The following is a 47,028-nucleotide window of genomic DNA, read 5'->3' on the forward strand; positions in this document are numbered from 1 at the left end:
CATCCTGGTGTCGCTCAGCCAGCTCGACCGGCGCATCGACCTTGCCGCGCGCGGGCTCGGCGCCAGCGTATGGGAGCGCGCGACGCGCGTCATCATGCCCAACATCAAGTTCGGCATCGTCACCGCGGCGCTGCTGTCCTTCGTGCTCTCCTGGGAGGAGATCGGCGTGACGCTGTTCATCACCTCGGTCAATGCCATCACCCTGCCGCGCCTGATGTGGATGGGCCTGCGCGACAACATCGACCCGGCGATCGCCGCGCTTTCGGTGATCCTGATCATCATCACCGTGCTGGTGCTCGCCGCGCGCAGCGCCATCACAAGGCAGCGCGGCGCACGCTAGAGCATTCACCGTCTCACGCAAACGGCGAACCGCTCTATCTCTTTGCCGGGCTCGACTTCGATAGGCGGAACACTAGAGCCGGTATGACCACTGCCTGTCGCCGCCGTGCTCATGGCGTAGCGTCGTCGGCCGGAGGCAAGGCACGTCGTCAACCCGAAACGAACACGTCGTCAACCCGAAACGAAAGAGGCCCGCCGGAGCGGCGAGCCTCTTACGGAGCCGAAGTGGAAGCTCGGCACCGTCATGATCCGGGGGTGTGGATCGACTTGAAATTTAGCCAACAGCGCCCGGCCCAGCGACTTACAAATCTGTAATCTTCGGCCCGGCAGGATCAGGCGACACCAACAAAAAGAGGCACGTTATCATAGCCTTGCGAGCGGCCGCGATCGCGCCGTCACGGCGCCTTCAATCAAAAGTGATGGAGCGGAAACCGGCTGACTACCGATTCCGCGGCAACATTCTGATCAGGACCGTGTCCCGGCGAATGAAGTGGTGATAAAGCGCAGCCATGGCGTGCAAGCCGGCCATGATCAATATGCCGTTCGCGCAGAGCGAATGAAGCTCGCGAATAATGCGTGCGGTCACTCTGTCCGGGGCGAAGGGTGCGGGAATCGTAACCAGGCCGAAGAAGCTCAACGCGTCGCCCCGGAACCAGGTCAACAGGATCCCGAGGACGGGGATGGCGACGAGCAGGGCATAGAGAATGAAATGCCCGATCTTCGCCGCTGCCTGCTCGGCAGCGGGCATTTCCGACGGAAGGCCAGGCGCGCCCCTAAGGCCGCGCAGCACCACCCGCCAGAACACGAGCGCGGCAAGGAGAAGGCCAAACGAAATGTGCAACCGCCAGAAGAATGCGACCGCAGGATCCCCGCGGGAATAAAAAGCGTCACCATAGGTCAGCGCATAGAGCAGGACGACGAGCGCGAATAGTGTCCAGTGAAGGAACTTCTGGGTGGACGTGTAGGTCATGGCGAGGGCCATTCCGAAGGGCTCCGTTTGACAGGTCTTCCCGTTTCGGACGCTTTCCCGGCAGACTTGTGGCCGCTAAATTAAGAATTCGTAAGACTACAACAAACCGGCAAAACGCAAACCAGCGCTTTGCGTGTTGCATTGCCGTCTATTCTCGTCCACGCCATTGAGGCGCCGCGCCGGACGAAGGCCCCCCGGCCTCGTCCGTGCGTGCCAGTCTGTTCAGGCGGCTTGCGGCCGCCGCATCCTCTCGACAAACGCCTGCCTTGCCGGTCCGGCAAGCGGCTTGTCCATGGTCAGCAGGCCATCGAGCAGCGCCAGGAGCTCGCGCGCTGCCGAAGACTTGCAGGAATAATAGACCATCTGACGATCGCGGCGGGTTTCGACAAGGCCAAACCTGCGCAGTTTGGCCAGGTGTTGCGACAGCGCCGACTGGCTGAGTTCGACCTTGTCGGCGAGCACGCCGACCGAGAGTTCGCCCTCAGCGAGGTAGTTCATGATGAGCAGACGCTTCTCGTTGCCCATCACCGCAAGAAAGGCTGCCGCGCTTTCTGCGTTGGCGGTAAGTTTCTTGGTGACCATCGATTTCCCCATGGTTCATGCTCTTCCGAAGAGCCATGGGGGCAATGGCTTCGGAGTTCCAGAGCGTTGACGGGCCTGCCCCGATTTGGACGGGACCTGCCCTGCTTCTTTTCGACCAGAACCCCTTCGTAACCCGGTTGCCACCACGTCGGGGTTGCTGGTCTCGGACAGAACGCACGGCGCTTTTCTCGACGCAAGTCAATGCAGACTCGGAAAAATTCCGTGCTGCTAATGCGTATCAGCGCAGCGCTCATTCGGCAAGAATATAACGAGGCGGGCAAAAACAGCGGTCAGCCGCAGCCTAGAAAGCAGGCCGGCCGAGGCGGCTTACCAACGAGGCCTGCGGCGATGTACCGGCGACTCACTCCCGATCTTGAAGCATGCTAATATGTTAGCCGGGGCAGAGAGGGGCCGGGCTATAGGAGGAAGCCATGACCGCTGTGCGCAACACATTCACCCCCGACGAGACGGCCATGCTTGGCCGTGTCTACGCGAACGGCAATATCGAGGGCGAGACCGCCGAACAGAAGGAAGCGCGCGCTTCGCGCATCATCGCCAATTACATGGCGGGCATCACCGACGAGGCGGAATTGATGGAGCTTTCGCGGCGGCCGCTTGGCAGATGAGCTACGTGCGCCACCTTCGTGATACGGCTTCACGTTAAGTTGACGTTCCGGATCGGAACCACGCGGCAAAATTTCGTGTTCCGACATGTTTCGGGAGAGCTTTCGCGATGATCCAGGGATGGTTTTCCAGGCCGGTCGAAGTCGCCGTCGGCGTTTCCGGCTCTATCCGGCATATATCCAACGCGGAGCAAGCCGTCGAACTGCTGACCGGCCAATGGCGCGATGCCGGCAGCGCGCTGCATGGCGCGGCGCTGCGCGCCTGCCGCCGGGCGATCCGCGGCGACATCGCGGCGGACAACGCCAGGGAGGCCTTTATCGTCGCCGCGCGCGAGGCGCATGTGCTGGTGGAATAGAGCGTTCCAAGGCCCTTTGCCGCGCGATTTAGCGGCCCGGATCGCGCGCCAGCCGGTGCCCATGAGCCGGTCCGAACGCGGCCTGTCGCCACCTTAAGATTCTTCGGAACTTAATGCGCGGTGGTTGGTTAACGCGCGGGTTCCGCATCGCCCCGCGGACCTGCATCGGGCGCCCATCCGGCGCCGATTGCTTGCTCTAAAGACAATCACAAGAACGGAGGAAGTGATGAACGATGTCTGGTTTTCCGAACCAGTCGTGATCGATTTCCAGCCAAACGGCCAGCGCAAGGTATCAAGCTGTTTCGAGGCGATGGAATGCCTCGACCAGCGCTGGCCGGGGCCGGCGCGCGGCGGCGCCTGGCGCTCGGCAAGCCGTGTCTGCCGCGATGCGCTCGATGGCCTGCGCAGCCCGGTGGAAGCCCGCAAGACACTGCGCAAGGCGGCCAAGGTCGCCGGCCTGCTGGCGTAGCCTCGATTTCCATTGGCGCCCTACCAGGGCGTCGCCAAGCCCGTCGCGGTTTCCCATTGCCGCGGCGGGCTTTTGTTTTCAATGAGGGCGAAGCGACGACCGACACATACTGCAGGACACCACGCATCCCGTGAGACACGTGAGAAACGCCGGCCGCGGGCTTCGGGGCTGCCTGACGGGTCCAGGCCGTTCCATTTTGGCGAGTCGGAGCCGCAACGCGAGCGCCGGTAAACGGTCGGTTCCATAGCGGCGGGCGCAAACCAGGCTTGCGCGCCTGATCAGGCGAAATCGCCAAGCACTTCGGGAAACTGGACCGCCATCGCTCCTTCATCCGCCTGCCGGGCGTAGAGCCGATGCATCTTCGTGCCGTCATATCTGGCCCGGCGGCGCTGCACGTCCTTGCCGAAAAGACCGGCAACAGCGTCGAAGCGCCGGATGATGCGCTTCATCACGCCGCGTTCGAAGGGTATGCGCTGCTCGAACGGCTTGCGCCAGGGCGTGTCCTTTGCCAGGTCGCGCCATATCCTGAGAGCTTCGAGTTCGACGCCGACCTGATTGCCCCACGGCTTGCCGCCCGCGAAATGCCTGGCCCAGGCCTGCGAGAAGCGAAATTCTCTCGCTCCAAGCGATTGCAGATTCCAGTTGGGGTGCATCGTTTGCCATTTGCCCTCGAAGACGACGTTCAGGGCATTTTGATCGTTCATCTGGCCATGAATGGCGGTCTTTCGCGTCTGCTCCAGCAGGGCGTTCTCCCGGACGGCGTTCATGTCGAAGACGACGACACCGGAATTAAAATACGGCGCTCCGGGCGCCAGCTTGAGCTTTTGCCGGTATGAAGGCCTGAAATACATGTAGTCGTCATGCGCGGCGAGCAGCGGCGCGTGCAGCCGCTGCCCGGCCAAGTCATTGATATCTCTGTTGAAGAGAACATCGCAATCCGTGTATGCGATGCGATCATACGACTCGAAAACCGGAAACTGGTCGGCGAAAAGCCGAACGTAAGCGGCAATGCTGTGTGTTCCAAAGCGAAAGCCGAAATTGGTCATGAAATCCGTGACATCGACCAGTTCGACCTTGCCCTTAAGCAGATGACGGGCGACCTCAAGGTCCGTTTCGCTTGCGCCGGTGTAGAGCAGAAAGCCGTCGATGGGCGTGGAGACATCAATTATCCGGCGCGCTGTCAGGCAGGCATATGGAAAGTAGTTGCCATCGGTCGCCAGGAAGAAACACGATTTCATTTTCCGCTAACCGCTAGCCGTCATCTCGTTGCGGTGCCTGCCACAAAATGCTTCTCGACGAAAGTCTCAATCGGGCCGGTGAGCGAGGCCGCCTCGCGCCTGACCTTATCGTCGTCCCAGCGCCACCACTGGATTGCCAGCAGCTTCGCTATGGTCTCCTCGGGGAACCGATATCTGATCAGTCGGGCTGGAGACCCGCCGACGACGGCATAAGGCGGCACATGTTTGGTCACGACGGCACCGGCGCCGACGACCGCGCCATCGCCGACCTCCACGCCCGGCAGGATCATTGCACCATTGCCGATCCAGACGTCATTGCCAACGGTGATGCCGGCCGGCTTGCCGCCTTTTGCGGTTGGCTCCGGCTGATTCAGCAACTGGCTGTAGATTGGAAATGAGGTTGCGCTCTCGGTCGGATGCTGGCCAGAGCAAATGAAAACCACACGACCGGCAACCGAGCAGAAGGCGCCGACTTGCAACGGAGCATCCTTCAAGGGGGCCAAGACTTTTCGCCATGTCACGCCATAGGTATGGCGGCCAACGGTCACATGCTCCGGCAATCCGGAGCGCATGTCCCTTAGCCATTTGGAAAGCGCCGACATCCAGATCCCTCCCCAATACTTCTGCGACATAGCCTCGGACCGGCCGAACCATCAACCGGGAACTTCGGTCGGCGCAAGGGAGCGACCCACCGAAAACCTGTTATCCGCGCAACGACATTGGGGAAATTTCGAGTGGATTGAGGTTGCCTCTGTTGGTAGAGGGGAGCGTCTCAGACACATCTCCCATAGATCGAATGAACGACGTTTTTGGCTATATCGCCTATGGCGATAACGAGGTTTATCACTTCGGCGCGCTGCTCAGCGCGCTTAAGCTTCTGCACAATTGCCCAGGCGCCAGGATAATCGTCGCAACCGACAGGCCCGAATTCTTTCGCCCATACCCCGTAGAGACAATCGCTATAACCGCCGACCAGAAAGAGTTGATGTCTTTCGGCCGGCGCTATCATTTCGGCATCAAGGCTGGTTTCCTGATCGAGATCCTGAAGCGAGCGGACCGCCTGATCTTCATGGACTCGGACCATTATGCTTATGTCGATCCATCCAGAGGGTTCCGACAGATTTCTCCGACACGTTCTTTCATGCGTAAGTGCGAGGGCGAGCATCGGCTTTACCCGGTTCTCACAGGCAAAGGCGTCAAAATCGGAGACTACACCCTGACAGGCCGCGAACCGATGTGGCAAAGCGGAATCCTTGGCATTCATCGAGCCAATGCCGGTGCATTGACCGAGGCCTATTCCGCGATGTTGGCCGTACGCGAATTGACCAATACGGACGCACCGGAGCAGTTTTGCATCGGCGTCGCGCTCTCTCGAAATGGCTTGACTCTGAGCCGACACCGCCTCCCGGTCAGCGACTACAACACACGCGGCAAAAAGGCTTTCGCCAGTCCGCGCGTGCTGCAGTTCTTCAAGATGTACAGCGACGCTCCAATTGCCGAGCAAATAAGAAGAGCCGGCTGGTATCGCCTATGGCGAACTCCTATAGATCTATGGCGCCAGCGAGACAGGTGGTCACTCTAAACTGGCTATGAGAACTGACGGCAGGAGGGGAATGTTTCGCCGGATCGAGCAGTTCTGCCATTGATTTCAGCGCTCCGACTCGACGCCTTCGATCTCCTTTCCATACCAGGGGCCAAGGGATCGAAGGCGAACTTCCCTTTCTCCTCACGTCACGTTATGCAGGCCAAATGGGCCTGAAGATTGTCGATATCATAACCAGAGCGCCGGCAATCATCGCGGCGAAGGAAGCCAGAAATGGCTTAGTGTACAAGGCTTTCGAGCATCGGGGCCGAGCCGCTGGACGCATTTTTGCAGACCGCCTGAAAGCCACTGGTGCATCGCATGTCTGTTTCACAGTGGCGTTCAATACGCCCTGGGTCATAGATGCGCTGGCCAAGGCATGGGAAATGCACCCGCCGGGAATGACCCTGGCCGTTGTCGACAATTCGACCGATCCGGCATCGAGACAGGTAATAGAAAGCATCTGTGAGGTAAGAGGCGTACCTTACTTGGCGCTGCCGATGCGGGTGGAGAAACATCTGTCAAGATCGCATGGAACCGCGATAAACTGGGCTTATCATAACATCATACGGCACCTGGAGCCTGAGTTATTCGGCTTCATTGATCATGACTGTTTCCCGGTAGTGCCTTTTGACATCCCGGCCAAGATGAAAGGCAAGGTTGTCTACGGCAAGCTGTTCCTTCCAGGTCGAAATCATATCCACGAGCCGAAGCCGACCGATCGACACTGGAATTTATGGGCAGGCTTCTGCTTCTATCGCTTCTCCGCCACGAGCGGACGAAAGCTGAACTTCGAACCCCGCTTGAACAAGGGGCTTGATACCGGCGGCGCAAACTGGAACGTCCTTTACTCGCATTTGGACAGGACAAGTGACGTTGCGGTAGCCATCGCGCGGGAAAACCCGATGACGATGGCGGGCGCGGTCGGGCACCATGAGATCATCGAGGAAGCGTTCTTCCATGTTGCCGGCGTATCCTACCCTGACCGACCCAGTTATCACCGCAGAACAGCCGACCATCGAAAACTCATCCGTGACTACGTCTGGAATACATATCTTGGCGGCGCGAGCGGCAGGGTAGCCGAAGACTTTTAAGCGCCGACCAGATCTTCGGGCCAAAAGTGTTATCCATGTCTCCGGTATAAACCGTAACCTATGTGTCCGGAACGCGCCCAAAAAAATGGCGATCCCGGCAGGATTCGAACCCGCGACCGTCGGTTTAGACGGCCGGTGCTCAATCCAGCTGAGCGGCGGACCGTTGTTACGCTGCGTGCAGCGTTGGGATAGCGCTGACATCCACGTCCCGTTCGGCATGCCAAGCATCATGAGCCGCCTGCATGCGAAGCCAGATCGCCGCGCCGTCGCCGAACATCTTTCCGAGCCGAGCCGCGACGGCCGGCGAAACCGGCTTCCTTTCGCGAGTGATATCGTAGAGCTGCTGTCGCGAAATCCCGAGCAGCCGGGCGATCTCCACCTTAGTCTTTCCAGTCGCCGGGATGATGTCCTCAAGCAGAGCTCCCGGGTGGGACGGGCAACGCTCGACGGGACGCTTCGGCTTGTGCTCGCTCATAAATCCGACTTCCCCAGTCTGTCCGCCTCAATGATACTGTTCGAAATCGACGCGGCGGCCTTTTCGCCATCGAATTCAAATGTGATGCACCACGGGCCGTTCACATGGACCGTATAACGGGTCGGATCGAAGCCCTTTAAGGCATGAAAATCAAACCCTGGCAGGTCCATATCTTTTGGCCGCTCAGAGGCCGCAAGGCGGTCAAGCCGGACAAGGATGCGCTTGTGCATCTTGGCATCGATCTTTCCAGTTTTCCCGGTGGAGAACAGATCTGCCAGCGCTTTGCTTTTGAATGACTTGATCATGCGTCATGTAAGCAGATAGCGTACACAAACCAAGTTGGCGTAAGCAAAAAACGTACATTTGCGTCGACAAGATTGCCAAAAATGGCGATCCCGGCAGGATTCGAACCTGCGACCATCGGCTTAGAAGGCCGGTGCTCTATCCAGCTGAGCTACGGGACCGTCGGCCGGCCGGGCCGGCTGAGGCGGGTTACGCCAGGCGACGCAAGACCGGGAGTCAATGCGTCCAGGGCGTCCTGCGGTCATAGCGGAAATTGTCCGAATAGGAAATCTGCCGGCGCTTGGTTTCCTTCGGCTCTTCCACGCGATAGGCGATCTTTTCCTTCTCGGCATAAGCCACAGCCTCTTCCTTCGTCTCGAAGGTGAGCTTCACCTGGCTCAGCATGTCGCCCGAGGTGGTGTAGCCCATCAGCGGGTCGATCTTCTTGCGCTGGGCGGGGTCGAATTCCAGCACCCAATGTCCTGTCTTGGCCTTGCCGGACTGCATCGCGGTTTTGGCTGGACTGAAAATTCGCGCGGACATGACCACCTCTTTGCCGCCCGAAGACCGGGCACCTTGTTCGGCGCGACATCAGAGCCTCCCGCAGGAGGCCTGAAATCTCGCGCCAATCCGTCATTACTGCGCAATGGCCGCGGCGGCAAGGCCGCAAGCGGCCAGGCCCCCGCCACTGCGTAGGGAACCTCGCTGCGCTGGCGACATTATCGAAAGGTCGGCCGACCGGCCCGGGCCGGCCCAACCCTGTGAGCCCATCAGAACCGGACGTTTCGCCATGACCAATGCAACCGAACACGCCGTCCTGCAGCTCGCTGTGCTTGTCGGCAGCCTGCGCGCCCAGTCCTTCAGCCGCAAGATCGCCAAGGCGCTCGCCGCCCGCGCGCCGGATTCGGTGCGCTGCCGCTTCATCGAGATCGGCGACCTGCCGCTTTACAACGAGGATCTGGATGGCGACAGCCCGCCTGCGGCGTGGGCGGCTTTCCGCGCGGCGATACGCGAATGCGACGCGGTGCTGTTCGTCACCCCGGAATACAACCGCTCGATCCCGGGCTGCCTGAAAAACGCGCTCGATGTCGGCTCTCGTCCGCCGGGCAAGAGCGTGTTCAAGGGCCTGCCAGCCGGGGTCGTCAGCGTCAGCCCGAGCAAGATCGGCGCCTTCGGTTCCAATCAGGCGCTTCGGCAGACCTTCGTCTTCCTCGACATGCCCGTGATGCAGCAGCCGGAGGCCTATATCGGCAATGTGGCGGAGCTGCTCGACGATAAGGGCGCCGTCACCAATGCCGACACCGCCGCCTTCCTCGAGAATTTCATGGCCGGCCTGGAAAGCTGGATCAGGAGGGTGCATCCCGGCGGCTCGTCCTTCGATGCCTTCATGAAGCAGCGCGAGAAGATCGCCGAGGACTATGTCAATGGCGATGCCACCTCGCTGAAGGCGATCGTCACCCACGCCGGACCGGCGACGTTCTTCTCGCCGCGAGGCGACCATCTCGAAGGCGCCGAAGCGGTCGCCGGCCGCTACGAACGCGACGCTGCAAGCTTCCACAAGGGCGGCAACACCGACCTTGAGGTGCTGCAGGCTTCGGCAAGCGGCGATCTGGCCTTCTGGAGCGGCTTGCAGCATGCCAAGGCGCGCATCGGCAAGAACGGCGAGGCGACCGAGATGACCTTGCGGGTGACGGAAGTGTTCCGGCTGGAGGATGGCGCGTTCAAGCTGGTGCATCGCCACGCCGACCCGGCTCATTAGCCGGCGCTCGTAAAAATCCGCGACACAATGCCGGAGGTCTCGCAACATCCGCCTATTCCTTTTGGCACGTGAGCGGCATATGTCAGATACATGGTCGTGCCAGTTGAGGGCATGATGGCGACGATAAAGACACCAATGGACGCGGAAGCGAAAGTCTTGCCGTCGGGGGTCGGCGAGCCTGCGATACTGGAAGGCGCGATTGTCATCGGCGCGGGCGCCGCCGGGCTTGCCGCCGCTTATGCGCTGGTCAAGGCCGGTGTGACGACGCAGGTCCTGGAACGCGAGCAACGGCTGGCCGAGCCCTGGCATCGCCGCCATGACAACCTGCACCTCAACACGCATCGCGACCTCTCCTCGCTGCCGGGCGTTTCCTTTCCGGCGGGAACGCCGGCCTTCCCGCACCGCAGCGCGGTCATCAGCCACCTCAACGATTTCGCCGAAACGCACCGGCTGCCGATCGCCTTCGGCGTCAAGGTCGACGAGATCGAATTTCGTGGCGACCACTGGCTGCTGCGGACAAGCGCGGGCTTGAAGGCGGCGCGCTATGTGGTGATCGCCACCGGGCGCGACCGGCAACCCTTCATCCCGGCCTGGAAAAGCATGGAGGATTTTTCAGGATCGATCATCCACTCGGCCGATTTCGGCAGGGCGAGCGATTATGCAGGCAAGACGGTGCTGGTGATCGGCGCCGGCAATTCCGGCTTCGACGCGCTCAACCATCTTTCCCGCGCCGAGACGGGCCAGATGTGGCTTTCGGCGCGCAACGGACCTTCGCTGCTGCCCAAGCGTATCGGCAAGATCGCCGTGCACCGCTTGTCGCCGGTGATGGCGAGCCTGCCGACAAGTCTCGCGGACGCGGCCATGGCGGCAACGCAGCGCCTGGTGTTCGGGGATCTGACGAAATACGGCCTGCCCCCTGCCCCGGCGGGCGGCGCCAGCCGGCTCGGTTCCGACTATACGGCGATCGCCGCCGACGACGGCGCGGTCGATGCCATCAAGGCCGGGCGCATCATCGTGGTGCCGCAACTGCGCGAATTCAGGCGCGACGGGGTCGTGCTGGACAACGGCCAGACGATCGCGCCCGACATCGTCATTGCCGCCACCGGCTACCGCACGGGGCTGGAGACGATGCTGGGCCGGCTCGGCGTGCTCGACGCCAAGGGCGTGCCGTTGTACAACGGCGCCGCGAACGACCCGAAGCTGCCCGGACTCTGGTTCACCGGCATGCGGCCGAGCATTCGCGGCTGCTTTGCCAATGCAAGGATCCAGGGCGCTGCGATCGCCAGGAAGATCGCCGGCCAGCAACGCTGAGCGGCATCGCCAGTTCCGACCTCGGTTTTTATGTTGCCTTCCGGGCGTGCGCCCCCTATACGCCGCGGGACGTCGGAGTGTAGCGCAGCCTGGTAGCGCACCTGATTTGGGATCAGGGGGTCGCGTGTTCGAATCACGCCACTCCGACCATTGCCTCTTCCCCAGGACAACCCAGGGCGGCCACTTCCGGATCTGTAACGCGCAAGATCGGATGGCATTAGCCGGCGATGGGGCGGGAAAAGGTGGGAAAGGCCGGGATCAGCCGCGCAAAGCCGCAGAACGCAAGGGATTGAGCGACAAGCGGCGAGACCGGAGCGAGCGGCGGCCGAAAATCGACCGCGCAACTTCAGTTGGCGCCAAAACCGGCGACCGGAGCGGCGCGCGCAAGATCAGTTGGCACTTGGACCGGGGCCGACAAAGGTCTCAACGATGCCCTTGGGAACGAAGCCGGCGAGCACGCAAAGACGCAGGCCCAGCTTGGTGCCGCTCAGAGTTTCGGACGCTTGGTCGCCTTGCCCTGCTCGGTAAAGCTCCATGTCCTGCAGGAGCTGAACGCACCGATCGGCATCAACCGTTTGGGCCGAAGCCCCGGTTGCAATGAGCAAGCCTACTGCCGAAAGCGCAATGCCGCGCATCAATCCCCCTCCTTACAGGATCGCTCAAATCGCGCCTTCGATGTCGGTCTTGGAGAAATCGTCGCCGACATAGAGCAGCCGGCAGGCCCGGTCCTTCGCCACTTCATAAGCAAAGCAGTCGCCGAAGTTGAGCGCCGCGGCGTGGATGCCTTTGCCCCATCGCGCGTAAGCCTCGGCAACACGCCGAGCCGCGCCTTCGGTGACCGGCGTAATCTCGAAGCCGAGCGCGTCGAGCAGGGATTGCACTTCCTCAGCCACGCCGCGTCGAGCGGCAACAATCAGGAGCTCGGCTACGGTTCCTGCCGATATCAGAAGTTCGTCTTCCGTTTCGAGCGCAGCGATACAGGCGTCCGCCGCTGGCTCGTCGAGGACGATGGCGATCAAGGCCGAGGTATCGACCGCGATCATTCCGGCAGGCCGTCATCGCCATAAAGGAAATCCTGGCTGCGCGCCGCAGGCGGGCCGGCACTGGCTTTCGCGGCGCCGGAGGCCCGGACGGCCTGCAGCAGGCTCCGGCGGTGCGTCCGGTCCGGCACGGACCGTAGCGGGACGAGACGCACGGCCGCGTGACCGTGGCGGGTCAGGATAATCTCATCTCCAGCCTCGGCCCGCCTCACCAGTTCGCTCAGCTGCCCCTTGGCGTCTGTCACGGATATCTGCATGACAACCCATAATGGACCTGATTTGGTCCATTAAATAGACCATTTGATGGTCCATTACAATGCCGCAGCTCGGAGAGCGGTAAACCCGCCGGGCGAGAACCCCAACACCTCGAGCCCGGCGAGCCTACAACCCGATCTGGTACGCGACCGGGACCGGGATCAACCGGCGAAGGCTGCGCTGCAAGATGGATGCCTGAAAGATTGTTCCGAAACGGGACGGCTACTCAGCCGGCTCCCACGGGTTGATCACGGACACGCCGGCCGCATAAAACGGCGCGGCATCACGCGACGCAACCTGAAAGCCTTTCGCGGCGGCGATAGCTGCCATGTACCCGTCAGGCACGGTAAATCCCTTTCCGGCGGCTCTCGCCCTTACAGCAAGACCGGCGTAGCGGCATGCCGCCTCGGCGTCGAAGGCCAGGATGCGCTGATCGAAGATTGCACAAATCCCGGCAAAGGTTTCGGCCAGCGCATTTTTCCGCCGGCCGGCCGGCATGGCTTCGATGCCGAACAGCACTTCCGCCAGCGTGATGCTGGACAGATAGAATGTCTCGGCGACCTGCTCGTCCATCCAGGCCAGGACCGCGGCGTTAGGTTGCGGTCTCATCACCTCCGAAACGACGTTGGTGTCCAGGAGGATCATTCGAATTTCAGCGGCTCAGCCGGGCTTTTCTCACGGGCTTGTTCAAGCGCTTCAACGTCCTCGTCCGTCACGCCCGCCCGGCGAGCAATGGCGGACATTAGCGTGCCCACCCTGACGCGACCCTCCGGCCGAACCGCGTCTTCCAGAATGGCACGGATTTCCGCCTCCGTGCTGCGGCCATTGATGGCCGCGCGCACGCGCAGGGCGCGATGTGTCTCTTCCGGAAGATTTCTGATCGTAACCGCTGTCATTGATATCAATCCGATCTCATTGCTATCACATAGCATAGTGGACCCTGATTGTCATGCGCAGGCAGTTCAGCCTCAAATATCGAACTCGCCCTGCCCTTCGTCCATGGCGCTCACGGTCTCGGCGGCCAAGGCGCGGGTGATCGGCGTCTTGCGTTCGAGGGCTGCGCGGTCGAGGCGTTCGACGATGCGCATGGCGGTGGCGAGGGAGCGCTCGATGCGGCGCACCAGATATTGCACCACATGCGGCTCGACCTCGACCTGGCGGTCGGCGAAGAGCTTGGTGATGACGCCGGCGAGCAAAAGGTCGTCCGGCTCGTGGATCTCGACCGTCGCCGCCGCCTTCAGCCGCGAGATGAGGTCGGGCAGCGCGACGCGCCAGGCGGAGGGGAAACGCCGCGCCGTCAAAAGCAGCGTCGAGCCCGCGCCGCGCACGGCGTTGATCAGGTGGAACAGGCCCTCCTCGTCGACCGCCGCCTTGTCGATGTCGTCGATGAGCGCCGGCCGGCTGCCGAGCCCGGCAATGTGCTCGCCGATCCGGCCGGGATCGATGGCGGCAGCATGCGTCCGATCCTGCCAGATGCGGGCGAGGTGCGTCTTGCCCGAGCCGGGCGGCCCGGCCAGCACGACCACCGGCGACGGCCAGTCCGGCCAGCGGTCGATCAGCGATGCCGCTTGCGCATTGGTGCCCGAGACGACGAGCTCGTCGCGCGAATAGCCGGTGCCGTGGCCGAGATCGAGCGGCAGCTGGCGCGGCGGGTCGGCTGGCTGAGCAGCCATTTCAGCCCCGTGTCGAGCGATGGCCGCCGCCGCGATCGGCCGGCAATTGCGGCGCGGGCTGGGTGGCGTGGCCTTTGTAAAGCGGCGATTCGAGATAGCGAGCGATGGCGAAGCGCACCAGCACGGCAATCGCCGCCGAGGCCGGCACGGCAATCAAAAGGCCGACGAAGCCGAACAGCGCGCCGAAGGCAAACAGCGCGAACATCAGCCATACCGGGTGCAGGCCGACGCTCTTTCCGACCAGCCGCGGCTGCAGGATGTTGCCCTCGATGAACTGGCCGACGAAGAACACGCAGGCCACGGCGACCACCATGGTCCAGTCCGGCCAGAACTGGACGAAGGCGACGCCGACGGCGAGCACCAGCCCGGTCAAAGAGCCGACATAGGGAATGAAGGAGATCAGCCCGGCGAAGAAGCCGATGAGGATGGCGAAGTTCAAGCCGGTCAGCGTCAGGCCCGTGGCATACATGGCGCCCAGCACCAGGCAGAGCGTGCCCTGCCCGCGCACGAAGCCGGCGGTGGCGGTGTTGATGTCGCGGGCAAGCGCGCGCACCGTCTCGACATGATCGCGCGGCACCCAGCCGTCGACCTCGGCCACCATGCGGTCCCAGTCGAGCAGCATGTAGAAGGCGACGACCGGGGTGACGACGAACAGGCTCACCACCGAGACCAGCGCTACGCCGGAGCTCCAGATCGAGGTGAACACGGTGGTGAGCAGGCTGAAGCCGGTGGTGAGCAGCGAATTTAGCCCGTCGCGCAGGCCGGCGGCGTTGACGCCGAAACGCTGCTCCAGCCATTTCGGGTCGAAACTGGTGATCAGCGATTGCAGGCGGGTGAGATATTCCGGCAGCTTGCGGGCGAAATCGGCCATTTGGGTGGCCAGCACCGGCACCAGGATGACCAAGGCCAGCACCACCACGACGATGAAGGCAATCAGGATCACCACGGTCGCCATCAGGCGCGAGAGGCCGAGCCGCTGCAGCCAGTCGGCGACCGGGTCGAGGAAATAGGCGAGCACCATGCCGGCGACGAAAGGCAGGAGGATGCCCGAGAAAATGTAGAGGAACAGCGCCAGCAGGACCGCCGTCGCCAGCCAGAAGAAGACCTGGCGGCGAAGCCCGCCCGAGCTGTCGTCTGCCGCGATCGCCGCGGCTTCACCGTCAGGCGCCCGTGTCGGAGCCGCCCGACTTGCCGATGCCCGACTTGCCGGTGACCGACTTGATGTCGCCGGTTTGGAAGTTGCTCGTCCGGGAGCCTTCGCCATAGCCGCTCATATGCCTTAGCCAGGCCACGAGATAGGCTGCGGCCGAAGCCACGGTCAAGACCCCGGTCAGCAATATGAGCGCGGTCCGCAACGGGTCCAGGTGCACGGAAAAGGCAAGTTCGCCCAGCACAAGCGCCGCCAGCACGATCTGCGCGGCGGTGTTGGCCTTCGACACGAAGAGCGGCTTCACCTCGACCGGATGGCTCATCACGCTGGACAAGAGCACGGCGCAGACGATGAGCCCGTCGCGCGAGACCATGGTCACCACCAGCCAAAGCGGCAGTTCGCCGGCAAAACCCATGACGACGAAGACCGAGACAAGCAGAAGCTTGTCGGCGATCGGATCGAGATAGGCGCCGAGGCTGGACGACTGGTTCCAACGACGCGCGATGAAGCCATCGACGCCGTCTGAGATGCCGGCAACGAGGAATCCGGCGAAGGCCCAGTCCCAACGCGCCTGCAGCATGGCTAGCACCACCGCGGGCACGAGCAGCAGCCGCATGATCGTGATCATGTTGGGAAGGGTCACGTGATGTCCTGTCGTGTTCTTGTAGAGAAAAAGATGAGTGAGATAGCGGGTGGGCGCAAGGGAGGATCTGCTGATCTCGCCCTGTGGGAAGATGACCGGCAGGCCAGGGGGGCAAAGGAATGCCGACATTCGGGTTTTGGCGAGGACAGCAGTCAGCAGGCAATCTGAAAGTTGAATAGAGATTTCCCTGATATGCCAGCGGGACAGCGCCCCCCCCTGTCCTGCCGGACATCTCCCCCTCAAGGGGGGAGATTGGCGCTCGCGCCTTGCTCCCCGAAACCATTCATGCGAAGAGCCGGCAATGGAAACAAGGACGAGCCGACGATGAGCAAGGGCGACAAGGCCAAGCGCAAAAACGGGCTCACCTACGCCGAGGCTGGCGTCGACATCGATGCCGGCAATTTGATGGTCGAGAAGATCAAGCCGCTGGTGCGCGCCACGCGCCGGCCGGGCGCCGATGGCGAGATCGGCGGCTTCGGCGGACTGTTCGACCTGAAGGCCGCCGGCTTCACCGATCCGGTGCTGGTCGCGGCCAACGACGGCGTCGGCACCAAGCTCAAGATCGCCATCGATGCCGGCAAGCACGACACGATCGGCATCGATCTCGTCGCCATGTGCGTCAACGACATCGTCGTGCAGGGCGCGGAGCCGCTGTTCTTCCTCGACTATTTCGCCACCGGCAAGCTCGACCCGGACCAGGGCGCTTCAATCGTCGGCGGCATCGCGCAAGGTTGCCGGCAGGCCGGCTGCGCGCTGATCGGCGGCGAGACCGCCGAGATGCCCGGCATGTATCACGACAAGGACTACGACCTTGCGGGCTTCGCCGTGGGCGCTGCCGAGCGCGGCCAGCTGCTGCCGACCGACGACATCGTCGAAGGCGACGTGCTGCTCGGCCTTGCCTCGTCCGGCCTGCACTCCAACGGCTTTTCGCTGGTACGCCGGATCGTCGCCGCGAGCGGCCTCGGCTGGGGTGATGCCGCGCCATTCAACGAGGAGCTCAGCCTCGCCGAGGCGCTGCTCGAGCCGACGCGCATCTATGTGAAGTCGATCCTGAAAGCGATCCGCAACACGCATGGCATCAAGGCGTTGGCCCACATCACCGGCGGCGGGTTCCCGGAAAACATTCCGCGCGTTTTGCCCAAGGATTTTTCCGCCGAGCTCGACCTCGAGGCGATCGACGTGCCGCCGGTATTCTCGTGGCTGGCCAAGACCGGCGGCGTCGCGCCGGAAGAGATGATGCGCACCTTCAATTGCGGCATCGGCATGATCCTCGCGGTCGCCTCCGGCCAGGCGGCGCAGGTCGCGGCGGTGCTGCAGGAAGCCGGCGAGACGGTGACGCCGATCGGCCGCATCGTCCCGCGCCGCGACGCCGGCGTCATCTATCGGGGCTCGATCGGCCTATGAGCAGGAAACGCACGGTCGTCCTGATCTCGGGACGCGGGTCCAACATGACGGCGCTGATCGCGGCGGCCAGCGATCCAACCTATCCGGCGGAAATCGTCGGCGTCATTTCCGACCGCGCGAACGCGGCCGGCCTCGGTATCGCCCAGTCGCGCGGCATCGCCACCAAGGTCATCCAGCGCGCCGACCATCCGAGCAAGGATGCCTATGACGCCGCGCTCGATGCCGCGCTTGTCGGCTTCGGCGCCGACATCGTAGCCCTTGCTGGCTATATGCGGATCCTCGGTCGCGGCCTGGTCGAGAAATGGCAGGGGCGCATGGTCAACATCCACCCTGCCCTGTTGCCGGCCTTCAAGGGTCTGGACACGCATGCGCGGGCCATCCGCGCCGGTGTTCGCATCCATGGCTGCTCGGTGCATTTCGTCACGCCCGAGATGGATGACGGCCCGATCATCGCGCAGGCCGCCGTGCCGGTGATGGTCGGCGACAATGAGGACACGCTTGCCGCGCGGGTGCTCAAGGTGGAGCACCGGCTCTACCCGCTGGCGCTGGGTCTGGTTGCCGAAGGCAAGGCGCGCATGGAAAAGGGCCACACCGTGCTTGCCCATTTCGCCGACGACGCCGACAACGCTACCTCGGTGGTGATGGCGCCCGATCCGCTGCGCGAGGAGACCGACCTCGAGCAGCTGGCGCGGATCACGCCATAACCTTGTGGATGGTAGCAATAATTACTACCATCCTATGAGGAGATAGTTTCCATGGCAGCGGTCGAAAAAGTCAGCGTGGCGCTTTCACCAGAATTGCTTGAGATGGTCAAAGATGCCGTCGAGAGCGGGCGGTACGGCTCGGCGAGCGAGGTGATCCGCGAGGCGCTGCGTGAGTGGCGCTTGCGGCAACCTCTCCGGGAAGCCGAGGTGGAGCGACTGCGCAAAGCCTGGACCGAGGGGCTGGAAAGCGGTCCATTCGTTCCTTTCGATATAGACGATATCAAGCGGAAGGCTCGGGATCGTCTTATCGATGCCGCCAAGAAGTAATCCATGGCAGGTCTGCCGATCGTCCGCAGCCCGGCGGTTGAAAATGACTTGACCGATATCTGGCTTTCCATTGCCAAGGATAGCCCGCGCGCCGCCGATCATTTTCTCGATGCAATCGCAGAACGCATTCTACAGCTCGCTGCCTTCCCCGAATCCGGACCGCGAAGATCCGATATCGGGGCCGACACGCGTGCGCTAACCATCGGCAACTATCTCATTCTCAACAGGCTCGCAGCGGAACGGATCGATGTCGTGCGTGTCGTGCATGGCGCGCGGGATATCTCAACGCTGCTCTAGGAACTGGGCTTTGGACGTTTTCGACAGCGCGGTCCGCACCAAAGGCGATCTTGCAGGCGTCTTCGAGTACGAAGAAAGGACGGACCGCAAAGCGACACGGCCTATTTCTACCTGTATGAACCTGATGGCTCAATTATCAGCGCGATCCACGTTCGATCCGGAGTCTGGATCACCGAGGCCGACATTGCCGTCAAATGGGACAAGGATGAGCGGCACGTGGGCCTCTTCGTCTTTGTGGCGTGCTGACGGCTGCTTTCGATACCGAGACGGGAGCGAGATACGGTGGTAGGCATGGGCAGGATTTCAACGTCGAGATTCCCTGGTCCTGATCGATGCCCCTGAGACAACTTCTTATCCTCCGCCACGCCAAGTCGAGCCGGGACGATCCCAAGCTTGAGGATTTCGACCGGCCGCTAGGCCCGCGCGGCTTGAAGACGGCTCCGTTGATGGGGCGAGAGCTTGCGCGACGCGGTTGGTTGCCGGATCTGGCGCTGGTCTCGCCGGCGCTGCGCACGCGCGACACCTGGCGGCTGGTCGCGGCCGAACTGCCGAAGAACGTGCCGGCGCAATTCGCCGACGAACTCTACGAGGCGGCTGCCGGTGCGATCCTGGCGCGCGTGCGGCAGGCCAAGGCAGCGAGCCTGATAGTGATCGGCCACAATCCCGGCCTGCAGCACTTTGTGTTGCGGCTGGCCGGCCCCGGATCGGATGAGAGCGTTTTCAAGAAGATCGAAGCGAAGTTTCCGACGGCAGCTCTTGCCCGGTTCACGCTGGACGAGGATTGGGCAGATCTCGACTTCCGTGGTGCCCGACTGACGCATTTTGTTCGGCCGAAGGATTTGACGTAGCCCGAAGCCTGGCGGCCCTTAAGCAAGGCGGCGGGCAAGCCCGCCGCCTTCAATATTTTCAAAGACGAGCTCAATTGCCCCAGTTGTCCGATGGCGGACCCGGCCAATCCGCAGCGCCGGTCACGCCAGTCTTCATCTCGGTATCGACCTTCGGGGCCGGCTTGACTGTGTTGTGCTTCGGGATCGAAGCCGTGACGCTGGTGTCGGAGCCAACGGCGGCTGCCTGGTTGACGCCATCGGCGCCATAGTGGTCGCTGCCGGCGAACGCGGAGCCCATCGCGAGAAGCATTGCGACAGTGGTGAGAGCGATCCTGGTCATTTCGGTTTTCCTTGTCCGTTTGGTTTCGTCGGGCGATGGCCTTGGGAGGATGGCCCCGCTGCCGAAAAGACCCGCGGCGGCCTGGGTTTATTCCCGGCGCGTTCGCTTTTCAGCGGCCATGGCAGCGTCGGATCGGACTTCGCTCAGAAAAAGACAAAACGATTACAAATGCTTGTGATGACAAATACTTGTGATGCGATTCAAACCGGCGGTAGCCGGCTGCAGAAAAACAGAGCGGCGGGACAAGCCCGCCGCTTTGAAGTCTGGGAAGACCAGGCCGTTCAGCGATTGCCGAACAGATCCTGGGCCGGAGCCTGAGCCGCGGGCTTCTGAACGTTCGCGTCCGACTTCTTGATCGAAGCGGTGAGCGAGGTGTCGACCGAGGCGGACGGCCGGTTGGCTTCATTGGGGTTGTAATGGTCGGACCCAGCGAAAGCGGCGCCAGTGGCGACAAGCAGGGCAGCGGCGGTAAGAGCGATCTTGGTCATTTGGGTTACTCCAGATTCAAGGTTGTTGGTTCGAAGATTCGCCAAGCGAACCGATTAGCGGTTGCCGAACAAGTTGTGGTCAGCGCCCGTGACGACCGGCTTCTGTGCGTCCGCGTCCGAGTTGTTCGTGGAAGCGGTGATCGAGGTGTCGACCGAAGCGGCCGACTGGTTGGCTTCGTTGGGGTTATAGTGGTCGGACCCGGCGAAAGCGGCGCCAGTGGCGACAAGCAGGGCGGCGGCGGTAAGAGCGATCTTGGTCATTTGAGTTACTCCAGATTTGAAGTTTGTTGGTTGAAGCGGGTTAGGAGGGGTCGGTTAGCGGCCCCAGATGCCCTGGCCCGACTGCGGCTGGTTCTGATCAGGTGTGATGTGGAACTCGCGCTGCTCGAACTTGTCGAGCTTGCGGATCGAGCCGGTGACAGTGTTGTCGACGTTGCCCGCGGGGGCCGTTACGGCCGGCTGGTTGACATTGTCGGAACCGTAATGGTCGCTGCCGGCGAAAGCGCTGCCCGTGGCAATGAGGAAAGCAGCGGCGGCAAAAGCAATCTTGTTCATTTCAGATACTCCAGATTTCAAAAGTCGTGTCCGTCTAGTGGCGTGCCGTAATGGAAATTCGCGTCGCTCGGACCACCCCGAAATGGGTCGGCCCTGTTGCCATTTCCAATCACGAAAAGTTGTGAACCGAACCGTTCGGTTCGATCTTGAAATCGACTGAACGACGCGGCGGCCACATTCTTGTCATTTGATATCAATTGGTTACGGGGATCGTCGCGCGATGCGGCACCTAGATAGCAGGTGCCGGTGTTCACCCTGCCAATACGAACCGTCAACATTAATTGAACCGAACGGTTCGGTTTTATCACTTGCACGACCGAACAGGTGGCTGGGCAGGCACCATGACCGGGGTGGCGGCCGCCGAGAAACCACATTTGCCTTGCGCGCGGATCGATACTATCGGTTGCCTCGGGAACCAATTTGGACGCCGCCTGCCGCCCCTTGGCGAAGGTCGACGCCGTTGGGAGGAACAGCGACGAACGATGCGGCTGCTGCTTGTTGAGGACAATCGCGAACTGGCCGATTGGCTGAGCAAGACGCTGCGCCAGGCGAGCTATGTCGTCGACGTCGTGCATGACGGCGAGGATGTCGAGCATGCTTTAGCCGCCGGGGATCACGCTTTGATCATCCTCGACCTTGCCCTGCCCCGCATGGGCGGCATGGAGGTGCTGAAAAGGCTGCGGGCACGCGGCAACCCGGTGCCGGTTATCGTGCTTACCGCCAATGCCAGTCTCGACGGCCGGGTCAAGGGCCTCAACGAAGGCGCCGACGACTATCTGGCGAAACCATTTCAGATCGAGGAGCTGGAAGCGCGCATCCGCGTGCAGCTGCGCCGCGCCAACGACCGCACCGCGCCGGTCGTTTCCTGCGGCGATCTCACTTTTGACACCAACACCAGGCTGTTCTCGCTTGCCGGCGCGACGCTGTCGCTGACGCCGCGTGAGCACGCGGTGTTGGAACAGCTCGTCGTCAAGGCCGGTCGCACGGTGAGCAAGGCGGCGCTCTCGACTGCGATCTACGACTTCGACACCGACGCCGACCCCAGCGCCATCGAGATCTATGTGCACAGGCTGCGCAAGAAGCTCGAGGGATCGCGCGTTCAGATCGCCACCTTGCGCGGCCTGGGCTATCTGTTGCGCCACGACGATCCGGCGCCATGAGGATCGGCAAGATTCGGATCGCCAGCCTTCGCCTGCAATTGCTGGCCTGGGTGGTGCTGCCGCTGGCTGGGCTCGCCGCAATCAATTTGTGGACCAGCCAGCGCAATGCGCTGGCGACGGCGGACCTCGTCACCGATCGCATGCTGGTCGGCTCGGCACGCGCTATCGCCGAGCAGGTGGCGATGGCCGACGGCGCGCTCGACGCTACCGTGCCGCCGGCGGCGATCGAGATGTTCGACACCGGCGACCGCGACAGCGTCTATTATCGCGTCGAGACCGCCGGCGGGCGGCTGCTGAGCGGCTATCCAGATCTGCCCGAGGCGCCGGAGCGCGGCAGCGTCGAGGCCGCCTACCGCGATCACCGGCTGCGCCTGGCAACGCTCAGCCATGCCGTGATCGGCGCCGGCACCGATTCGCCGATCAAGGTCACGGTCGGCGTCACGCTCGCCGGCCATGACGCGATGGTGAAACGGCTGTGGCTCAGCGCCTTCGCCCAGCAGCTTGCCTTGGTGGCCATTGCCGGCGTGTTCGTGCTGCTTGGCCTGCGCCGCGGCCTGGCGCCGCTGATCCGGCTGCGCGACGCCGTGCGCTCGCGAAGCCGCAGCGATCTCGTTCCGGTCGAGGTCCCGGGCGCGCAGAGCGAGATCCGGCCGCTGATCGAGGCGCTCAACGCCTATATGGAGCGCGTGCGGGCGCAAATGGCGGCGCAGCGGCGCTTCATCGCCAATGCGGCGCACCAGTTGCGCACGCCGCTGGCGCTCTTGTCGACACAAGCGAGCTATGCCTTGCGGGAAACCGCGGCCGACCGGCGCCAGGAGGCGCTGGTTGCATTGCAAGCGAGTTCCGGCAGGCTGGCGCGGCTCGCTGAACAATTGCTCACGCTCTCGCGCGCCGAGCCCGGCAGCCGACGGCCACGCGCCGACCGCATCGACCTCACCGAGGCCGCCCGCCATGTGCTGGAAGCGCAGGCGCCGGCGGCGATCAAGCGCGACATCGACCTCGGCCTCGAGGAGAACGGACCAGTGGCGGTGATCGGCGACGGCACGATGCTGCGCGAGATGATCGTCAACTTGGTCGACAACGCGCTGCGCTACACGCCGGCTGGCGGCGCGGTGACTGTCAGACTGGCGATGGTCGATCGCGAGGGCATGCTGACGGTGGCCGATACCGGCCCCGGCATTCCGGCCGAGGAGCGGGAGCACGTCTTCGAACGCTTCTACCGCCTTGCCGGCTCGGCAGAGGAAGGCAGCGGGCTCGGCCTGGCGATCGTGCGCGAGGTGGTCGAGAATGCCGGCGGCAGCGTCACGCTGGGCGATGCCGCCGCGGGCGGGCTCAAGGTCGAGGTGCGGCTGCCGCTGGCTTAAGGCGACTGGCCGCGTCAATGTTCCGATTCTTCGTCCGGCAGTTCGAGTGTACGACCTGCGTAGAGAATCCGGAGGATGACCACTTTGTCATCCACGATTTCGAACGCGATGGTTGCGCGCCGGCGCCACCCTACCGTACGCAAACCGGGGGCGATCTCGTCATGACGCGTGCCTCCGGGAAAGTCGCGAAGTCGAGGCAATAGTCGATAATACGCCCGACAAAGCGCAAGGCAGTTTCCGCGCCAGCTTTGGGCGCCAGTTGGCTCAGCAGTTCGGCAATGTCTCGCTCGGCGGCAGCGTGGAACCTAACCTGATACTTCATGCACCGGAGCGCTGTTTGGCGGCAAGCGCGTTGATGTGCTCGGAGAGATTGCGGCGCAGCTGCTCGGCCGTCAACAGCTTCTCAGGATGGGCGCGCGCATCCTGCATCGTCGGCACGACTTCCTCGCGCAGCCAGCGTTCAATCGCCGCGTCACGGGCAGCCAACGTACGCAGGCCATCACGGATGACCTCGCTCTCGGTGGCGTATTCGCCCGAGGCAACCTTGTCTTTCACCATCTGCGCCATCTCGAGCGGCAGAGTGATCGTCAGGGGTTGGGAGTTTCGCATGACCGTCTCCTCAATGGCCCTTAATATAGACCAGCGCATGACTTTGTCACACACCTTGGGGGAAAGCCGCACACCAAGCGCCGACACATGATGTGCGGTGATCGCTCACGCCCCCTGTTCGTTGAACGGCGCCGGGCGCCACTTCACCACATAGTTCTCGAAGCGGGTGATGATGAACTCCACCACCAGCGCCATCACTGCCAGGATGATCATGGCGGCGAAGACGCCATTGGCGTTGAAGGCACCCTGCGCGGTGGAGATCAAAAGGCCCATGCCCTGCTTGGCGCCGAGAAACTCGCCGACAACCGCGCCGACCAACGCGAAGCCGAACGAGACATGCAGGCTGGCGAGGATCCAGCTCATCGCCGAAGGGATGATGACCGAGCGGGTGATCTGGAACGGCGAGGCGCCGAGGATCTGGGCGTTGGCGATCATCGCCCTGTCGGCCTCGCGCACGCCCTGGAAGGCGTTGGCGAAGACGACGAAGAACACCATGACGACGGCCAGCGCCACTTTGGAAGCCATGCCCAACCCGAGCGCGATGATGAACACCGAGCCGAGCACCACGCGCGGCACGGAGTTCGCGATCTTGATATAGATCGAGAACACATCGGCCAGCAGCTTGTTGCGACCAAGGATGATGCCCGCCACGATGCCGCCGACCGCGCCGATGGCGAAGCCGAGGAAGGTTTCCTCCAGCGTCACATAGATCTGCAGCCAGAGCGGTCCCTGCGAGGTGCCCTCGGTGATCCAGGACCAGATCTGTTCCCAGATGCCCGACGGGCTGGAGAAGAAGAACGGGTCGATGATGTTGTAGTCGGCGCAGAGTTCCCAAAGGCCGAGGAAGACGACAAGGATCGCGAGGCGCAGGCTGATGACAAGAGCATGGCGCTTGCGCAGCCGTGCCCTCGCCTGCGCTTCCGCGGCGACGATCGAGGTGGCGCGGGCGGCGGCCTGATCGGTTGGAGAGATGGCGGTCATGGCAAGTCTCCTTTCAATGGCTCGCTTGCAAGCCACGGCTTTGGCCGAGCTGCACTTCCTCACGCAGATCGTTCCAGATCACCTTAGCAATCTCGATGAATTTCGGGTCGTAGCGAATGTCGGACATGACGCGCGGGCGCGGCAGGTCGATGCGGTAGACGCTCTTCACCGTGCCCGGGCCGGCGGTGAGCACATAGACCTTGTCAGCCAGCGCCACCGCTTCCTCAAGGTCGTGCGTGACGAAGACGACGGATGATTTCAACCCCGACCAGAGGCCCAGCAATTCGTCCTGCATTGCCGTGCGGGTCTGCATGTCGAGCGCGCTGAAGGGCTCGTCCATCAGCAGGATCTTGGGCTGGTTGATGAAGGTCTGGGCAAGCGCCGCGCGCTTGCGCATGCCGCCCGAAAGCTGGTGCGGATAGTGCTTCTCGAACCGCGAAAGGCCGACCCGGCCGATCCAGTCGCGCGCCTTCTCATAGGCTTCTTTCTTCGGCGTGCCGCGGAAGAGCGGACCAGCGGCGACGTTGTCGATGACGCTGCGCCACGGAAACAGCGCGTCGGCCTGGAAGACGAAGCCGATGTCGCGGCTGATGTCGGTGACCGGATTGCCCATGACACGGACATTGCCGGTGGTCGGACGCAACAGGCCGGTGACGAGGTTGAGCGTCGTCGACTTGCCGCAGCCGGTCGGGCCGACGACGCAGGCGAACTCGCCGCGCGCCACCGTCATGGTGAAATCGCGGATTGCTGTCATCATGTGGCCGTCCGGCGTGACGAAGCGCAGCGTCACATCGTCTATGGCTATCGCGGCGTCGGCCGGCGGCGCGGCGGGAGACAGTTTCTCCGCCGCCATGGTCTGCGATTGCATGGCACACTCCTGTTGTGGTGGTGCGGGGATGGCGCGATCCGGGCCCGCGGGCCTGCTCGCCGGCATCCGGAACACGGCCGCCGAATTGATTCAGGCGGCCGACGCAAGCTCTTGCTTTTCGAGGGCGGGCGGGTCCGTCCGCCCTCGCCTGCCGGCGCTTACTTCGCCGCGTCGACGAACTCTGTCGTGTAGGTCTTCGATAGGTCGATCTGCTTGCCCTGCAGGCTCTTCGAGAAGGTCGACAGAACCTTCAGCACGGTCTGCGGTCCATCTGCCGGCATGCGGCCATCCGGCGTGAACATCGCCTTGCCACCTGCCAGACCCTGAACATAAAGGTCCTTGCTGCCGGCGTAATAGTCCTTCGGCATCTTGTCGGCGATCTCCTCGGCCGAATGGCCGGCGATGAACTTCATCGTCTTGACGAAGGCGTTGGCGAGCTTCTGCGCCTCGTCCTTGTGAGCCTCGAGCCAGCTCGACTGGACGTAGAAGGAGGCAGCCGGGTAGTCGCCGCCGAGCGCCGCCTTGGTCTTTTCGGGCGTGCGCATGTCGACCAGGACCTTCGCCTCGCCGGTCTGGAGCAGCTTAGCGATGGTCGGCTCGGTGGTCATGCCGGCCTGGATCTGGTCCTGCTTGACGGCGGCGATGAAAGTATTGCCGGCGCCGACGGGAAGCAGCGTGTAGTCGCCCGGCTTCAGGCCGCTGCGAACCGCGAGATACTGGGTCAGGAAATCAGTCGAAGAGCCGAGGCCGGTGACGCCCAGCGTCGCGCCCTTGAAATCGGCCGGCGACTTGATCTCGGGATGCTTGGCCGAGACCAGTTCGACCTCGCCCGGCGCCTGGCTGAACTGCACGATCGACTGGATGTATTTGCCCTTCGACTGCAGGTCGACGGTGTGATCGTAGAAGCCGACGACGCCTTGCACGGCGCCGGCCAGCAACTCATTCTCGGCCTCGACGCCCGCGCGGGAGTTCACCAACTCCACGTCCAGCCCCTCATCCTTGAAGTAGCCGAGTTGCTGGGTGAGCACGGCCGGCAGATAGATCTGCTTTTCCATGCCGCCGACGATGATGGTGATCTTATCGGCTGCCGATGCCGTCGATGCGCCAGCGCCAACCATGGCAAGCGTCAGCGCCACTGAACGCAGGGCGCGTTTAGAGATGAAACGGGTCACTAGTCTTCCTCCACTGGGCGGCGCGCCGCGCCGCATTCCTCCTGCCGGCCGCTCCCAGGCCGTTCATGTGGCGACCGCCACAAAACTGTCATGGCATGGCCAAGCTTTCAGCTGGCTTTCAGCCGTATTAGCAGCCATGGAATGGAGTCCGGTGGGGTTTCCGGTCACGAGGCAGTGAAGCCCAGCACATTGCGCATGTCGTATTCGCCGGGCGGCCGTCCAGCGACCCAGAGCGCAGCCGCGATGGCGCCTCGCGCGAACATCGAGCGGTCGCCGGCGGCATGCGAAAGCGTGAGCGTCTCGCCATCAGTGAGGAACCTCACGCTGTGCTCGCCGACGATACTGCCGCCGCGCAGCACGGCAAAGCCGATCTCGCCTATTGGGCGCGAAGCAACCAGGCCATCGCGGGCGCGTCTCGCCACATCGTCCAACACGACGCCACGTCCTCGCGCGGCCGCCCCGCCGAGCATCAGCGCCGTCCCGGACGGCGCATCGACCTTCATGCGATGATGCGCTTCAAAAATTTCGATGTCGCAGTCGTCGGCGGCAAGCGCCCGCGCCGCCTGCTCGGCGAGGCCGGTCAGCATGTTGAGCCCGAGCGAATAGCTGCCGGAGCGGACGATGGCGACCTTCTTCGCGGCGTCGGCAATCGCCGCCAGTTCCGAGGCGCTGAAACCGGTCGAGCCAATGACCAGCGCCGGACCGCCTCGCGCCGCGCAGGCCTTGGCCAGTTCGGCGGAAGCTGTGGGCGTGGTGAAGTCGACGACCACATCGGCAACCGCCAGCGCCTCGTCGCGTTCGACCAGCCCCTCGCCCATGCTGCCCGGCCGATGGAAGCGCGCGACGAGCTGCAGCCGCGGATCGGCCGCGACGGTTTGCGCCATCTGCCGGCCCATCCGGCCGAGCGCGCCGGCGATGGCTATCCTGAGCGGCTGCGGCATGGCGATCCTGTCGAAAACTGAATCGGAACAATCCTCTAGCACGCCGCCTTGGCAAATTGATTCAAATCGCGCCGTTGGTCTTCAGCATCATGCCGGCGATCTCCTTCACCAGCTTGGCGGCGACCAACGCCGTCACGTTGGAAAGGTCCTGGCGCGGATTGTATTCGACGACGTCGGCGGCGACTATTCGTTGGTCTATTGCCTGGATCAGGCCGATCACCTGGCGGGTAGTGAAGCCGCCCGGCTCGCGATGGGAAATGCCGGGAGCGAAGGCCGGATCGAGAGCGTCGATGTCCATTGAGATGTAGACAGGCGTCTTGAGGTCGAGCTGCAAACCTTCCTTGAAATGCCGCATCTCCACCACCTCGACGCCGAAGCGCTTGAACTGGTCGCGATGGTGATCGTTGACGGTGCGCAGGCCGATCTGGATCAGCCGGTCGGCCAGCTTCTCCTCCATGATGCGGGCAAAGGGCGAGGTGTGCGAACGCGGATTGTCGTCATAGGCATGATAGATGTCCGGATGCGCGTCGATATGAACGATCGTCAGGCTCTGATGGCGGCGGCGAACGCCACGCAGCATGGGCCAGGAGATCGCATGATCGCCGCCGAGCGAGATCAACGGGTGACCGGCGTCGAGCGCGCGGTCGACCTCGTTCTCGATCCGCTCCCACGCATCGCCACCTTGCCTGAAATCGATATCGCCATGATCGACGAAGCGGTCCGTCAGATCGAAGCCTGTTTCCGACCATGACGTGTAGGCATCGCTGTGAAGCTCGCGCCGGATCAGCGACGGCGCCTCGGCCGGCCCGCGCAGATAGGACGAATTCTCGTCGTGCGGAACGCCCAGAAGCGAGACCTTGGCCATGACATCCTCCCTCGTTGCCGAGACAAAGGGCCTCTATAGACGCCGGAGCTGGCAGGCGCGACGAGAGGCGCTTGGGCCAGATGGGAAGCTAGAGCATGACCCGAAAAGTGGGAACCGGTTTTCGGAGAAGATCATGCTCCACAAGGAGTTAGATCAGGATGGCAATTCAACGAAACGCCATCCTGATCTATCGCCGAACTCTTCAGCTTTCCGCAGCCACACCTTGTTGTCGTGGACGGCGGCGCCGCCATAGGGCGCCGGAGCATCGGCGCCGGTCAGCACGTTGATGCCTTCGCCGCGCTCATGCGCACTGTTCGGCCAGATGCCTTCGGCGATCACCACGCCGCGCTTCACGCCGTCGAAGAATTTTGCGTGCAGCACCACGTCGCCGCGCCGGTTGCCGACCTCGACGCGGCCGCCATTCTCGATGCCGAGCACCGCGGCGTCTTCGGGATGGAGCAATAATTCGGGCCGGCCTTCCCTGGCCTTCGACACCGGGGTCTCGGCAAAAGTCGAGTTCAAAAAATTGCGCGCCGGCGAAGTCGCCAGCCGGAACGGATGCTCCTCGTCCGCGACCTCGATCAGCTCGACATGATCGGGGAATTCCGGCAGCCGTCCCACCGGGCCGAACAGACCCATGCTTTTCGGCGGCCGGTTGGGCGCCGACTGCCCGGTCCAGTTGGGCCGGAAGTGGAATTTCTTGTCGGCATGGCCGAAGCCGTTGATGAAATGCGCGTCGTCGAAGCCGGGCTGCAGGTCGACCCACTTCTCAGCCGTCAGGCTGTCGAAGCTGCCGAGCCCGCGCTTGCCGAGGATGATGTCGATATGCTCGCGCTCGGTCAGGCCAAAGCCGGGCCTGTCGCCGACGCCGAGCCGCTTGGCGAGCTCCTCATTGACATAGTGGTTGGTTCGCGGCCCTTCCGGCGGCTCGATCAGCTTGGGGCCGAGGGTGATGTGCTGGTTGCCGCCACCCTTGTAGATGTCGTCATGCTCCAGGAACATCGTCGCCGGCAGCACGACGTCGGCGAGCTTGGCCGTGTCGGTCATGAACTGCTCATGCACGCAGGTGAACAGATCCTCGCGCAGAAAACCCTTTCTCACCAGCCGCTGCTCCGGCGCGACATTGGCCGGATTGGTGTTCTGGATCAGCATCGCCGTCACTGGCGGGCCGCCAAAGAGGGCATCGGCGGCACCGGTCAGCACCGGGCCGATGCGCGAATGGTCGAGATAGCGCACCTTCGGGTCGCGCATCGCGGTGCCTTCCAGCACGTCCTGGTTCAGCTGGAAGATGCCGGAGTTGGAGTGGAAGGCGCCGCCGCCCTCATACTGCCAGGCGCCGGTGACGGCGGCGATGCAGGAGACGGCATGCATGTTGACGGCGCCGTTGCGCTGGCGTGCGAAGCCGTAGCCAAGCCGGAAATAGGTCTTCTTGGTTGTGCCGACGAGCCGGGCGAACGCCTCGATCTCGACGACGGATAGCCCGGTAATGGCGGCCGCCCATTCGGGCGTGCGGGCGCGCAGATGCTCTTCCAGCCCGCGCGGATCGTCAGTGTATTTCCCGAGATAGACGTGGTCGGCCAGCCCGTCGCGGAACAGCACATGCATGACCGCGCAGGCGAGCGCGCCGTCGGTGCCGGGCTTCAGCACCAGGCCGAGATCGGCCTGCTTCATCGTGGCGTTGTCGTAGATGTCGATGACGACGATCTTGGCCCCACGCTCCTTGCGCGCCCTGGTCGCATGGGTCATCACGTTGACTTGGGTGACCACGGCGTTGGTGCCCCAGATCACCACGCAGTCGGATTTCGCCATCTCGCGCGGATCGGGCCCGCGCAGCGCGCCCGCTCCCATCATCCAGCCGGTCCAGGCGAGATTGGTGCAGATCGAGCCGAAAAAGCCGGAGTATTTCTTGGCGTGGCGCAGCCGCTGGATGCCGTCGCGCTGCACAAGCCCCATCGTGCCGGCGTAGAAATAAGGCCAGACGGTTTCCGAGCCGCATTTCGCTTCGGCCGCGATGAATTTTTCCGCGACGAGATCGAGCGTGGCCTCCCAGCTCGCTTCCTTCCAGGCGCCCTCGCCCTTGGCGCCGGCGCGCACCAGCGGCTTCAGCAGCCGGTCGGGATGGTGGACGCGGTCGGCATAGCGAGCGACCTTGGCGCAGACGACACCCGCCGTGTAGCTGTTCGCCTTGGCGCCGTGGACGCGGCCGATGCGGTTGTCATCGAGCAGTTCGACTTCGAGGGCGCAGGTGGAGGGGCAATCATGCGGGCAGGCCGAATGGCCGATCCGGAGCTTGGCGTGCTGGTTCATGCGGGGTGTGTAGCGGGTTTTAGGGACGAGGTGTAGGGCCAGATGGGCTCCCCCTTCTCCCCTTGCGGGAGAAGGTGGATCGGCGCGTAGCGCCGAGACGGAAGGGGTGTTCCAGCGGAGTGAGGCGTCGGCTTTCCTTGGAGCACCCCTCATCCGGCCGCTTCGCGGCCACCTTCTCCCACAAGGGGAGAAGGGAAATCGCGCTACTCCGCGATCCCTTCCTCATACTCCGCCGACATCGTCAGCCACTTGTCCTCGTTTTGCGCCAGCGTCTGCGCCAGTTGCGAGCGCTCCTTGGCCAGCTGCGTCGCGGTCGAGGGGTCCTTTTCGTAGACCGCCGGATTGGCAAGCTCGTCCTCGATCAGGTCGATGCGCTTGCGGATGCGGTCCATCAGCGCCTCGGTGGCGCGGATCTCCTTGGCCAAAGGCTCCAGCGCCGCGCGGCGCTGGGCCGCCTCGCGGCGGCGATCGGCCTTGGACGCCTTGTCGGCCTCCTTCTGCTCGCGGCGGTTGGCGGAAACGCCTGTGACCAGCGTCTTATAATCCTCCAGGTCGCCGTCATAGGGATTGACCGCGCCGTCCTTGACCAGCCACAGCCGGTCGGCCGTCGCCTCGAGCAGATGCCGATCGTGCGAGATCAGGATCACGGCGCCCGGAAAGTCGTTCAGCGCATGGATCAGCGATTCACGGCTGTCGATGTCGAGGTGATTGGTGGGCTCGTCGAGGATGAACAGGTTCGGCCCCTCGAAGGCCGACAATCCCATCAACAGCCGCGCCTTCTCGCCGCCGGACAGATCCTTGGCGGCGGTGTTCATCTTCTCGGTGGTAAGCCCAAACTGGGCGACGCGGCCGCGCACCTTCGATTCCGGCGCCTCCGGCATCAGCCTGCGAACATGTTCGTAGGCGTTTTCCTCAGGCCTGAGATCGTCGAGCTGGTGCTGGGCAAAGATCGCCACCTTCAGTCCAGGCGCCACCGTCATCGTGCCGGCCTCCTGCTTCAGCCGGCCGGACAGAAGCTTGGCGAAGGTCGACTTGCCGTTGCCGTTGGCGCCGAGCAGCGCGATGCGGTCATCGGCATCGATGCGTAAGGTCATCTTCTTCAGGATCGGCTCACCGGGCGTATAACCGACACTGACGTTGTTGAGCGCAACGATCGGCGATGCCACCGTCTTGACCGGCTCCGGAAACGAGAATGGCCGCACCGTGTCGTTCACGATCGCAGCGATCGGCTTCATCTTTTCCAGCGCCTTGATGCGCGACTGCGCCTGCCTGGCCTTGGAGGCCTTGGCGCGAAAACGCTCGACGAAGGATTCCATATGCTTGCGGGCGGCTTCCTGCTTGATGCGGCCCTTTTCCTGCTGTTCCTTTTGCTCGGTGTACTGGCGCTCGAACTGGTCGTAGCCGCCGCGCCAGAAGGTCAGCTTCTTCTGGTCGAGGTGGACGATGGAGTTGACGGCGCGATTGAGCAGGTCACGGTCGTGGGAGATCAGCAGAACCGTGTGCGGATATTTCGAGACGTAATTCTCCAGCCAAAGCGTGCCTTCGAGGTCGAGATAGTTAGTCGGCTCGTCGAGCAGCAGAAGGTCAGGCTCGGCAAACAGCACGGCGGCCAAAGCCACGCGCATGCGCCAGCCGCCCGAGAAGGAGGAAGCCGGGCGGCGCTGCGCCGCGTCGTCGAAGCCGAGGCCGGCAAGGATGGTGGCGGCACGGGACTCAGCCGAGTGGGCGTCGATGTCTGCCAGCCGCATGTGGATGTCGGCAATGCGGTGCGCGTCGGTCGCCGTCTTTTCCTCTTCGAGCAGCGCGGTGCGCTCGATATCGGCCTTGAGCACGATGTCGATCAGCGGCTCCTCGGTGCCGGGCGCCTCCTGCGCCACCTGGCCGATGCGGGTGCTTTTCGGCAGGCTGATCGAGCCGGTCTCCGAAGGGAAATCGCCGGTGACCGCCTTGAACAGCGTGGTCTTGCCGGTGCCGTTGCGGCCGACAAGGCCGGCCTTGGTGCCGGCCGGCAAGGTCAATGAAGCATGATCGAGAAGCAGCCGCCCCGCCATGCGCAGCGTAAGGTCGTTGATGATAAGCATGGCCGGCTTTTGCACGGGAGATCGGCGCTTCGCAAGAGCCAGGGCCCGGATGAGACCCGCCGCTCGCTGTCTTTGGCCGTTCAGCAAAATACGCGAAGGACTGGAACCAGTTGCCGGCCGAAGCGTTTGGACGCCCGTGATCCGCTATCTCGCCCTGGCCTTCATCTTCTTCCAGGTCGCCACGACGACCGCGCTGGCGACGCAGGTGGTTCTGTTCGAAGACGAGACCGCTCACATTGCTCTCGCCGCTGAGCCCGCGAGCGGGCCGCAGGGCCAACCAACCTCGCCCCAAGCGGCCAAGATTGCGAACCGGCTAGAGGCGCGGGAGCCGGAACACCTGTTGATACAAATCGATTCCGGAAAAGCATCCTAGGCTTCGCCTATGATTGACGAAGAGGCTGGCGCACACGCCCCTCTATCCTGGCGGAATGTCTCCCCTAGGAAAGATTGTCCGTTCCTCCGCTTTCGCCCGGTCACACTTTGCTTGCCACGTCACAGGTTTGGCGTTGATCGCCGCTGTTATCTCAACCTATGCTGGCGCGAGCGGCGGGTTCGGCTCTAGCAGAGGACAGATCAGATGTCAGCCAAGACCTCGCTCCTTTCGGCCTCGCTGGCGGTCGCGATTTTCGCAGTCGTCGCCGGGCTGACCATGCTTCCCACCAGCCCCGCGGCCCGTGCGGCAACCATCGACTGCGCGGCAGCGAAGACGCAGGCCGACCTTGCGACCTGCACGGCCGCGAATGCCGCTTCGGCGGACGCGGGGCTCAATGCAGTTTATAAGGGGCTGGCGGGACGTCTGGCCCCCGCCGACCTGAAGCGCCTGCGCGACGCGCAGCGCGCCTGGATCGCATTCCGCGACAAGGAATGCGCCTTCCGCACCCAGCCCTATGCCGGTGGCTCGGTTTATGCGACCCTCGTCGAGACCTGCAAGCAGGACTTGACCAAGGCGCGGCTGGCGCAGTTGCAGCACCAGTTGCAATGTCCCGAAGGCGACCTCTCCTGCGTGCCGCAAAGCGGCGCCGCGCCTGCGACGGCTGGCGCCGCGCCCGCGACGGCTGGCACCGCGCCTGCGAAACCCACCCCTGTACAGGCAAGCCGGAACGACACGCGGCCATGCGTGCAATCCGCGGGAAAGGCGAAGTCGGACCAGTATGTCTCGCAATGCGTCCAGGTGTCGCCGGCGACCAATCCGCCCTGCAACGGGCAGAACGCGTGCGGCATGATGATCGACGAGATCAAGCGCGGCTGCGCCATGATCGGCAATGACCACCCGCCCGCCTTTTGTTCCGCCTACAAGAACTAAGCCGCACCCGACGTCGCTCCTGCCTGCCATGGCGATCAACATTCCCGGAGAAAGATCAACCCGTCGCAAGAAGACAACCGCAAGTTTGCCTCGTGCTCAATATTGATGCAGCAAGAGACGATACCACCAAAAAAGGCAGCAAAATCTTCTGACCCAAGCATGATGCTTATCAAAAATTGATTTCAGTTTTTATCGCAAACCTGCGACCTTGCCGATGCGCCGTGAGTCGTGAGTTGGCGCCAACGATAACTTGGTCCAAGAAAACTTGGCTCTGGCATTAGGAGCTCACGATGGGCGCGGCGATCAACGATCCACGCACGTTGCGATATGTCGCGGAAATCACGCGCAAGCTGGCGAAAATGCTCTCGCGCACGCGCTACAACATGCTCGTCTATCTTCTTGAGATGACGGCGGTCGAGGCGGAAAGCCTGGCCAACGAGCAGGACCCCAAGCGGGTCCGGCCGGCGGATCCGCCTCAGGTCCGCGGCTGAGCGCCTGCCGTAAGGCGGTCCAGAGCGTTTTACCGTTTCAAGGAAACGGTAAAACGCTCTATCTCCTTGTTTTGACGCAATTCCGGGCGGAAAGGCTACGGCGAAGTCGCCGAGCCTAACTGCTCACACTTTTCCTGGAATTGCTCAAGGACGGCGAGACATTCCAGCCTGTGCGCCTCGATTGCCGGCGGAGCGTCGCATTCGACGATGGCGCGCTCGAACCGGTCGAGCGCGTCCAGCGCCGCAAGCAGGTCGCCGGACGGCCTGCCCAGCGAAAACAGGATGCGCCGCGCCTTGACGCCATCAGCCGCATCCACTGAGCACTGCGCGGCGATCTCGCGGCGCAACGCGTCAAGTTCGGCCAGACGGTCGCGCCATAGCCATGGCGCGACATCATCCGTTGCGGGCAACATGCCTCAGGCCTTGGCCTTACGCTTGCCCTTGCTCCTGGCCGCGTCGCCGCCGGCCGGCTTGCGGCCGAGGCCGGAGGATTTGGCCAACGCCGAGCGGGTGGCCGAGTAGCTCGGCGCCACCATCGGATAGTCGGCGGGCAGGCCCCATTTCGCACGGTATTCGTCCGGCGTCAGGTTATGATCGGTCGCGAGGTGACGCTTCAACGACTTGAACTTCTTTCCGTCCTCCAGGCACACGATGTGGTCGGGGAAAACCGAGCGCTTCGGGTTGACCGCGGGCGTCTGCGCCACCGCCTCCTTGACAACGCTGCCGGTGGCGAGCCTGCGCACCGACGCGCTGACGCTGGCGATCAGATCGGGCAGGCCGGAGGCAGGGAGCGGATTGTTGCCGACATAGGCCGAGACAATGTCGGCGGTCAGTTCGATTGCAGTCTTGTCGTCGATGTTGGACAATTTTTTCACCTTCTGCTGGCCCTCAAATCGCCAGCTCTTTTTTTAAGACTTTCGTCGGTGTATCGAATTGGACCTGTCCCCCAACGGACCGTCCAGAGTCAGTAAAGCTACCAGACTCAATACCGGGCGATGTTTCTACATGGACTGGAAACGCGCAAGTTAGGAATTCTAATAGCTATAGCGAACGCTTTATAGCACCGGCTGCCCGCCTGGATGCGTAAAAAGGGCTATAGCACTTCAACCTACGGTAGGAGTTGCTGAAAAATCGAAGTTCAGGCCAAGTTCCAGTACGGCAACGGCAACCCGCCCGCCGGATGCTCGACGATGCGCGATTCGGCCACTCCATGGCAAATCGCTCATCCGGCGGCGACACCACGCCTGAGCTCGGCAGGCGGCCTCTCCGCGAGGATCTCCAGCACGCGCTTCCAGCGCGCGCAGCGGCCAAAGTCCTTCTGCTCGATGGCCTTTTCGGCCTTCATGGCCGCATAGAGCGGCGCCTCCGCGCCAAACTCCCTGACCAGCCAGTGCGCCTCCTGCCTGGCGCGGCGTTCGTCCTCGTCAACGGCCATTTTGGACATTGTGCCTGCTCTCCGTACCTTCGATGCCGACAGCAAGGCAGCTGCCAATGACGAGGACGGCGCCGGCAACCGCCGTCATCGACAGGCTTTCGCCCGAGAGCGTCAGCAGAAACGTGGAAGCGATCGGCGTCAGATAGGCGACGACCGCTATCCTGCCGCCATGGTCGAGCTTTGCCGCGCGCGACCAGAAATAATAGCCGAGCCCCATCGGGCCGGCGCCGAGATAGAGGCCGAGCAGAAGATGCGCGCCACTCGGGCGCACGACGCCATCATGCAGGCTCCAGGCAAAGGTGAGCGCGACACCGATCAGCGCCGAAGGCAGGAGCAGCCGCTCGGGCGACACCGCGAGACGGCCGACAGCGAGCGAGTAGAAGGCCATGCAGAGCGCGGAGCCGAAAGCGGCGAGATAGCCGACGAGGCTGCCGCCTTCGAACCATGCCCTGTTGGACCAAAAATGCGCGCGCCCCCCGGAGATCACCAGCGCCACGCCGACGAAACCAAGCGCCGCCGCCAGCCCGAGCAACAGCGGACGGCGCGGCCTGCCAAGCAGGATGACCGCCGCGGCGGTCATCAGCGGCCAAGTATAGGCGACAAGGTTCGCCTCGATGACCGGCGCCGAGGCGAAGCCGATATATTGCAGGACCATGGTGCCAACCAGGCCGACGAAGCCAACGAGATAGGCGAGCGCGGCATTTCCCTTCTCCCCTTGTGGGAGAAGGTGGCCTCGCGTAGCGAGGTCGGATGAGGGGTGTTCCAGGGAACGCCGACGTCTCACTTCGCTGGAACACCCCTCATCCGTCTCGGCGCTGCGCGCCGATCCACCTTCCCCCACAAGGGGGGAAGGAGAAGGGCTCGTCAGCCGGATCAGCGCGAAAACCATCGCCGCGCCGCAAAATTGCAGGAACTGCACCTGCGACACCGGATAGACGGCAAGCAAAGTCTTGCCGACCAGGGCGTTGGTCGCCCACAGCGCCACGGCGCCGAGGGCGAAGGCAAGCGCCGCGCCGAGGGCGCCGGAACGGCTTTGGCTTTCCGGCCCGACCGGCCCGAGGCTCAGCGACACTGAAGGCGGCTGACACTCGACCGGATCGTCGGTCATTACCAAGACTCCCTCGCCCCGCCGGAAACCGCCTCGGGCTGCGGCACGGGATGTTCCTCGGCATGGCGGCGGTAGGCGGGCAGTTGGTTGGTCCAGACATCCTCGGCCAGCTCGTTCACCCAGGCACGGTCATGGTCGTTGTCGGCGGCGAGGTAGAACATGCGGTTGTCGTCGACATAGGGTTTGGCGGCCGAGCGCTGGTTGAGCACCAGCGTGACGCGCTCGCCGAGCTGGATCGGCGCGGTGCGGTGGAGCACGCCGAGGAACTGGCCGAGCGTGGCGTAGTTCATCTTGTGGTCGATGCGCATGATCTTGTTGCGCGGCAGCTCGCGGCCGGATTCGAGAATCGAGCGGCCGGTCTCGGAATCGTCGCAGTAGATTTCCAGATGACCGCCGATGAGAGGATCGCTGATCGACAGCGGAATGAGCTCCGTCACCGGAACACCGTCGCAATGCCATTCGACCGCGCCATCCCTTGGGTTCATGAAGGTGACGGTCGAGCCGACGATCGACAGCGGATAGGGCTCGAGCCTGGTTCCCATCATGTCGGACAGTCTTTCCAGGCGCAGCTTGTCGTGCAAGAGCTCCTTGATCTCCGGAATATAGCGGTCGGCACCAGTGATGAAGGTGAGGTCGAGGTGCTTGTGCACGGCATGGCTGGCCTTCAGCTTCAGGGCGGCTTCCTCGATGGCGGCTAGCAGAGCGGGGTCGTAACCGTGACGATACTGGGCGACGCCGAAGCCCGACACTTTCCAGGAGGTCTCATGACCAATGATCGCCTCGCGGCTCATTGCGCAGCGCAGTTCGGGAATTGTATGGGCGTTCATTCTACTTTCTCCAAGATGGGGGCAACACTTGGTTAGCAGTCATTTAAACGTTTACCCCTGTAAATTTAGGAATGCTGATGGTAGCGTAAGCGCAGCTTAAGGTCGAAACCCCGTGCGACTGCTCAGTCAGGTCAATCTCAATTCGCTGAAAATCGTGGAGAGCGCCGCGAGGCACAGGAATTTCACGCGCGCCGGCGAAGAGCAGTTCATCACCGCTTCCGCCGTCAGCCAGCGCGTCAAGAGCCTGGAGGATCAGCTTCGCTTCAAGATCTTCGAGCGCGGCGGCAATGCCGTGTCGCTGACGCCGGAGGGCGAGACCTATGTAGCGCGCGTGCGCGAGGCGCTGGAGCGGATCGTGGCGGCCAGCATGGAGGCTACCGGCCAGTCGCAGGCGCATGTGCTGCGGATCTGCGTGCTGCCGACCTTTGCCGCGCGCTGGCTGTTTCCCAGGCTGACGGCCTTCCAGCGGCAATATCCCGACATCGAGATGCGGGTGGCGACCTCCTACGCCACGCATGAATTCTCGACCTCGGAATACGATCTCGAAATCCGATATGGCGACGGCAATTTCCCCGGCCTCGCCTCGGAGCTGCTGTTCAAGGAAGACCTGACGCCGGTCTGCAGCCGCACGCTCTTCCACGAAGTGCTGGGCGACAAGCCGCTGTCGAAGGTGACGCCGGAAGACCTGCGCTACTTCACACTGCTGCACTCCGAAACCTGCACGCAAAACTGGCAGTCGTGGCTGGGCTTTGCCGGCGCGAGCTTCGTGCTTGGCGAAACCAGGAGCGTTTATTTCGACAGCTGCATGATGTCCTACGAGGCGGCCAATGCCGGCATGGGCTTTGCCGTCGCCAACCGCGCCTATATGGCAAGCGACATCCACGCCGAACGGCTGGTGGCCCCCTTCGCGGTCCACCACCCCAACACGGCGGGCTGGTATCTCGTCAGCCCGATCAAGGCGCTGGGCGCGCGCAAGGTGCAGTTGTTCAAGCAGTGGATCATGGCCGAAGCGGCGCTGACGCAGCGCCAGCTGGACGTCGAGATCGAGAGCGTGCCAGTGCGGCGCGTGGCGATGGCGTGAAGGTTACGACGCCGAGACGCAAGTCTTCCTAATGGCACTGCACAGGGATCTTGACCGGGTCGGCTCTGTTTGCGTTGGCAGGTGGCATGCGTTGGAGATTGGCCGAAACGCCCATCGCGATCGTCATTCCAGGGCGGAGCAGGAGCGAAGCTCCGTCGCCAAAACGCGACGTCCAAATGCCCGCGAAGGCGGACCTCGGCAGAATTTCAGGATTTTCCGGTGATTTCTTCGGCGCTGCATAGCCGGCTAGCGTGATCGCACCATGACGCGAAGCGGAGACTCAGCTATCTTGTGTTGTGCGCGGGCCTGATTTTCCCGCTTGGCCGGCGCTACCCAGCTTCCTCCCAAGCAGCGCCGGCCTTCTTCGTTTCGGCCCGACGGCCGGCCCTGGCGCTATTGCTTCGGCGGGGTGCCCGGCTGATCGCCGCCGGTGGTCGATTTCGGCACAGGGTTCTTGTCGACCTTAGGGTTCTGGTTGACTTCATCGCCCGGCGCCTTGGTGGGCGGCACGCTGTTGTCGCAGGCGGCGAGCACGAGCCCTGCCGCAAGAGCCAGCAGCACAGGAAGCTTCGTCATGACGACCTCCTCTCGTTCGCTCCTTTGAGGGGCAAACGGGGCGGTGGCGGTTTGGTTGCGTTGACCGGCGGAACCAACCGATCCGAGTCCGGTTGGAATCCCGAGCCAATCGAACGCAACGAGGAAACTGATTATGGTCCGCCTTCTGCTTGCCGGCCTTTTTGCCTACACCGCGTATCGCGTTGCCGTGAGGATCATCGACGAGGTGCCTGGAGACGTCGCGCCGCTGGATATGCCGGGCGACGAGAGGCGCAATTTGCGGCGCCAGTCGGCGGCGATGGGGGTCGAGCCGAAGCGGTAGCGGCTCTTTCGGATGGGAATAGCCCTTCCGGTGAAGCGTGGATGCCTCGCAGCCCTGTCCGGCCGCTTCGCGGCCACCTCTTCCCCCCTCGCGCGGGCCGAGGAAGTTATTGCGAACAAAGCAGAAACGATGCTTGATGGGCGATGAACATCGCCGCTCGTGATTCGTCCTTCGAGGCGCCCGCCTATCTTGGCCGGCTGAACGACGAGCAGCGGCTGGCGGTGATGCATGGCGACGGCAAGGTGGCTGCGCCGCTGCTGGTGATCGCCGGCGCCGGCTCCGGCAAGACCAACACCCTGGCGCATCGCGTCGCCCATCTCATCGTCAAGGGCGCCGATCCGCGCCGCATTCTGTTGATGACCTTCTCGCGCCGCGCGGCGGCCGAGATGGCCAAGCGCGTCGAGCGCATTGCCGGCGAGGTGCTGGGGCGCGACGCGGCAATCATCGCCGACGCGCTGGCCTGGGCCGGCACGTTTCATGGCATCGGCGCGCGACTGCTGCGCGACTATGCCGAGCAGATCGGCCTCGACCCGGCCTTCACCATCCATGACCGCGAGGATTCCGCCGACCTGATGAACCTTGCGCGGCACGAGCTGGGATTCTCCAAGACCGAAAGCCGCTTTCCCACCAAAGGCACCTGCCTGCAGATCTATTCCCGGGCGGTGAATGCGCAGGTGCCGCTCGGTGAGGTGCTGGGCTCCGCCTTCCCATGGTGCGCGGCATGGGCGGACCAGCTGAAGGAGCTGTTCGCGGCCTACGTGGAGGCCAAGCAGACGCAGAACGTTCTCGATTACGACGACCTGCTGCTCTACTGGGCGCAGATGGCGGCCGAGCCGGAGATCGCGGCGCATCTCGGCGGCCGCTTCGATCATGTGCTGGTCGACGAATACCAGGACACCAACCGGCTGCAGGCCTCGATCCTTCTGGCGCTGAAGCCGGACGGCGCCGGGCTGACCGTGGTGGGCGACGACGCGCAGTCGATCTATTCCTTCCGCGCGGCGGAAGTGCGCAACATCCTCGATTTCCCAAAGCAGTTCGCGCAAGCAGCCGCGGTCATCATGCTGGAGCGCAACTACCGCTCGACCGAGACGATCCTGGCCGCCGCCAACACGGTGATCGGCGAGGCCAGCGAGCGCTTCACCAAGAACCTGTGGACCGAGCGCCGGTCGTCGCACAAGCCGCAACTGGTCAGCGTGCGCGACGAGGCCGAGCAGGCCAACTATGTGTGCCAGGCGATTCTGGCCGAGCGCGAGGCCGGCACGGCGCTGAAGGCGCAGGCGGTGCTGTTCCGCACATCGAGCCATAGCGGACCGCTGGAGGTTGAGCTGACGCGCCGCAACATCCCCTTCGTCAAGTTCGGCGGGCTGAAATTCCTCGATGCCGCGCATGTCAAGGACATGCTGGCGATGCTGCGCTTTGCCGAGAACCCGCGCGACCGCGTCGCCGGTTTTCGCGTGCTGCAGCTTATGCCGGGCATCGGCCCGTCCGCCGCCTCGCAGATCGTCGACGCCATGGCGACGTCGCTGGACGAGACGCTGGGCCTCGCCCGGTTCCGGCCGCCGCAGCGCGCCGCCCAGGACTGGCCGGTCTTCCTCGACATCTATGGCGGCTTACGCGCCGGCGCCAAATGGCCGGCCGATCTCGAGCGGATCAGGCTGTGGTACGAGCCGCATCTGGAGCGCATCCATGAGGACGCGATCACGCGCCGGGCCGACCTCCTCCAGCTTGAGCAGATCGCATCGACCTATCCGTCGCGCGAGCGCTTCCTGACCGAGCTCACCCTCGATCCGCCCGACGCCACAAGCGACCAGGCCGGCCCGCCGCATCGCGACGAGGATTATCTCATCCTGTCGACGATCCATTCGGCCAAGGGCCAGGAATGGAAGAACGTCTTCGTGCTCAACACCGTCGACGGCTGCATCCCGGCCGATCTCGGCGTCGGCACCAAGGAGGACATCGAGGAGGAGCGGCGCCTGCTCTATGTGGCGATGACCCGGGCCAAGGACAGCCTGCATCTCGTCGTGCCGCAGCGCTTTTATCCGCACAACCAGGCGGCGCGCGGCGACCGCCACGTCTATGCCTCGCGCACGCGCTTCATCCCGGCCTCGATGCTTTCGGCCTTCGAGCAGTCGTCCTGGGCGAGCGCCGCGCTCAAGGACGACCCGCGCCAGCGGCCGGGCGTCAAGGTCGATCTCGGCGCCCGCATGCGCGGCATGTGGAGATAGGCCGCCTGGCCGTTCCAGCCGACTGCAAGGCGAAGGGTCCGATTTGCCTCCGCGTTCAGCGGGGGCACGCCATCCTTGAGAAAACAGCGGCATGCGTGGAACCTCCCGCCGCAAGCCGCGTTGTGTGGCGTCCTTCCCCAGCCAGGGAGGCTCGCCGCCTCCGCAGCCAATTGACGAGGTCCAAATGCACGACAGGACGTTCTTCACTCCGGTCGCCCTCAGCGTCGGCGCCGGCCACAAGCGCATGATCGCCTCGCTGTTCGAGATGCATGACTTCCTGACCGAGTTCCCGCCGTCGCGCCGCCGCCTCAGCTATGGCGCCGCGGTGAAGGCCTGCGAGGCCGCGCGGAGTGGAGAAATCCCGGTCGAGGCCGCGCGCGATGCGCTGATCACCTTCGCGGTGACGGCAGGCATCTTGTGGCCTTCGGAGCAGCCGGTCGTCTCGGTCAAGCCGGTGGCGCGCGGCTATGGCGGCTTCGCCGCCTGAATTTTACGACAGAAGACCGCCCTCCCGGAAAGCCCGCCCTCGGTGGCGGGTTTTTCCGTGCCGTCATTCCGGCTTGGCGGCCGCCGGCGAGGCTTCTGCGATCGGCGCGACCGGCTCGGCCGCCGCGACGAAGGGATAGACGAGCTGCTGGTGATAGAGCTGCGGCACCGGCTCATCGGTGCCGTATTTTTCCGGCATATGCTGCGGCATGAACAAGGTGCCGCCGATCAGATCGAGGACGGGCAACTGTCCGGCGAAGTTCTTGTCATAGGCCTGGCGTTCGTTGGCATGATGCCAGTGATGAAACTGCGGCGAGGCAATGAGCCATCTCAGCGGCCCGAACTTGATGCGGGTGTTGGAGTGAATGAACACCGACTGCCAATGATAGATCAGCACGTAGATGAGAACTGCTTCGCCGGAAAAACCCAGGGCGAAGAGCGGCAGGAACGAAGCCGACTTGGTCAGGATCTGGTCCACCGGGTGCACGCGGTGGCCGGCCAGCCAGTCCATCTCCTCGATCGAGTGATGGATGGCGTGAAAACGCCACAGAAACGGCACCGCGTGAAAGGCGCGATGGGCAATGTAGAAGCCTATATCGGCAATGAGCAGGGCCTCGATCGTCTGCAGCCATAAAGGCTGCGACTGGACGGCGGCCGAAAGTGCCTCGGGAACGACACGCGGGACCACCAGCATCGCAGCGCCGATCACCAGCAACAGGCCGAACTTGATGACGATGCCGTTGAAGAGCAGATAGAAGACGTCGTTCAGCCAATGCCGGCGCGCGGCCGATTGCTCGGCATGCAGCGGCAGGAGCTGCTCGAGCGGAATGAAGATGAGGGCGATGACCAGCACCGCCTTGTAGTCGATGAGATCCAACACGGTCGCTCGCGGATCGGCTGAGGCCAGTCTCCGACACTAGCCGCCAAAGAATGAACGGACCGTTGCTGGCATACGCGGCGCTGCGAAATCGCGTGAAAACTTTCCGACGGCTGCGTGAAACACCACACGGACGGTTGCCGTTCACCATGCCAGTTGCGGACGCGCTTTAAGTCTTTGTTTTGATGCATGTCGTTGTCCCGGAACCGTTGCACACTTCCGGGCGACATGCATCGGGAGGGCGGATGTTTCTCGATCGCGAGCGTTTCAAGCCGGCGGCCGAAATGCGGCTTGGCCGGGACAAGTCGTCGATCCGAGTGACGATAACCGATCCGAAGGCCTGCGAACTCGGCGAAGCCGTCTATGCCTGGGTCACCGCCGACGGCAAGGCGGTCAGGATCGGCACCTGCGGCGCCTCGGCGGGCAAGCGCCTGCTTTCCTATCCCGGCTACATCAATCGCAGCCTCACGGGCCGCGGCGGCGCGACGCCCAAATGGGAAGCGCTGAAGTGGCTGAACCTGCTCGCCGAACACGGCATGCTGATGGCGGTGGTGCATCAGCCGGAGCCGATCCCGTCCGCGGCGGGCCTGATCAGGCCCTATCTCGATGTCGAGCGCCAGTTGATCCGCCAGCACAGGCCGCTGCTCAACCGCAGCCACCGTTGACCTCGGATTCAGTGGACCGTGCCGGCGGCATCGCTCGCCGGCCCGCCGCGCGGAATCTCGAAGCTCACCTGGTCGCGGCCATTGGACTTGGCCTTGTAGAGATGGCGGTCGGCGACCTGGAACATGTCATGGTAAGTGGTCGGGCCGCTGAAGGCGGTGCCGCCGATGCTCACGGAAAGCGGCCAGGGCCGCCCGCCGGGCGCAAACTCGGCCTCGCGGATGCGGCGCCTGATGGATTCGGCGACCAGAAAGGAGCGTGCGGCGTCGGCGCCGGGCAGGAAGACCGCGAATTCCTCGCCGCCGATGCGTCCGACAATGTCGGCGCCGTGCAGTTGCCCCTTGATCGTCGCGGCGATCAACCTCAGCGCCTGGTCGCCGCAATCGTGACCGAGGCGGTCGTTGATCGACTTGAAGTGATCGGCATCGACAATCAGAAAGGCGCCGGCGTCGGCGACCGTTTGGCCGCGCGCCCGCTCGAGATAGGCCTCGACCAGCATCGAGAAGGCACCGCGATTGAAGACCGCCGTCAGGCTGTCGGTCGCGGCAATGACGCCGAGTTCCTTCTGCGTGATGGCCAGCTGGCGCATCTTCCACATCAGAAAGAAAAGGAACGAGCCGCCAAGGATCAGCGGCAGGAAAAGGTCCGTGAGTTGCGCCCAAAGCAGCGCCTGTGGCGACAGCGAGGGGAAATTGAAGGAATCGACGAAGAACGCGGCGGCAATGAAAAAGGCGGTGCCGGCGGCGGTGACCACCACGACCCTGCCCCAGCTTGTCGGGGACAAATCGATGCGCATGCCTCTGCTCCCGTTATGTCAGGCCATCATGCCGCGAGGAAGGCAAACGAACCGCTAATATAAGCCTCGTCCCCGAAGTTTGGTTAATTTTCTCGCTCAGCGTCGAACGTGGAACGGCATGCGGTCCGGCTCGATCTCCAGGCAATCATAAAGCCCACCACGGATGCGGCGGGCTTCCCGACTGGCCGGAAGTTCTCGTCAGCAAAAATGGGCGTGGCGCTCCTCGTGGGGCAAAGCGATGGCCGCATAGTATTGCCCGGCTGCAACCGGTCGGTTGTCGAGCGGGAGAACGATATCGGCTTTCAATGCAAGCCCGGCGCCCGCACCGACGACGCGAAGCAACCGGCAGGCCCGCCTCACGGCGGGCTCTGTCTTTTCCTTTAACGGGCGGTCGAGCTGCCCAAACCACCCACGGTGCCACCGGTGCCACCGGCCGACGTATTGCCGGTACCCATGGTGGAGCCGGCGGCCGAGCCGCCGATGCCGGCGTTGAAGCCGCCGGAGCCGCCCACCGTGCCGGTGCCGCCGGCGCCGCCCGTCGCACCAAACGAAGTACCAGTATTGGTGATGATTGTGCCTGTGGCACCACCAATCGAGCCGCTGGTGCCGGCATTCAAGCCGCCAACGCCGCCACCCACAGAGCCGGTACCAACGACGCCACCGGTCGCACCGAACGAGGTGCCGGTAGTTGTACCCGCAGCACCACCAGTCGAGCCGCTGGTGCCGGCATTCAAGCCGCCGGCGCCGCCCACCGTGCCGGTGCCGCCGATGCCGCCCGTCGCACCGAACGAGGTGCCGGTGGTTGTATTCGTGGCATCGCCAATCGAGCCGCTGGTGCCGGCGCTCAAGCCGCCGGCGCCGCCCACCGTGCCAGTGCCACCGATGCCGCCCGTTGCACCGAACGGGGTGCCGGTGGTCGTGCCCATGGCACCGCCAATCGAGCCGCTAGTGCCGGCGTTCAAGCCGCCGCCCACCGTGCCGGTGCCGCCGGCAACGCCGGTCGCACCGAACGAGGTGCCGATGCCGGTGGTCGTGCCCGCGACGCCGCCGATCGAGCCAGTAGTGCCGGCGTCGAAGCCGCCGGTGCCGCCCACGCCGACGCCGCCGATGCTGCTGCCAAAGCCCGTGCCGAAACCGGTTGAGCCGCCCATCGAGGAGCCCGTGCCGGTGCTCGCGCCGCCAGGGCTACCCGCCGCGACGCCGGTGTTGCCAATACCAAAGCCGATATCGAGACCGGCGGCATTCGCCGGCACGGCGAGAATGGCGATGCCGCCGACCAATGTGCCGGCGATTTTTTCTACGATACCATTCATGGCATTCTCCTTCGTTGCCACTTTTTTTCGCACTGCATCTCCGGACTGCCGGGTCCGTGCGCATGCCTGTGCGAGAGGGAATGAAGGGAATACGAACGGGCTCGATCAGGGTTCCATTTTTTTCAAGGAAAAATTCGCTGATATGCGCGTCTTCCTTGATGGTTGAGTTTGATCGACGATCGGCCCGCGGAAAGCCTGGACCATGCAGCGCTCAGGCGTAGGCGCGACCTTCCTCGGAGCGCTGGAACAGCGCCAGGTCGAGCGACACCGAGGGCCGGCCGAGCACCGTGAGCACCATATGCGCCTGGCCGCGATGGTGGGTCTGGTGGTTGAAGAAATGGCCGAGCGCCGGCGAAAGGCGCTGCGAGACGGTGCGCATGTCGACGGTCATGTAGGAGAAACGGCCGGCGAGCGC

57 protein-coding genes, 2 tRNA genes and 3 pseudogenes (1 of these 62 only partly in view) are annotated in these 47,028 nt (G+C 63.5%); 24 read left to right on the forward strand and 38 right to left on the reverse strand.

The features are described from left to right. Nucleotides 1-340, forward strand: the 3' portion of a protein-coding gene (locus FJW05_RS22270) for an ABC transporter permease (protein WP_140635729.1). 467 nt of this gene lie to the left of the window's left edge; only the last 340 of its 807 coding nucleotides appear in the window; the start codon falls outside the window, past its left edge; its stop codon occupies nucleotides 338-340. A gap of 438 nt (nucleotides 341-778) precedes the next feature. On the opposite strand, the gene FJW05_RS22275 is transcribed toward FJW05_RS22270, so the two are convergent. Both FJW05_RS22275 and FJW05_RS22280 read right to left on the reverse strand, forming a co-directional pair. Further along, nucleotides 779-1,321 (reverse strand): cytochrome b, encoded by a 543-nt coding sequence (locus FJW05_RS22275; protein ID WP_140635731.1) that lies wholly within the window; start codon nucleotides 1,319-1,321, stop codon nucleotides 779-781. Nucleotides 1,322-1,531: 210 nt separating this feature from the next. Beyond that, entirely contained in the window at nucleotides 1,532-1,891 is a 360-nt protein-coding gene (locus FJW05_RS22280; RefSeq protein WP_140541088.1) for a metalloregulator ArsR/SmtB family transcription factor, read from the reverse strand. A gap of 431 nt (nucleotides 1,892-2,322) precedes the next feature. On the opposite strand from FJW05_RS22280, the gene FJW05_RS22285 reads away from it, so the two are divergent. The 3 genes from FJW05_RS22285 to FJW05_RS22295 all read left to right on the forward strand — a co-directional run bounded on the left by FJW05_RS22285 (nucleotide 2,323) and on the right by FJW05_RS22295 (nucleotide 3,339). Next, nucleotides 2,323-2,517 carry a hypothetical protein gene (locus FJW05_RS22285; protein WP_140541087.1) on the forward strand — a complete coding sequence of 65 codons (195 nt, stop codon included), beginning with the start codon at nucleotides 2,323-2,325 and terminating at the stop codon, nucleotides 2,515-2,517. A gap of 107 nt (nucleotides 2,518-2,624) precedes the next feature. Next, nucleotides 2,625-2,870, forward strand: coding sequence for a DUF982 domain-containing protein (locus tag FJW05_RS22290; protein WP_095767103.1), 246 nt, complete (start codon nucleotides 2,625-2,627; stop codon nucleotides 2,868-2,870). Between the two features lie 226 nt (nucleotides 2,871-3,096). Further along, nucleotides 3,097-3,339: a DUF982 domain-containing protein gene (locus tag FJW05_RS22295; RefSeq protein ID WP_095767102.1), complete on the forward strand. Its 243-nt coding sequence runs from the start codon at nucleotides 3,097-3,099 to the stop codon at nucleotides 3,337-3,339. Between the two features lie 278 nt (nucleotides 3,340-3,617). Here FJW05_RS22295 and FJW05_RS22300 read toward each other — a convergent pair whose 3' ends face one another. Further along, a complete protein-coding gene (locus FJW05_RS22300; RefSeq protein WP_140635733.1) occupies nucleotides 3,618-4,577 on the reverse strand; it encodes a glycosyltransferase in 960 nt (319 codons plus the stop codon). Between the two features lie 110 nt (nucleotides 4,578-4,687). Beyond that, nucleotides 4,688-4,915, reverse strand: a pseudogene (locus FJW05_RS27985) (DapH/DapD/GlmU-related protein); the annotation flags it as partial. A 458-nt stretch (nucleotides 4,916-5,373) separates the two neighbouring features. On the opposite strand from FJW05_RS27985, the gene FJW05_RS22310 reads away from it, so the two are divergent. Together FJW05_RS22310 and FJW05_RS22315 are read left to right on the forward strand one after the other, a co-directional pair. Beyond that, the gene (locus FJW05_RS22310) at nucleotides 5,374-6,159 is read left to right on the forward strand and encodes a hypothetical protein (protein WP_140635735.1); all 786 of its coding nucleotides are present in this window, start codon (nucleotides 5,374-5,376) and stop codon (nucleotides 6,157-6,159) included. 167 nt (nucleotides 6,160-6,326) lie between these two features. Further along, nucleotides 6,327-7,253 (forward strand): hypothetical protein, encoded by a 927-nt coding sequence (locus FJW05_RS22315; RefSeq protein WP_140635737.1) that lies wholly within the window; start codon nucleotides 6,327-6,329, stop codon nucleotides 7,251-7,253. A gap of 166 nt (nucleotides 7,254-7,419) precedes the next feature. Here the strand turns inward: FJW05_RS22315 and FJW05_RS22320 are convergent, their stop codons facing one another. The 4 genes and pseudogenes from FJW05_RS22320 to FJW05_RS22335 form a co-directional block, all read right to left on the reverse strand. Further along, a complete protein-coding gene (locus FJW05_RS22320) occupies nucleotides 7,420-7,728 on the reverse strand; it encodes a HigA family addiction module antitoxin (protein WP_140541083.1) in 309 nt (102 codons plus the stop codon). Nucleotides 7,729-7,755: 27 nt separating this feature from the next. Further along, nucleotides 7,756-8,033 (reverse strand): annotated as a pseudogene (locus FJW05_RS22325) (type II toxin-antitoxin system RelE/ParE family toxin). A gap of 82 nt (nucleotides 8,034-8,115) precedes the next feature. Continuing rightward, nucleotides 8,116-8,192, reverse strand: a tRNA-Arg gene (locus FJW05_RS22330). A 55-nt stretch (nucleotides 8,193-8,247) separates the two neighbouring features. Continuing rightward, nucleotides 8,248-8,553, reverse strand: coding sequence for an ETC complex I subunit (locus FJW05_RS22335; protein ID WP_140635739.1), 306 nt, complete (start codon nucleotides 8,551-8,553; stop codon nucleotides 8,248-8,250). 247 nt (nucleotides 8,554-8,800) lie between these two features. On the opposite strand from FJW05_RS22335, the gene FJW05_RS27940 reads away from it, so the two are divergent. The 3 genes from FJW05_RS27940 (at nucleotide 8,801) to FJW05_RS22350 (ending at nucleotide 11,230) form a co-directional block, all read left to right on the forward strand. Continuing rightward, on the forward strand, nucleotides 8,801-9,769 hold the full coding sequence (locus tag FJW05_RS27940; RefSeq protein ID WP_140541081.1) for an NAD(P)H-dependent oxidoreductase: 969 nt from the start codon (nucleotides 8,801-8,803) through the stop codon (nucleotides 9,767-9,769). Between the two features lie 135 nt (nucleotides 9,770-9,904). Beyond that, nucleotides 9,905-11,080, forward strand: coding sequence for an NAD(P)/FAD-dependent oxidoreductase (locus FJW05_RS22345; RefSeq protein WP_140635800.1), 1,176 nt, complete (start codon nucleotides 9,905-9,907; stop codon nucleotides 11,078-11,080). 73 nt (nucleotides 11,081-11,153) lie between these two features. Further along, nucleotides 11,154-11,230, forward strand: a tRNA-Pro gene (locus FJW05_RS22350). A 239-nt stretch (nucleotides 11,231-11,469) separates the two neighbouring features. On the opposite strand, the gene FJW05_RS22355 is transcribed toward FJW05_RS22350, so the two are convergent. The 8 genes from FJW05_RS22355 to FJW05_RS22390 all read right to left on the reverse strand — a co-directional run bounded on the left by FJW05_RS22355 (nucleotide 11,470) and on the right by FJW05_RS22390 (nucleotide 15,841). Further along, on the reverse strand, nucleotides 11,470-11,715 hold the full coding sequence (locus FJW05_RS22355; protein ID WP_140635740.1) for a hypothetical protein: 246 nt from the start codon (nucleotides 11,713-11,715) through the stop codon (nucleotides 11,470-11,472). A 24-nt stretch (nucleotides 11,716-11,739) separates the two neighbouring features. Continuing rightward, a complete protein-coding gene (locus FJW05_RS22360) occupies nucleotides 11,740-12,123 on the reverse strand; it encodes a type II toxin-antitoxin system VapC family toxin (protein WP_140635742.1) in 384 nt (127 codons plus the stop codon). Beyond that, on the reverse strand, nucleotides 12,120-12,377 hold the full coding sequence (locus tag FJW05_RS22365; RefSeq protein ID WP_140635744.1) for a type II toxin-antitoxin system prevent-host-death family antitoxin: 258 nt from the start codon (nucleotides 12,375-12,377) through the stop codon (nucleotides 12,120-12,122). The genes FJW05_RS22360 and FJW05_RS22365 overlap by 4 nt, the downstream gene beginning before the upstream one ends. 220 nt (nucleotides 12,378-12,597) lie before the next feature. After that, nucleotides 12,598-13,020 carry a type II toxin-antitoxin system VapC family toxin gene (locus FJW05_RS22370; protein WP_140635746.1) on the reverse strand — a complete coding sequence of 141 codons (423 nt, stop codon included), beginning with the start codon at nucleotides 13,018-13,020 and terminating at the stop codon, nucleotides 12,598-12,600. Then, a complete protein-coding gene (locus tag FJW05_RS22375) occupies nucleotides 13,017-13,271 on the reverse strand; it encodes an Arc family DNA-binding protein (protein ID WP_140635748.1) in 255 nt (84 codons plus the stop codon). The genes FJW05_RS22370 and FJW05_RS22375 overlap by 4 nt, the downstream gene beginning before the upstream one ends. A 72-nt stretch (nucleotides 13,272-13,343) precedes the next feature. Continuing rightward, nucleotides 13,344-14,048, reverse strand: coding sequence for a DnaA regulatory inactivator HdaA (gene hdaA, locus FJW05_RS22380; protein ID WP_140635750.1), 705 nt, complete (start codon nucleotides 14,046-14,048; stop codon nucleotides 13,344-13,346). A 1-nt stretch (nucleotide 14,049) separates the two neighbouring features. Then, on the reverse strand, nucleotides 14,050-15,312 hold the full coding sequence (locus tag FJW05_RS22385; protein WP_246673597.1) for an AI-2E family transporter: 1,263 nt from the start codon (nucleotides 15,310-15,312) through the stop codon (nucleotides 14,050-14,052). Further along, a complete protein-coding gene (locus FJW05_RS22390; protein ID WP_140635752.1) occupies nucleotides 15,209-15,841 on the reverse strand; it encodes a CDP-alcohol phosphatidyltransferase family protein in 633 nt (210 codons plus the stop codon). Before FJW05_RS22390 ends, FJW05_RS22385 begins: the two co-directional genes overlap by 104 nt. A 324-nt stretch (nucleotides 15,842-16,165) precedes the next feature. On the opposite strand from FJW05_RS22390, the gene purM reads away from it, so the two are divergent. From purM to FJW05_RS22420, 5 genes are all read left to right on the forward strand, one after another. After that, nucleotides 16,166-17,245, forward strand: a complete 1,080-nt coding sequence (gene purM / locus FJW05_RS22395) for a phosphoribosylformylglycinamidine cyclo-ligase (protein WP_140635754.1) — start codon at nucleotides 16,166-16,168, stop codon at nucleotides 17,243-17,245. Then, nucleotides 17,242-17,949 carry a phosphoribosylglycinamide formyltransferase gene (purN, locus tag FJW05_RS22400; protein ID WP_140540988.1) on the forward strand — a complete coding sequence of 236 codons (708 nt, stop codon included), beginning with the start codon at nucleotides 17,242-17,244 and terminating at the stop codon, nucleotides 17,947-17,949. Before purM ends, purN begins: the two co-directional genes overlap by 4 nt. A gap of 51 nt (nucleotides 17,950-18,000) precedes the next feature. After that, nucleotides 18,001-18,276: a type II toxin-antitoxin system ParD family antitoxin gene (locus FJW05_RS22405; RefSeq protein ID WP_140540986.1), complete on the forward strand. Its 276-nt coding sequence runs from the start codon at nucleotides 18,001-18,003 to the stop codon at nucleotides 18,274-18,276. Nucleotides 18,277-18,279: 3 nt separating this feature from the next. Beyond that, nucleotides 18,280-18,573 carry a type II toxin-antitoxin system RelE/ParE family toxin gene (locus FJW05_RS22410; RefSeq protein WP_140540984.1) on the forward strand — a complete coding sequence of 98 codons (294 nt, stop codon included), beginning with the start codon at nucleotides 18,280-18,282 and terminating at the stop codon, nucleotides 18,571-18,573. 332 nt (nucleotides 18,574-18,905) lie between these two features. Further along, nucleotides 18,906-19,421 (forward strand): histidine phosphatase family protein, encoded by a 516-nt coding sequence (locus FJW05_RS22420; protein ID WP_140635756.1) that lies wholly within the window; start codon nucleotides 18,906-18,908, stop codon nucleotides 19,419-19,421. Nucleotides 19,422-19,491: 70 nt separating this feature from the next. Here FJW05_RS22420 and FJW05_RS22425 read toward each other — a convergent pair whose 3' ends face one another. The 4 genes from FJW05_RS22425 to FJW05_RS22440 form a co-directional block, all read right to left on the reverse strand. Continuing rightward, nucleotides 19,492-19,740 (reverse strand): DUF680 domain-containing protein, encoded by a 249-nt coding sequence (locus FJW05_RS22425; protein ID WP_140635758.1) that lies wholly within the window; start codon nucleotides 19,738-19,740, stop codon nucleotides 19,492-19,494. A gap of 281 nt (nucleotides 19,741-20,021) precedes the next feature. Next, nucleotides 20,022-20,228 (reverse strand): DUF680 domain-containing protein, encoded by a 207-nt coding sequence (locus FJW05_RS22430; RefSeq protein WP_140540978.1) that lies wholly within the window; start codon nucleotides 20,226-20,228, stop codon nucleotides 20,022-20,024. 54 nt (nucleotides 20,229-20,282) lie between these two features. Next, entirely contained in the window at nucleotides 20,283-20,489 is a 207-nt protein-coding gene (locus tag FJW05_RS22435) for a DUF680 domain-containing protein (RefSeq protein WP_140540976.1), read from the reverse strand. Nucleotides 20,490-20,543: 54 nt separating this feature from the next. Then, entirely contained in the window at nucleotides 20,544-20,783 is a 240-nt protein-coding gene (locus FJW05_RS22440; RefSeq protein ID WP_095767085.1) for a DUF680 domain-containing protein, read from the reverse strand. Between the two features lie 482 nt (nucleotides 20,784-21,265). On the opposite strand from FJW05_RS22440, the gene FJW05_RS22445 reads away from it, so the two are divergent. Continuing rightward, entirely contained in the window at nucleotides 21,266-21,943 is a 678-nt protein-coding gene (locus FJW05_RS22445) for a response regulator (RefSeq protein WP_140635760.1), read from the forward strand. A gap of 11 nt (nucleotides 21,944-21,954) precedes the next feature. Further along, nucleotides 21,955-23,307 (forward strand): sensor histidine kinase, encoded by a 1,353-nt coding sequence (locus tag FJW05_RS22450; protein WP_140635804.1) that lies wholly within the window; start codon nucleotides 21,955-21,957, stop codon nucleotides 23,305-23,307. 318 nt (nucleotides 23,308-23,625) lie between these two features. Here the strand turns inward: FJW05_RS22450 and FJW05_RS22455 are convergent, their stop codons facing one another. The 8 genes and pseudogenes from FJW05_RS22455 to FJW05_RS22490 all read right to left on the reverse strand — a co-directional run bounded on the left by FJW05_RS22455 (nucleotide 23,626) and on the right by FJW05_RS22490 (nucleotide 33,131). Then, nucleotides 23,626-23,916, reverse strand: coding sequence for a type II toxin-antitoxin system ParD family antitoxin (locus FJW05_RS22455; protein ID WP_140635762.1), 291 nt, complete (start codon nucleotides 23,914-23,916; stop codon nucleotides 23,626-23,628). A 105-nt stretch (nucleotides 23,917-24,021) separates the two neighbouring features. Continuing rightward, complete coding sequence (locus tag FJW05_RS22460) at nucleotides 24,022-24,897, reverse strand: ABC transporter permease (RefSeq protein WP_140635764.1); 876 nt, start codon at nucleotides 24,895-24,897, stop codon at nucleotides 24,022-24,024. A 13-nt stretch (nucleotides 24,898-24,910) separates the two neighbouring features. Next, entirely contained in the window at nucleotides 24,911-25,765 is an 855-nt protein-coding gene (locus FJW05_RS22465) for an ABC transporter ATP-binding protein (RefSeq protein ID WP_140635766.1), read from the reverse strand. Nucleotides 25,766-25,923: 158 nt separating this feature from the next. Further along, nucleotides 25,924-26,883, reverse strand: a complete 960-nt coding sequence (locus tag FJW05_RS22470; protein WP_246673602.1) for an ABC transporter substrate-binding protein — start codon at nucleotides 26,881-26,883, stop codon at nucleotides 25,924-25,926. A gap of 218 nt (nucleotides 26,884-27,101) precedes the next feature. Continuing rightward, a complete protein-coding gene (gene dapB / locus FJW05_RS22475) occupies nucleotides 27,102-27,878 on the reverse strand; it encodes a 4-hydroxy-tetrahydrodipicolinate reductase (protein ID WP_140635769.1) in 777 nt (258 codons plus the stop codon). 61 nt (nucleotides 27,879-27,939) lie between these two features. Beyond that, nucleotides 27,940-28,758, reverse strand: a pseudogene (gene speB, locus FJW05_RS22480) (agmatinase); the annotation flags it as partial. 138 nt (nucleotides 28,759-28,896) lie between these two features. Next, nucleotides 28,897-31,050, reverse strand: coding sequence for a molybdopterin oxidoreductase family protein (locus tag FJW05_RS22485; RefSeq protein WP_140635773.1), 2,154 nt, complete (start codon nucleotides 31,048-31,050; stop codon nucleotides 28,897-28,899). 203 nt (nucleotides 31,051-31,253) lie between these two features. Beyond that, entirely contained in the window at nucleotides 31,254-33,131 is a 1,878-nt protein-coding gene (locus tag FJW05_RS22490) for an ABC-F family ATP-binding cassette domain-containing protein (protein WP_140635774.1), read from the reverse strand. A gap of 136 nt (nucleotides 33,132-33,267) precedes the next feature. On the opposite strand from FJW05_RS22490, the gene FJW05_RS22495 reads away from it, so the two are divergent. The 3 genes from FJW05_RS22495 to FJW05_RS22505 all read left to right on the forward strand — a co-directional run bounded on the left by FJW05_RS22495 (nucleotide 33,268) and on the right by FJW05_RS22505 (nucleotide 34,925). Then, nucleotides 33,268-33,504: a hypothetical protein gene (locus tag FJW05_RS22495; protein ID WP_140635776.1), complete on the forward strand. Its 237-nt coding sequence runs from the start codon at nucleotides 33,268-33,270 to the stop codon at nucleotides 33,502-33,504. Nucleotides 33,505-33,708: 204 nt separating this feature from the next. Further along, nucleotides 33,709-34,434 (forward strand): lysozyme inhibitor LprI family protein, encoded by a 726-nt coding sequence (locus FJW05_RS22500; protein WP_140635778.1) that lies wholly within the window; start codon nucleotides 33,709-33,711, stop codon nucleotides 34,432-34,434. 290 nt (nucleotides 34,435-34,724) lie between these two features. Continuing rightward, the gene (locus FJW05_RS22505; protein WP_140635780.1) at nucleotides 34,725-34,925 is read left to right on the forward strand and encodes a hypothetical protein; all 201 of its coding nucleotides are present in this window, start codon (nucleotides 34,725-34,727) and stop codon (nucleotides 34,923-34,925) included. A gap of 95 nt (nucleotides 34,926-35,020) precedes the next feature. Here the strand turns inward: FJW05_RS22505 and FJW05_RS22510 are convergent, their stop codons facing one another. The 5 genes from FJW05_RS22510 to FJW05_RS22535 all read right to left on the reverse strand — a co-directional run bounded on the left by FJW05_RS22510 (nucleotide 35,021) and on the right by FJW05_RS22535 (nucleotide 38,295). Beyond that, entirely contained in the window at nucleotides 35,021-35,338 is a 318-nt protein-coding gene (locus FJW05_RS22510; RefSeq protein WP_140540945.1) for a hypothetical protein, read from the reverse strand. A gap of 3 nt (nucleotides 35,339-35,341) precedes the next feature. Further along, on the reverse strand, nucleotides 35,342-35,791 hold the full coding sequence (locus tag FJW05_RS22515) for a MucR family transcriptional regulator (RefSeq protein ID WP_095767194.1): 450 nt from the start codon (nucleotides 35,789-35,791) through the stop codon (nucleotides 35,342-35,344). Between the two features lie 356 nt (nucleotides 35,792-36,147). Then, complete coding sequence (locus FJW05_RS22520) at nucleotides 36,148-36,369, reverse strand: hypothetical protein (RefSeq protein ID WP_246673600.1); 222 nt, start codon at nucleotides 36,367-36,369, stop codon at nucleotides 36,148-36,150. After that, entirely contained in the window at nucleotides 36,350-37,468 is a 1,119-nt protein-coding gene (locus FJW05_RS22525; RefSeq protein ID WP_140635782.1) for a DMT family transporter, read from the reverse strand. Before FJW05_RS22525 ends, FJW05_RS22520 begins: the two co-directional genes overlap by 20 nt. After that, nucleotides 37,468-38,295, reverse strand: coding sequence for a hypothetical protein (locus FJW05_RS22535; protein WP_181165038.1), 828 nt, complete (start codon nucleotides 38,293-38,295; stop codon nucleotides 37,468-37,470). The genes FJW05_RS22525 and FJW05_RS22535 overlap by 1 nt, the downstream gene beginning before the upstream one ends. A gap of 112 nt (nucleotides 38,296-38,407) precedes the next feature. Here FJW05_RS22535 and FJW05_RS22540 point away from each other — a divergent pair, with 112 nt between their 5' ends. After that, complete coding sequence (locus FJW05_RS22540; RefSeq protein ID WP_140635784.1) at nucleotides 38,408-39,376, forward strand: LysR substrate-binding domain-containing protein; 969 nt, start codon at nucleotides 38,408-38,410, stop codon at nucleotides 39,374-39,376. Between the two features lie 393 nt (nucleotides 39,377-39,769). On the opposite strand, the gene FJW05_RS22545 is transcribed toward FJW05_RS22540, so the two are convergent. After that, nucleotides 39,770-39,952 (reverse strand): hypothetical protein, encoded by a 183-nt coding sequence (locus FJW05_RS22545; RefSeq protein WP_140635786.1) that lies wholly within the window; start codon nucleotides 39,950-39,952, stop codon nucleotides 39,770-39,772. A 133-nt stretch (nucleotides 39,953-40,085) separates the two neighbouring features. On the opposite strand from FJW05_RS22545, the gene FJW05_RS27515 reads away from it, so the two are divergent. From FJW05_RS27515 to FJW05_RS22555, 3 genes are all read left to right on the forward strand, one after another. After that, nucleotides 40,086-40,253 (forward strand): hypothetical protein, encoded by a 168-nt coding sequence (locus FJW05_RS27515; RefSeq protein WP_181165039.1) that lies wholly within the window; start codon nucleotides 40,086-40,088, stop codon nucleotides 40,251-40,253. 143 nt (nucleotides 40,254-40,396) lie between these two features. Then, entirely contained in the window at nucleotides 40,397-42,478 is a 2,082-nt protein-coding gene (locus FJW05_RS22550) for an ATP-dependent helicase (protein ID WP_140635788.1), read from the forward strand. Nucleotides 42,479-42,662: 184 nt separating this feature from the next. Continuing rightward, a complete protein-coding gene (locus tag FJW05_RS22555) occupies nucleotides 42,663-42,965 on the forward strand; it encodes a DUF982 domain-containing protein (protein ID WP_140540935.1) in 303 nt (100 codons plus the stop codon). A gap of 63 nt (nucleotides 42,966-43,028) precedes the next feature. On the opposite strand, the gene FJW05_RS22560 is transcribed toward FJW05_RS22555, so the two are convergent. Then, complete coding sequence (locus tag FJW05_RS22560; protein ID WP_140635790.1) at nucleotides 43,029-43,844, reverse strand: sterol desaturase family protein; 816 nt, start codon at nucleotides 43,842-43,844, stop codon at nucleotides 43,029-43,031. Between the two features lie 242 nt (nucleotides 43,845-44,086). Here FJW05_RS22560 and FJW05_RS22565 point away from each other — a divergent pair, with 242 nt between their 5' ends. Then, nucleotides 44,087-44,506, forward strand: a complete 420-nt coding sequence (locus FJW05_RS22565; RefSeq protein ID WP_140635792.1) for a hypothetical protein — start codon at nucleotides 44,087-44,089, stop codon at nucleotides 44,504-44,506. Nucleotides 44,507-44,514: 8 nt separating this feature from the next. Here the strand turns inward: FJW05_RS22565 and FJW05_RS22570 are convergent, their stop codons facing one another. The 3 genes from FJW05_RS22570 to FJW05_RS22580 all read right to left on the reverse strand — a co-directional run. Continuing rightward, nucleotides 44,515-45,300: a GGDEF domain-containing protein gene (locus FJW05_RS22570; protein ID WP_140635794.1), complete on the reverse strand. Its 786-nt coding sequence runs from the start codon at nucleotides 45,298-45,300 to the stop codon at nucleotides 44,515-44,517. A 380-nt stretch (nucleotides 45,301-45,680) separates the two neighbouring features. After that, complete coding sequence (locus FJW05_RS22575) at nucleotides 45,681-46,613, reverse strand: hypothetical protein (RefSeq protein WP_140635796.1); 933 nt, start codon at nucleotides 46,611-46,613, stop codon at nucleotides 45,681-45,683. 211 nt (nucleotides 46,614-46,824) lie between these two features. Beyond that, on the reverse strand, nucleotides 46,825-47,028 hold a 204-nt coding region (locus FJW05_RS22580), incomplete at its 5' end, for a DinB family protein (protein ID WP_281405783.1).

The sequence above is a fragment of the Mesorhizobium sp. B2-9-1 genome (genome assembly GCF_006439455.1).
Lineage (GTDB): Bacteria > Pseudomonadota > Alphaproteobacteria > Rhizobiales > Rhizobiaceae > Mesorhizobium.

What these genes read in the sequence shown, in the direction of transcription:
- FJW05_RS22275 (WP_140635731.1), bottom strand. Translation starts at nt 1,321, where the DNA reads ATGGCCCTCGCCATGACCTACACGTCCACCCAGAAGTTCCTTCACTGG.
- FJW05_RS22280 (WP_140541088.1), bottom strand. Translation starts at nt 1,891, where the DNA reads ATGGTCACCAAGAAACTTACCGCCAACGCAGAAAGCGCGGCAGCCTTT.
- FJW05_RS22285 (WP_140541087.1), top strand. Translation starts at nt 2,323, where the DNA reads ATGACCGCTGTGCGCAACACATTCACCCCCGACGAGACGGCCATGCTT.
- FJW05_RS22290 (WP_095767103.1), top strand. Translation starts at nt 2,625, where the DNA reads ATGATCCAGGGATGGTTTTCCAGGCCGGTCGAAGTCGCCGTCGGCGTT.
- FJW05_RS22295 (WP_095767102.1), top strand. Translation starts at nt 3,097, where the DNA reads ATGAACGATGTCTGGTTTTCCGAACCAGTCGTGATCGATTTCCAGCCA.
- FJW05_RS22300 (WP_140635733.1), bottom strand. Translation starts at nt 4,577, where the DNA reads ATGAAATCGTGTTTCTTCCTGGCGACCGATGGCAACTACTTTCCATAT.
- FJW05_RS22310 (WP_140635735.1), top strand. Translation starts at nt 5,374, where the DNA reads ATGAACGACGTTTTTGGCTATATCGCCTATGGCGATAACGAGGTTTAT.
- FJW05_RS22315 (WP_140635737.1), top strand. Translation starts at nt 6,327, where the DNA reads ATGGGCCTGAAGATTGTCGATATCATAACCAGAGCGCCGGCAATCATC.
- FJW05_RS22320 (WP_140541083.1), bottom strand. Translation starts at nt 7,728, where the DNA reads ATGAGCGAGCACAAGCCGAAGCGTCCCGTCGAGCGTTGCCCGTCCCAC.
- FJW05_RS22335 (WP_140635739.1), bottom strand. Translation starts at nt 8,553, where the DNA reads ATGTCCGCGCGAATTTTCAGTCCAGCCAAAACCGCGATGCAGTCCGGC.
- FJW05_RS27940 (WP_140541081.1), top strand. Translation starts at nt 8,801, where the DNA reads ATGACCAATGCAACCGAACACGCCGTCCTGCAGCTCGCTGTGCTTGTC.
- FJW05_RS22345 (WP_140635800.1), top strand. Translation starts at nt 9,905, where the DNA reads ATGGACGCGGAAGCGAAAGTCTTGCCGTCGGGGGTCGGCGAGCCTGCG.
- FJW05_RS22355 (WP_140635740.1), bottom strand. Translation starts at nt 11,715, where the DNA reads ATGCGCGGCATTGCGCTTTCGGCAGTAGGCTTGCTCATTGCAACCGGG.
- FJW05_RS22360 (WP_140635742.1), bottom strand. Translation starts at nt 12,123, where the DNA reads ATGATCGCGGTCGATACCTCGGCCTTGATCGCCATCGTCCTCGACGAG.
- FJW05_RS22365 (WP_140635744.1), bottom strand. Translation starts at nt 12,377, where the DNA reads ATGCAGATATCCGTGACAGACGCCAAGGGGCAGCTGAGCGAACTGGTG.
- FJW05_RS22370 (WP_140635746.1), bottom strand. Translation starts at nt 13,020, where the DNA reads ATGATCCTCCTGGACACCAACGTCGTTTCGGAGGTGATGAGACCGCAA.
- FJW05_RS22375 (WP_140635748.1), bottom strand. Translation starts at nt 13,271, where the DNA reads ATGACAGCGGTTACGATCAGAAATCTTCCGGAAGAGACACATCGCGCC.
- hdaA (WP_140635750.1), bottom strand. Translation starts at nt 14,048, where the DNA reads ATGGCTGCTCAGCCAGCCGACCCGCCGCGCCAGCTGCCGCTCGATCTC.
- FJW05_RS22385 (WP_246673597.1), bottom strand. Translation starts at nt 15,312, where the DNA reads ATGGCGAAGGCTCCCGGACGAGCAACTTCCAAACCGGCGACATCAAGT.
- purM (WP_140635754.1), top strand. Translation starts at nt 16,166, where the DNA reads ATGAGCAAGGGCGACAAGGCCAAGCGCAAAAACGGGCTCACCTACGCC.
- purN (WP_140540988.1), top strand. Translation starts at nt 17,242, where the DNA reads ATGAGCAGGAAACGCACGGTCGTCCTGATCTCGGGACGCGGGTCCAAC.
- FJW05_RS22405 (WP_140540986.1), top strand. Translation starts at nt 18,001, where the DNA reads ATGGCAGCGGTCGAAAAAGTCAGCGTGGCGCTTTCACCAGAATTGCTT.
- FJW05_RS22410 (WP_140540984.1), top strand. Translation starts at nt 18,280, where the DNA reads ATGGCAGGTCTGCCGATCGTCCGCAGCCCGGCGGTTGAAAATGACTTG.
- FJW05_RS22420 (WP_140635756.1), top strand. Translation starts at nt 18,906, where the DNA reads ATGCCCCTGAGACAACTTCTTATCCTCCGCCACGCCAAGTCGAGCCGG.
- FJW05_RS22425 (WP_140635758.1), bottom strand. Translation starts at nt 19,740, where the DNA reads ATGACCAGGATCGCTCTCACCACTGTCGCAATGCTTCTCGCGATGGGC.
- FJW05_RS22430 (WP_140540978.1), bottom strand. Translation starts at nt 20,228, where the DNA reads ATGACCAAGATCGCTCTTACCGCCGCTGCCCTGCTTGTCGCCACTGGC.
- FJW05_RS22435 (WP_140540976.1), bottom strand. Translation starts at nt 20,489, where the DNA reads ATGACCAAGATCGCTCTTACCGCCGCCGCCCTGCTTGTCGCCACTGGC.
- FJW05_RS22440 (WP_095767085.1), bottom strand. Translation starts at nt 20,783, where the DNA reads ATGAACAAGATTGCTTTTGCCGCCGCTGCTTTCCTCATTGCCACGGGC.
- FJW05_RS22445 (WP_140635760.1), top strand. Translation starts at nt 21,266, where the DNA reads ATGCGGCTGCTGCTTGTTGAGGACAATCGCGAACTGGCCGATTGGCTG.
- FJW05_RS22455 (WP_140635762.1), bottom strand. Translation starts at nt 23,916, where the DNA reads ATGCGAAACTCCCAACCCCTGACGATCACTCTGCCGCTCGAGATGGCG.
- FJW05_RS22460 (WP_140635764.1), bottom strand. Translation starts at nt 24,897, where the DNA reads ATGACCGCCATCTCTCCAACCGATCAGGCCGCCGCCCGCGCCACCTCG.
- FJW05_RS22465 (WP_140635766.1), bottom strand. Translation starts at nt 25,765, where the DNA reads ATGCAATCGCAGACCATGGCGGCGGAGAAACTGTCTCCCGCCGCGCCG.
- FJW05_RS22470 (WP_246673602.1), bottom strand. Translation starts at nt 26,883, where the DNA reads ATGGTTGGCGCTGGCGCATCGACGGCATCGGCAGCCGATAAGATCACC.
- dapB (WP_140635769.1), bottom strand. Translation starts at nt 27,878, where the DNA reads ATGCCGCAGCCGCTCAGGATAGCCATCGCCGGCGCGCTCGGCCGGATG.
- FJW05_RS22485 (WP_140635773.1), bottom strand. Translation starts at nt 31,050, where the DNA reads ATGAACCAGCACGCCAAGCTCCGGATCGGCCATTCGGCCTGCCCGCAT.
- FJW05_RS22490 (WP_140635774.1), bottom strand. Translation starts at nt 33,131, where the DNA reads ATGCTTATCATCAACGACCTTACGCTGCGCATGGCGGGGCGGCTGCTT.
- FJW05_RS22500 (WP_140635778.1), top strand. Translation starts at nt 33,709, where the DNA reads ATGTCAGCCAAGACCTCGCTCCTTTCGGCCTCGCTGGCGGTCGCGATT.
- FJW05_RS22505 (WP_140635780.1), top strand. Translation starts at nt 34,725, where the DNA reads ATGGGCGCGGCGATCAACGATCCACGCACGTTGCGATATGTCGCGGAA.
- FJW05_RS22510 (WP_140540945.1), bottom strand. Translation starts at nt 35,338, where the DNA reads ATGTTGCCCGCAACGGATGATGTCGCGCCATGGCTATGGCGCGACCGT.
- FJW05_RS22520 (WP_246673600.1), bottom strand. Translation starts at nt 36,369, where the DNA reads ATGTCCAAAATGGCCGTTGACGAGGACGAACGCCGCGCCAGGCAGGAG.
- FJW05_RS22525 (WP_140635782.1), bottom strand. Translation starts at nt 37,468, where the DNA reads ATGACCGACGATCCGGTCGAGTGTCAGCCGCCTTCAGTGTCGCTGAGC.
- FJW05_RS22535 (WP_181165038.1), bottom strand. Translation starts at nt 38,295, where the DNA reads ATGAACGCCCATACAATTCCCGAACTGCGCTGCGCAATGAGCCGCGAG.
- FJW05_RS22545 (WP_140635786.1), bottom strand. Translation starts at nt 39,952, where the DNA reads ATGACGAAGCTTCCTGTGCTGCTGGCTCTTGCGGCAGGGCTCGTGCTC.
- FJW05_RS27515 (WP_181165039.1), top strand. Translation starts at nt 40,086, where the DNA reads ATGGTCCGCCTTCTGCTTGCCGGCCTTTTTGCCTACACCGCGTATCGC.
- FJW05_RS22550 (WP_140635788.1), top strand. Translation starts at nt 40,397, where the DNA reads ATGAACATCGCCGCTCGTGATTCGTCCTTCGAGGCGCCCGCCTATCTT.
- FJW05_RS22555 (WP_140540935.1), top strand. Translation starts at nt 42,663, where the DNA reads ATGCACGACAGGACGTTCTTCACTCCGGTCGCCCTCAGCGTCGGCGCC.
- FJW05_RS22565 (WP_140635792.1), top strand. Translation starts at nt 44,087, where the DNA reads ATGTTTCTCGATCGCGAGCGTTTCAAGCCGGCGGCCGAAATGCGGCTT.
- FJW05_RS22570 (WP_140635794.1), bottom strand. Translation starts at nt 45,300, where the DNA reads ATGCGCATCGATTTGTCCCCGACAAGCTGGGGCAGGGTCGTGGTGGTC.
- FJW05_RS22575 (WP_140635796.1), bottom strand. Translation starts at nt 46,613, where the DNA reads ATGAATGGTATCGTAGAAAAAATCGCCGGCACATTGGTCGGCGGCATC.